The following is a 57671-nucleotide window of genomic DNA, read 5'->3' as shown; positions in this document are numbered from 1 at the left end:
CGTGCGCCGCGCGACGCTGAGCCTTGACTCCGATCTCCCGGCCGACGCCGACCTACTTGTGCGGGCCGCCCACGGCGCCGTCTGGCTGGCGGATCTGCCGCTCGCCGACCGCCTTGCCGAGGCGGCAGCTCGGGCAGGAGCGGGTCCGGAGCCGAACTTCGTTCGCGCTCATGCGCTTTCGTGGGCCGGCCGCGGTGAAGAAGCCGAAGCCGTGCTGGCCGAGACGAGCGCCGCGCTGTTGACCGACGAGCAGCGCGCCAGGCTGGCGTTCCTGCGGGCCAGCAACATGATGTGGGCACTGGGTGACCCTGCCCGCGCGAAGGAAATCATCGACGGCGCGCCGGTGACGTCGTCCCCGCTCGGTCGCAGTTACATCGATGCCTTCCTCACCGTGTACTGGTTTGCGACCGATGAGCCGGGCGCGGCGATGCAGGCGTCGAAGGGCCTCGTGTTGGAGGATCTGCCCGCCGTCGTCGGGGCTGAAATCGCCTGGGTACTGGCCGCCGTATCCGCCGATGCCGGACGTACCAGCCAGGCCGTGAAATTCGCTGAGTCGGGGTACGCGTCCGTGGCGCGATCTTTCGACGCCCCGCACATGAGGTTCAACATCGCAGACGCGCACATCAACGCGCTGCTGCTGGCCGGCCGCATTGCGGACGCACGCGACGTGGCCGAGCGGGTGCGCCGGCAGGCTGCCGACCTTCCTGGGGAGGCGCAACTGCTTGGTGTCGCGGTGGCGGGCCGAGTGGCCGCCCTCGGTGGTGGTGACCTGCGTTCCGCGTGTTCGTCGCTCGAGCAGGCGACCCTAGGACTGTTCGCTACGCATTCGTTGGGCTGGGGATACCGCTACCGCGTCTCGCATGCGACCGCACTCGCGATGGCCGGGTCAACTGGGGAGGCGGCGGCGGTGCTTGCCGCGCTCGACCGGCAGCGACGCCCGTTCCGGGCGCTGGACTTCGAGCGCAGCCAGGCCCGGGCGTGGGTTGCGGCCGGCCAGGGTGCCGTCAGTGAAGCGATCGCCCTGTTGCTGGCGGCGGCCGAACGGGCGTCCGTGAAAGGACGATTCGCGGAGGAAGTGGTCTGTTTACAGACGGCCGCTCAGTTCGGCGATCGTTCGGGCTTGCCCCGGCTACAAGAACTGGAAGCGACGGTCGAAGGCCCCCGCGTGGGCCTCGCGGCACGGTTCTCGGCCGCCTTGAACGATGGCGATGGCGCACAATTGGTTGCGGTATCAGGGGATTTCGAGCGGGCGGGTGACCTTGTCGCGGCCGCAGACGCCGCCGCCCAAGCCGCGCTCGCGTACCGCGCCAAAGGCCTGCGGGGGTCGGCGTTGGGATGCGCGGCGCGCGCCGAGGCGTTGGCCGCGCAATGTGGTGGCATCGAGACTCCGGCGCTGCGGCAGGCGACCGAACCCGTGCCGTTTACCGACCGCGAACGAGAGATCGTGATGCTGATCGGCGCGGGTTTGTCCAACCGGGCCGTTGCCGAGCGGTTGTGCCTGTCCATACGCACGGTCGAAAGCCACATCTATCGGGCGATGGCAAAAACCGGAACCGCCACCCGCGAAGAACTCGCCGCCCTGCTGCCTCGCCGCGAGCAGCAGACCAGGTAGTTGGGTAGTAATTTCGCGCAACCCGTGAGATTGCAGTAGCCCGCTACTGCGCCCGTCACGTCGTACCCGAGCGACGATCCCCTTGCGAGGGAAATAGATCGGGGAACGACGATGACGAGTCTGATTTCGTCGGTTGCGCTGGACGGCCGGGCCGCGCCATGCGCCGGCGGCCGGCAGCACGACACACAGGTGCGTACCTTCGAACAGCAGTACGGCGAGGATCCGTTGGCGGACCGAAAAGTCCGTGACCTCCGATCACACTCCTGACGACAGTCCGGTGAAGAATGGGCGCTAACGAGCCGGTCGCGATCTTGGGGATGGGGTGCCGCTTCCCGGGCGGTGTCAAGTCCCCAGATGATCTGTGGCAGTTGCTGTCCGAGGGGCGCGACGCCATCTCGGAGTTTCCTACCGACCGGGGTTGGAACCTTGAGACACTGTTCGGGCCTGACCCCACCGCGCCGCGGGCCACACACGTCCGCGGGGGAGGGTTTATCGAGGACGTCTGTGATTTCGACCCAGCGTTCTTTGGCGTCAGCCCCCGTGAGGCAGATGCGATGGACCCCCAGCAGCGGCTGCTTCTCGAGGTGACTTGGGAGGCACTGGAAAGGGCAATGATCGACCCCAATTCGTTGCAGGGCAGCAACACCGGGGTCTATATCGGTGCTAGCGCTCAGGAGTACGGTCCGCGCGTCTACGAAGAAACTGAGGGATATGCCGGCCATCTGGCGACGGGTACTGCCACCTGCGCCGCTTCCGGTCGACTGTCCTCCACCTTTGGGTTGCAGGGTCCGGCGATGACGATAGACACGGGCTGCTCGTCATCGCTGGTTTCGGTGCATCTGGCCGTGCGGTCGCTGCGTTCGAGTGAATGTGACTTGGCGCTCGCGGGCGGGGTAACCGTGGTGTGCTCGCCCAGCGTGTACATCGGCCTCGGTCGGCAGGGTGCGCTGTCCGCAGACGGTAAATCAAAGCCGTTCGCTGCGGCGGCGGACGGTTTTGGCGTCGCCGAAGGCGCCGGTGTCCTGGTGCTGGCTACCTTGTCGCACGCGCGCAACTGCGGCTACCCGGTACTTGCGTTGATCCGCGGCAGCGCCGTTGGGCAGGACGGAGCCACCGACGTCCTCTCTGCCCCAAAGGGTTCCGCGCAGCAGCGAGTGATTCGGCGGGCGCTGTCGGATGCGAGGTTAAACGCGGGGGACGTGGATGTGGTCGAGGCGCACGGTACGGGCACCAGAATCGGCGATCACATCGAAGCGCACGCTCTGCTCGCGACGTACGGAAAAGCCCATTCGGAGGCGCGCCCACTGTTGGTCGGCTCCGTCAAGTCGAACATCGGCCACACCCAATGGGCGGCTGGCATCGCCGGAGTTATCAAGGTCGTGCAGTCGATCCGACACGGGTTGGTGCCTGCCACATTGCATTTCGACGCACCTACGCCCCATGTGAATTGGTCGTCCAGGACCATCGAGGTGGTCGCCGAAGCACGCCCCTGGCCGGGACCGGGCGAGCGGTCTAGTCGACCGCGGCGTGCCGGGGTGTCGTCGTTCGGCATCAGCGGAACAAATGCCCACGTGGTTCTCGAGCAAGCTCCGCGAGAGCCGTTGGTCCCGAGGGCAGCTCGGGCGACCGCCACGATGACACCCTGGGTGCTGTCCGCGAAATCGCCGACGGCGCTAGCCGAACAGGCGGCCCGATTACACCAATACGTCGAGGAACACACCGAACTGGATCCGCAGGATGTGGCGTTCTCGCTGCTTACCACCCGGGCGCTGTTCGATCACCGGGCCGTGGCCGTCGGATCCGGACGCGACGAGCTGTTGGCTGGATTGGCCGCGATATCTGCCGGAGCGCCTGCACCGAATACGGTGTCAGGAAGGGGCGCTGCCCCCGACAAAACCGTATTCGTGTTTCCCGGTCATGGATCGCAGTGGCCCGGGATGGCGGTCGAACTCCTCCAACATGCGCCCGCGTTCGCCAATCAAATGCGGCTCTGCGACGCCGCTTTCGCCGAGTTTGTCGACTGGTCGCTGCTCGAGACGGTGCGCAGTGGTTCGGCTCCGGACCGGGTCGATGTGGTGCAGCCCGTGCTGTTCGCCGTGATGGTTTCGCTGGCCGCACAATGGCGTGCGCTCGGTATCCACCCCGACGCCGTACTCGGTCATTCGCAAGGTGAGATCGCGGCGGCCTACGTCGCTGGTGTCTTGTCGCTGCGAGACGCAGCGAAGGTAATCACATTGCGCAGCAAGGCCGTCAGCACGATCGCGGGAACCGGTGGCATGGTTTCCATTGCGTGCTCCCCGGAGCGCGTCCACAAGTTGATCGAACCCTGGGCCCAGTCGATTGCGATCGCCGCGCTCAACGGTCCGCGTTCGACCGTTGTTACCGGAGACGCGGCATCGCTGGACGAGTTAATGATCGCGTGCGGCCACGACGGGGTGCCGGCCAGTCGCGTTCCCGTCGACTACGCTTCGCATTCCGCGCACGTTGATGACTTGCGGGAGTCGTTGCGCCAGGACCTTTCCCGGCTGCGGCCCCGACGCAGCGACATCACCTTCATTTCGTCAGTCACCGGTGCCGGACTCGACACCGACGTCCTCGACGGCGACTACTGGTTCGCCAATTTGCGGCAACCGGTGCTGTTCGAGCAGGCGGTCCGATGGTCGTGTGAACAAGGCTACGGCACGTTCATCGAGTCGAGTCCGCACCCGGTACTGATAGCCGGTATGCAGGAAGCGGTAGAGGATTACGGCGACGGCCACCGCGTGCTCGGCACGCTCCGGCGCGGCGAAGGCGGTATGCGGCGGTTCTTGCTGTCGGCTGCCGAGGCGCACGTCCACGGCCGGACACCCGACTGGATGGCCATGTTCTACGGCACCGGTGCGCGCCGCGTCGGCCTGCCCACCTACGCCTTTCAACGCAAGCGCTACTGGATGGAACCCGGGTCGGGATCCGTCGACCCGCGTAGCCTCGGCGTAGACGCCGCCGAACATGTCCTGCTTGGTCCGTTGTAACCCAGGCAGGGCCGTGACATCGCGGCGCCGCCTTCGGGCGGCAGTACGTAGTCCTCAGGCCAGCGCTCGCACCCAATCGATATGTCCCTCACAGGCATGCGATTCGGCCATCGCGCGAGGGTGCGCAGAGTGGGATCGCCCGCACGTCACACCCGCCGCCGTTTGATTACCGGCGTTCTATCATCGCCGTGGCCCAGTCGACATGTCCTTCAAAACCAAGCGATTCGGCCATCGTGCGATAGCGGATTGCCAAGTCACGGAAGGCGTCTCCGTCGCCGTTGGCTCGGGCGAGCAGGGCGCGCAGGCGCAGCAACGTGATCTCGCGCATCGCTGTTACTTGGTCGGCCCGCAGTTTCGTCAACCGGTCGATCGCCTCTTGGGCTTCGTTCAGGTCACCCTCGGCGCCACGCTCGAGTAGCGTTTCCACGAGCATGCCGGTGGTCGTAACGGCATGACTGAGCCGTTCAGCCTGGTGCAGCTCATCGACGGCTTTGCGCATCACCACTATGGCCGCGTCGCGGTCGCCTTGCCGGGCCTCCTCTCGGGCGGCCCAGGATTCGACGATTTGCATCATCTGAAGACCGACCTGCTTGCGCTGCCAGATATCGCGGGCCTGGGAAAGCAGCTCCAGCCCGCGGTGCCGGTCGGCCGCGGCCCCGCGAGTCAGCAGCACCCCTCCCAATCCGTATGTGGCCACGCTCAGCGCGGTGTCGTTGCCGGCCCTTTCGGCGGTCTGCACCGCCGCCTCGATAGCGTGCAGCGCTGACGCATCGGCGCGAAGGGCTCCGTCATGAATCGGCCAGCCGCGGACCCAGGAGGTGACAGTCACGAAGGTTGCCGGGTCGCTGTTCCGGGCCATAGCGGCGGCGTCCTGGAGGTCTTGTCGCCACCCGGGGCGGCCCACCCAATAGCTCGCGATGCCGCGCCAAGCCAACGCGACCGCCAGCGGCGATCCGAGACCGAATCCGGCTCCCATTGTGGGATCACCGGCGGCCAGGTCGACGACGGTCTGCGCCAACCGCAACGTCTTGTCGAATTCGCCAGTATCGGCGCAGTTCGCGATACCCACGAACGCCATCCCGGCCGTCAAGTTGGGGTCCCCGATCGATTCGATCAGAGCCATCTGCTCGGATACCAGCCGCGACCCCTCGCGGGAGCGCCCGGTGTAGAAGAGCTCGGTAATAACACCGGTCATGCCGACCGCCAGCGAAACCTTGTCCCCGCTCGCGTCGCACAACTCGCGCAGTTCGGCGTAGCGGCTCCGGCTGTCCTGGATAGCTCGGCCCTGCCACTCGGTGGCACACAGCATGGTGCGGGGGGCGATGCGCATCGACAGCTGACCCGGTTCGTCGGCGGGTAGTGTGTCGGCGATACGGCGTGCCCGCTCCCAACTAAGCCGGGCAGCGTCGAGATCGCGGTGGGTTGACCATGTGGCCGCGCGCATGTGCCAGCCGTATGCTGCAACCAAATCGCCAGCTGACTCGAGATGTTCCGCGATCAGCGCTGCGTTTTCCTCCACCGACTCGGGCTCGCGTTCTTGGATCGCGGCGGCCAGGCGCCGGTGCCAGTGCGCGCGATCGGATTTCAACTGTGATTCGTAGGCCACCGACCGGATCAGCGGGTGGTGAAAGACGTACTCCGCGCTCGGCAGGAACCGGACCTGATCGATCAGTTCCGCGGCCAGCAGGTCGTTGACCACCGGATCAACGCCCAGCGCGATTAGGAGATCGGCTTCGAAGCGCGAACCGACTATCGAGGCTGCCGTCAACGTGCGTTTGGCCGCGGCGTCCAGCCGGTCGATGCGCGCCTCGATGGCGGCCTGCACCGTGGCGGGCACGCTCAACTCGGCGACATCGGCATAGCAGACATAGCGACCGCGCGCACCGTTAAGCACTCCGCGTTGCATCAACTCGCGCACCATCTCCTCGGCGAAAAACGGGTTGCCCGCGGCTCGCTTGGTGATGATCGCCGCTAGCTCGCTGACCGAGGGGTCGGCGCCAAGCAGCTCGGCGAGCAGGGCAGCGATATCCGGATCACCCAGTGGTGCAAGCGCGATCGTCTGAGTACCGGGCACTCGGGTGAGCGCTCCGTGGTATTCGGGTCGGGTGGTGATCAGCACCATCGACGGAGTGCGCGCAATGACGGAAAGAAAGTCGACCAGCATCGATTCGCTGACGGCGTCGATCCAGTGGGCGTCCTCGATGAGATAGAGCGCCGGTTGGGCGCGTGCCAGCGACGCGGTATTGACCAAGGCGCTCAACCGGCGGCGCCGAGCTTGCGGGTCGATCGTGGGCAGCGGCGTCTCAGGGTCGGCGACGCCGAGCAGATCCTCTAGCAACAGCAGGTCTTGCGGGTCGGCACCGGGGAGCTGTTGTCGCACGCGCGCGCGGGCGGCTTGGTCATCCAGATCAGCCACGCCGATGGCGGAGCGCAGCAGCCGCGCCACCACCCCAAAGGAGATGTCACCGGCGTGCGCTTCGCAAAAGGCCCAATACACCTCGGCCCCGAGAGCGGCCGCCGACTTCGCAACTTCACGGGCCACCCGGCTTTTGCCGATGCCCGGTGGTCCTACCACCGTGACGATGCCGCCCCGCCCGTCAAGCGCGCGGTCCATCATGGCTTCGAGCGCCGCCATCTCCCAACGGCGACCGACCAGTGCTGCTTCGACGCGGTCGACCAGCCCCTTCCGTGGTCGGATCGCCAGCAGCCGGCGCGCCTGTGCTGGTTTGTCGAATCCCTTGATAGGTACCGATTCCGGTTCGGACAGCAACATGGCCTCCTCGACGAGCCGCGCGGTCGATTCCGACAGCAGCACCCCGCCCGGCGGAGCCGCCGATTCGATCCGTTGAGCAAAGCCGACCGCCTCACCGGTTGCGGCGTATCCCAATGTCCCCGAACCGATCTCACCGGCGATAACCCGGCCCGAATTCAGTCCCACCCGCAGCCGCAACGCCACCCCATCGCGACCTGCCACCTCTATCGCGAGTCGCTCGGCTTCCTCCTGAATTGCCAGCGCGGCCAGACATGCGCGGAAGGCGTGGTCTTCCAGTGCGATTGGGGCGCCGAACAGTGCCATCACCCCGTCGCCGTTGTACTCCGAGGTTCCGCCGTAGCGTTGCACCACCGTCGCCGACCGCTCCAGCAGCTCGGTCATGATTTCGCGCAGGCGCTCAATGTCCAGCCTGGCGGCGATGTCCATCGAGCGCACCACATCGGCGAACAGCACCGTCACCTGCTTGTACTGCGCCGCCTCACCCGAAACCCCAACCGGGGCACCACACTTGTCGCAGAATCTGGCGTCGTCGCGCAGCCCGGTGCCGCATGACCCGCACGCCACGCCCGCCGTCATCCCAGCACCGCCGATCCGAGGCCACAACCGCCCCAACGGGGTAAAGGATACGACTTGCATGAGTAGTGGAAAACGCTCATGACTCGCCTTCGACCATCATCGTGGCCCAAGAGGTATGCGCTTCGAAGCCAAGCGACTCCGCGGTCGCATGATAGCGCCGCGCCAGGTCACGACAGGCACCAGCGTCGCCTCGCGCTCGGGCGGTCAGCGTCCGCAGCCGCAGCAGTACAATCTCGCGCATCGCCGAACCGTCGTCGGCCCAGCGGGCCGTTAATCGGTCGACCGCGGCCTGGATTGCGGCCAGATCGCCCTCGGCCCCGCGGTCCAGCAGCGCCTCAACGAGCAAGCCGGTGCCCCAGACGCAATACGCGATCCCGCCTGCCCGATGCAGCTCGTCGACGGCTTGACGCATCATCGGTATGGCATTGTCGCGGTCGCCACTGATGGCTTTGTCCCGCGCGATCCACAACTCGCTGACCGGGATCAGAAACAACACACACTCGTTCAGGCAGGTTTCGCGGAACTGCATCATCATCTCCAGCCCGCGCCGGCGGTCGGACTCGGAATCCGAGTTCAGCAAAGCAACACTCAGTGTGTATTCAGCCAAGCTCAGAATGAGATCGCTGCTGGCTCCTGTTGCGGTCTGTACCGCGTCCGCGATGACGCGCAGAGCGGCGTCATGGACCCGAAGCACCCCGTACTGGATGCCTAGGCCGTAGGTCCAGGCGATGACGCCGGCGACGGTTGCCGGGTCGTGGCTGGCCTGTGACATGGCAAGCGCGTTGTCGAGGTCTTGTCGCCATCCGGGGTGGCCCAACCACCACCGAGCGACGCCGCGCCATGCCACCGTGGCCGCCAGCGGCGATCCCAGCCCGAACCCTGCGCCCGTGGTGGGGTCAGCCTGCGCCAGGTCGATGCCCCGCTGCGACCATCGCAGGATTTCGCTGAACTCACCGGCGCTGAACCAGGCGGCGAACGCTGCCACGGCCAGACCCACGGTTAGGTTGGGGTCGCCGATGGATTCCAGCAGCGTCATCTGTTCGGAGGCCGCCCCTGAGCCCTGCGAACGTCCGCCGTACAGAAGCTCTGCTACCTGCCCGGTCATGCCGATGGCCAGCGAAACTTTGTCGTCTGCTGCGGTGCACAACGTGCGCAGCTCCGCGAAGCGGCCTTGTCGGGTTGCTCGTGCCTGCCAATCGGTGACACATAGCATGGTGGTCGGCGCGATCCGCATCGCCAGTTGGGCGGAGTCGTTTGGGGGCAGGTTTTCGGCAACCCGCAGTGCACGTTCCCAATTGGTCCGGGCGGCGTTGACATCGCGGTTTGCTGATGAGGCTGCGGCGCGCATGTGCCACCCGTACGCATCGTGCAGCTCACCGGCGCTGGCCAGATGTTCGGCGATCAGCGCCGCGTTGTCTTCCACCGCGTCCGGTTCGCGTTGTTGGATGGCGGTGGCCAGCCGGCGGTGCCATTGGGCGCGATCGGTTTTCAGCAGCGATTCGTATGCCACCGCACGGATCAGGGGGTGACGGAAGGCGTACTCCGCGCTCGGGGTGAACCGCACCTGGTCGATCAGTTCCGCATTCAACAGCGTGTCGACCGTAGCGTCGATGCCTAGCGCGGCCAGCAGTTCGGCGTCGAAGCGGGCTCCGATCACTGACGCCGCGGTCAACGTGCGCTTGGCGGCGGTGTCGAGTCGGTCGATGCGCGCCTCGATGGCGGCCTGCACCGTAGCGGGGACGCTGACGTCGGCGGCATCGGCGTGGCAACGGTAGGCGCCGCGCTCGCCCGTCAGCACCTCACGCTGGACTAGCTCGCGCACCATCTCCTCGGCGAAAAACGGATTTCCGGCGGCGCGCTCGACAATGATCCCGGCCAGCTCGCTCACCGAGGGATCCCGGCCGAGTAGCTCAGCGAGGAGTGTGGTGATATCCGAATCACTAAGTGGGGCAAGGTCTACCGTTTGGGCGCCGCGCACCTGGGCCAGCAGCCCCGTATATTCCGGGCGGGCGGTGATGAGGACCATCGACGGGGCGCGCGAAACGACGGAAAGGAAGTCGGCGAGCATCGATTCGCTGACCGCATCGATCCAGTGCGCGTCCTCAAGGACGTAGAGCGCCGGTCGAGTGCGCGCCAGCGACGCGGTGTTGATCAAGGCGGTCAGTCGGCGCCGCCGGGCGTCGGGGTCGATCTGGGGCAGCGGCACGTCGGGGTCGGCGACGCCGAGCAGATCGTCCAGCAGCGCCAGATCGCCCGGGTCGGCATCGGGGAGTTGTTGCCGGATTCGCCCGCGGGCGGCCGAGCCGGTGAGGTCAGCCATGCCCATGCTCGCCCGGAGGAGTCGCGTCACCGCGTAAAAGGGCACCTCGGTGGCGTGCGACTCGCAGAAGGTCCAGAACACCTCCGCGTCGCGAGCGGCGGCCAGCGCAGCCACCTCACGGGCCGTTCGGCTTTTGCCGATGCCCGGCGGTCCCACCACGGTCACCACACCACCGCGACCACTGATCGCGCGATCCACCATTGCCTCGAGAGCAGCCATCTCCCACCGGCGACCGACTCTGCTTGCCTCGACGCGATCGACCAAGCCGCGTCGCGGCCGAATCGCCAGTAGCCGGCGAGCATATATAGGCTCGTCGAAGCCCTTGATACGCAACGATTCCGATTCGGACAGCAACACAGCGTACTCAACAAGCCGCGCGGTCGAATCGGACAGCATCACTGCGCCCGGGGGTGCAACGGATTCCATTCGCTGTGCTAGACCGACGGTCGTGCCCGTCGCGGCATATCCCAGTGTCCCCGAACCGATTTCACCCGCGATGACCCGGCCCGAATTCAGGCCCACCCGCAGCCGCAGCGCCACTCCATCGCGGCGCGCCACCTCGGCGGCCAGCCGGTCGGCCTCTTCCTGGATGGCGAGCGCCGCCAGACAGGCGCGATAAGCGTGATCCTCCAATGCGATTGGGGCGCCGAACAGTGCCATCACCCCGTCGCCGTTGTATTCGGCGGTCCCGCCGTAGCGTTGCACCACCGTCGCCGAACGCTCGAGCAACTCGGTCATGATCTCGCGTAGCCGCTCAATGTCCAGCCTGGCCGCGATGTCCATCGAGCGCACCACATCGGCGAACAACACCGTCACCTGCTTGTACTTTGCCGAGTCCTCGAGAATCGCGACGGGAGCGCCGCACTCGTCGCAAAACTTGGCCTTGGTTCGCAACCGGGTGCCGCATGACCCGCACACCACGCCCGCTGTCATCCCCGTACCGCCGATCTCGGGATGGTGCCCGCGCCCAACCCCGATGGGCCAACAATAGGCCGAGCAGCCGCGTAATAGCAGCCCAAATAATGGCGACTTGGGGTGTTTTCGCCTGCGCGACTCCGCTACCAGCGGCCGAGGTTAAGGAACGCCGCCATGCCGCAGAGGTGCCGCCGACATCGGCTATGCCGCGTTAGCCCAGCCGGACCTGCAACGGCGCGGCGGCGGCTGTCTCAGCGCTCGCGTACGAGCCCGCCGCCACCTTCATGAGCTGAACGAACTGTTCGTGAAACGCTGCCGCCCGCGCGCTCAGCGCCTGATACGTTTGGCCCTGCGCAGAGAACAACGCGGCGACGGCCGCCGAGACCTCATCGGCGCCGGCCGCGAGCACTGCCGTCGTCCCAGCGGACGCGGCGGCGCTGGCCTGGCTGAGCACCGTCTCGATGGCGGCTAGGTCTGTTGCAGCTGCGGTCATCATTTCTGGCACCGCAAAGACATATGACATGTCTGTAGCCTCACCCGAATTGAGCGAGGGGCATTGAGTAGTCGACTACTTAATTCGGTTCTTGCTTGCCGGAGTCTTGACGCCTGGCGTCAGGTTGGGGCGAGCTTCCATCATCGTCGTTGCCCATGCGACATGTCCGTCGTAACCAAGCGATTCCGCGATTTTGCGATGCCGACTCAGTAAATCCTGATAATTGTCATCGTCGCGGGCCCGGGCGAGCAGAGCGCGCAGCCGCAGCAGCGTGACATTGAGGATCGCCCAGTCGCCGTGGCTGGCATTTAGAGCGGCCAGCTGGTCTATCGCCTCGCGAGCTTCGTCCAGATCACCAGCGGCGCCGCGGTCTAACAACGCCTCCACCAGAATGTTGCTGCCGTATAAGGCATACCCAATCCGTCCTGCCGCATACAGTTCTGCCACCGTGTTGCGCACAACGGGGATGGCAATGTCGCGGTCGCCACGCCTGATCCGCTCCGGAGCGGTCACCAAATCAGTGACGGGAACCAGGGACGGAATACGCTGGACCAGCGTGGCGCGCGCCCGCACCAACATTTCCAGACCCCGTTGACGATTCGTTGCTGCGTCCGAGTAGACCAGCATCATGCCCAAGGTGTATTCGGCTGAGGCCACGGCAAAATCGTTGCTGGTTGCCTTGCATGTCTGGACTGCCGTCTCCATCGCAGGCAGTGCGGATTCATCAGGTAAGAACGCTCCGTAGACCATGCCCGTGCCGTGCGTCCATGCATGTACCAGAGCAACGGTCGCGGGATCGCTGTTCCGGCTCATCTCGAGAGCGTCAAGGAGGTCTTGCCGCCATCCGGCGAGCCCAAGCCACCATCGAGCGGTGCCACGGAATGCCAACGCAATCGCGAGCGGCGACCCGAGACCGAAGACGGCACCCTTGGTGGGGTCACCCGCCGCGAAATCGACGACCCGCTGCGACCATCGTAGGATTTCGCCGAATTCACCAACGTCGAACCAGTTGATAAATGCGACGAAGCCCAGCCCGACGGACAACGTGGGGTCGCCGATCGATTCGAGGAGCGCCGTCTGCTCGGATGACAGCTGCGCTGCCTCACGCAGACGACCACTGTAGTTAAGTTCGGATGCGAGGCCAGTCATGGCAATGGCCAGCGAGACGTTGTCACCAGTTGCTTCGCACAACTCTCGCAGTTGCGCGAAGCGTCCCCTGCTTTCCTGGACCGCTCGAGCTTGAAAGTCGGTGGCACACAGCATGGTGCGTGGCGCGATGCGCATCGGCAGGAGGGCGGGGTCGTTCTCAGGTAGCCCACCAGGCTGCCCACCGGACAACCTGTCGGCGATTTGGCTTGCCCGTTCCCAATTGAGCCGCGCCGCGCTGATATCGCGGTCGGCTGACCACGCTGCGGCGCGCATGTGCCAGCCATATGCCTCAGGTAGCTCGCCGGCGGCCTGCAGATGTTCGGCGATCAGCGCCGCGTTCTCCTCCAGCGAGCGTGGCGCACGACGCTGGATCGCGGCGGCCAGGCGCCGATGCCATTCGGCGCGGTTGGATTTCAGCTGTGACTCGTAGGCGACCGCACGGATCAGCGGGTGACAGAAGGCGTGCTCGGGACTCGGTACGAACCGCACCTGTTCGATCAGCTCTGCGCTGACCAGCTCGTCGATCACGGGATCGATACCCATCGCGACCAGCAACTCCGGTTCGAATCGAACGCCCACCACCGATGCCGCATGCAAAGTCTGCTTGGCCGCGGTGTCCAGTCGGTCGACGCGTGCCTCGATAGTCGCCTGCACGGTGGCCGGCACGCTGAGCTCAGCAACATCCGCGTGACAGGCGTACCTACCGCGTTCGCCGACCAGCGCTCCGCGCTGCACCAATTCACGCACCATCTCTTCTGCGAAGAACGGGTTACCAGCCGCGCGGGCGGTGATGACAGTCGCTATGCCGGCTACCGATGGATCTGATCCCAACAGTTCGACCAGCAATGCTGAAATTTCTGAATCGGAGAGTGGGACAAGCGAAATAACTTGGGCACCATGCGTCCGAGTCAGCGCTCCCGCATATTCGGGACGGAAGGTGATCAGCACGATCGCTGAGGTACGCGAAACGATGGTGAGAAGGTCCGCGAGCATCGACTCGCTGACCGCATCGATCCAGTGCGCGTCCTCGATCACGTAGAGCGTCGGTTGGGTGCGCTCCAATCCCGCCTTGTTGATGAGCGCGGTCAACCTGCGCCGCCGCGCATCGGGGTCGATTTGGGGGCGAGGCTCGTCTGGGTCGGCTATACCCAGCAGATCGTCAAGCAGCAGCAGATCCTGCGGCTCGGAATCGGGCGGTACAGCAGTGCGTAGCCTTTCCCGGGCGGCTGCACCGTCGAGGTCACTCACGCCCATTCGAGCGCGCAACAACCGCGTGATGCCGTGGAACGGGACGTCGCTAGCGTGTGACTCGCAGAAGACCCAAAAAGCCTCAACTCCGCGACTGATCGCTTGTGCCGCAACTTCGCGGGCAACGCGGCTTTTGCCGATGCCCGGTGGTCCTACCACCGTTACGACGCCCCCGCGGCCGCCGATCGCGCGGTCCATCATCGCCGCGAGGGCTGCCATCTCCCAGCGCCGACCGACCAGGTTTGCCTCGACTCGTTCGACCGCGCCGTGGCGCGGCTGGATCGCTAGCAGTCGGCGCGCATACAAGGGTTCGTCGAATCCCTTGATGTGCAAAGATTCCGGTTCGGACAGGAGCATGGCGTGCTCGACGAGCCGTGCAGTCGATTCGGAAAGCATCACGCCGCCTGGGGGAGCCGCCGATTCGATCCGTTGGGCAAACCCAACCGCCTCGCCGGTTGCGGCGTAGCCCAGTGCCCCACCGATCTCACCGGCGATCACCCGACCCGAATTTAACCCCACCCGCAGCCGCAGCGCCACGCCATCGCGCTGCTGCACCACGGCTGCCAGCCTGTCGGCCTCCTCTTGGATCGCGAGTGCGGCTAGGCAGGCGCGATAAGCGTGATCCTCCAAGGCAATTGGTGCACCGAACAGAGCCATCACCCCGTCACCGTTGTACTCGGCGGTCCCGCCGTAGCGGCGCACCACCGCCGCAGATCCCTCCAACAGTTGGGCCATGATTTCCCGTAAACGCTCGATATCCAGCGTGGCCGCGATGTCCATCGACCGCACCACGTCGGCGAAGAGGACCGTCACCTGCTTGTACCCCGCGCTCTCATTCGTAAGCGGAGTCTGGGTGCCGCACTCGTCGCAGAACTTCGCCTTGTCCCGCAGTGTCGTTCCGCAGGAAGCGCATACCAATGTCACTGAAAAGCCGCCGATCTCGACGCTACTCGTGGGCCAACCGCCCAGCAAACGGACCTCGACGTTGGCCGCATCACATTGCCGCGGCCCACGTGATATGCCCCTCGTAGCCAAGCGATTCCGCCATCTCGCGATAGCGAATCACCAAGTCCCGGTATGCATCCTCGTCGTCGAGAGCTTGGGCTAGCAGCGCACGCAGCCGCAGCACGGTGATGTCGCGCATCGCCCAATCCTCTTCTGCCCTTAGACCTGCCAACTGATCGATCCCCTTTCGGGCTTCGGAGACGTCGCCTTCGGCGCCCCGATTAAGCAGCGCTTCCACCAGAACACCGAGGCCCAGCACGGCGAAAAATGGTCGTTCGGCCTTCAGCAAATCGTCGACGGCTCGGCGCACCACCGAGATGACAATGTCGCGGTCCCCGTGCCGTGCCCTTTCTGGGGCCGAACACAATTCGGCGACGGGCACAAGGAAGGGAATCGGTTCGCGCAACCACATGTCGCGGACCTGCATCATCAGGTCCAGACCGCGGTGTCGGTCGGCGGCAGCGTCCCGATTCAGCAGCGCGACGGCCAGTGTGTACTTGACGATGCTCAATGCCGCGTTGCTCGATCCCTCGGCCGCGTGTACCGCGTCTTCAATCGCGCGCAGGGTGGAGTCGTCGGCGCGCAGCACCCCGAAAGCAATTCCGAGACCCCATGTCCAGCCTGCAATCATGGCCAAAGTGGTGGGGTCGGACTGCCGGGCCATGGCACCGGCATCGTGCTGGTCGTCCCGCCAACCTGGCCTGCCCAGCCACCACTTCGCGACGGCGCGCCATGCGTGAGCGGCGGCCAATGGTGATCCGAAGCCCAAGCCGCTTCCCGTCGTCGGGTCGCCGTCGGCCAGGTCGATGACGACTTCGGACCATCGCAAGATTTCGGCCAACTCGCCCGCGTCGAACCAGTTGTTGAACCCGACGAATGCCAATCCGATCAGCGTTGGGTCGTCAATCGACGTGAGTAGCTCCATCTGCTCGGAGACCAATCGTGAACCCTCGCTGGTGCGTCCGGCGAACATGAGTTCGGTGGCCAGACCCGTCATGCCGAAGGCCAGCGAGATCTGGTCTCCGGCAACGGTGCACAACTCTCGCAGCTCGTCGAACCGTCCCCGAGTTTCCTGGATCGCTTGCCAGCCACTGGCACACAGCATGGTGCGGGGAGCGATGCGCATCGCAACGTGGTCGGGCGTGTCGGCAGGCAACGCGTCGGCGATCGAGCATGCCCGCTCCCAGCTGACCCGGGCCGCACCGACATCGCGGTTGGCCAGCCATGTTCCGGCGCGCATATGCCAGCCATATGCGTCGTTGAGATCCCCGGCGGCCTGAAGATGTTCGGCGATCAACGCGGCGTTTTGGTCGGCTGATTCCGGACTTCCAGCTTCGATGGCCGCCGCTAGGCGTCGGTGCCACTCGGCGCGGTCGGATTTAAGCTGCGATTCGTAGGCCACCGCGCGGATCAGGGGGTGGCAGAAGGCGTACTCGGCGCTCGGGGTAAATCGCACTTGATCGATCAGTTCCGTATCAATCAGTCCGTCGACAACCGCATCAACTCCCAGTGCGGTAAGCAACTCGGCGCTAAAGCGCTCCCCGATCACCGACGCCGCATACACCGTCCGCTTGGCCGCGTTGGTCAACCGGTCAATGCGGGCTTCGATGGCCGCCTGCACCGTGGCCGGCACACTCAGCTCAGCGATGCCGGCGGAACAGACGTAGCTGCCGCGCTCGCCGACAAGTACACCGCGCTGCACCAGTTCCCGCACCATCTGCTCGGCGAAAAATGGGTTGCCGGCGGACCGTTCGGTGATTACCGACGCGATTTCGCTGACCGACGAATCCGTACCAAGCAACTCGCGGATCAGCGCGTTGGTATCCGAATCATCAAGTGGGGCAAGGGCTATCGTCTGGGCGCCATGAATGCGACTCAGTACCCCGGCATACTCTGGGCGAAAGCTGATCAACACCATTACCGGAGCGTGCGCGACGACGGTCAGGAAGTCGACCAACATCGACTCGCTGACGGCGTCGATCCAATGCGCATCTTCGACGAGGTAAAGCGCTGGCTCGGTGCGCTCCAGCGCCGTCGTGTTGACCAGAGCGGTTAGCCTGCGCCGTCGCGCATCGGGGTCGATCTGGGGCAGGTCAACGTCAGGGTCGGCGATACCGAGCAGATCATCGAGCAACAGCAGATCCTGCGGGCTGGCGTTGGGGGAGACAGTGGCCCGCACCTGCGCGCGGGCGGCTTCGCCTTCGAGTTCGGCGACACCGCTGCCCGCCCGCAGCAACCGCGCCACCACGCCGAAGGAAACGTCGCGGGCATGCGATTCGCAGAAGGTCCAAACCACCTCAACGCCGCGACCCGCGGCGAGCGTCGCGACCTCGCGAGCGACCCGGCTCTTGCCGATGCCGGGTGGTCCCACCACAGCCACGACACCACCGCGGCCACCAATCGCGCGGTCCACCATGGCGTCGAGAACCGCCATCTCCCAGCGGCGCCCCACCAGGCGCGCCTCCGTGTGCCGGACCAACTCGTCCCGCCGCGCGGTCGCGATCAGCCGGCGCGCGAGCACAGGTTCGTCGGCCCCTTTGATGGGGACCAACTCCGGTTCAGACAGCTCCACCGAGTGTTCGACCAGTCGTGCGGTGGACTCTGACAGCAGCACTTGGCCGGGGGCGGCCGCGGATTCCATCCGCTGGGCGAAGCCGATTGGTGCACCCGTTGCGACGTAACCGAACGGCCCCGAACCAATCTCGCCGGCGATCACGCGGCCCGAGTTCAATCCCACCCGCAGGCGCAACGTCATGCCATCGCGCCGCTCAACGTCGGCGGCGAGCCGGTTGGCCTCTTCTTGAATGGCCGCCGCCGCCAGACACGCGCGACGGGCGTGATCCTCCAACGCAATGGGAGCGCCGAACAGGGCCATCACCCCGTCGCCGTTGTACTCGACGGTTCCCCCGTAGCGCCGCACCACCGCCGCCGACCGCTGCACCAGCTCGGACATCACCTCGCGCAGCCGTTCCATGTCGAGCACGGCCGCGATGTCCATCGACCGCACCACGTCGGCAAACAGCACTGTGACCTGCTTGTATTCCGCCGCGTCGATGCCTGACGCGGTCGGGGTACCGCATTCGTCGCAGAACTTGGCGTACTCGCGCAGACCAGTACCGCATGACATGCAAGTCCCACCCGCCGTCACCGCAGCACCGCCAATCTGGGGGTGCGATCGCCCCGATGGCCCAAGAATAAGGCGTTTATCAAGGCGCAGACGGGGAAAAAATGAACGACACACATGTAACGCGACCGATCGTCGCAACGTCCGAGTGCCAGAAACCCAAACCTAACGATTAGGTTTGTTCGTATGACCGACAACCGGGGGGGATCCGCTTTGACCTGGTTGGGCCGTCAAGAACTGGTCAAGCAAATGCACGAACAACTTGATGAGTTGGTCGCCGCTCGTGATCAGATGGAAAAGCTCGTACGCGTCATCGTCGAAATCGGCTCTGACCTGGACCTGACGGTGACGCTGCAGCGAGTGGTCGATGCCGCGATGGAGCTGACCGGTGCCCGGTTCGGGGCATTGGGAATCCGCGGATCTGACGGCAACCTGTTTTCTTTCGTCCGCACGGGAATCGACGACGCCACGGCGCGGCGGCTGGGCGATGTGCCGGTCGGTGAAGGTATCCGCGTCGACGACCTGAGCACGTACCCGGCGGCCAGTGGATTGCACGAACACGACTCGTCGTTGCGATCGCTCCTCGGAATCCCGATCACGGTTCGCGGGGCTGACTTCGGCAGCCTCTATCTGGCCGACGACCGGTCTGACCGGGCGTTCTCGGAATCCGATCAGGTCGTCGTGTGGGCGCTGGCCACCGCGGCGGCCGCCGCCGTCGACAACGCGCGGCTGTTCGAGCGCGAACGCGAAGCGGCGAAGTGGACGAACGCCAGTCGCGAGATCACGACGGCACTGCTGTCCGGAGACCCAAAGACCGGGCCGCTGCAACTGATCGTGAACCGCGCTCTGGAGCTCGCCGACGCTGAGCAGGCAATCTTGCTGGTGCCGGGGGAGCCCGATTTGCCGGCCAGCGAAGTCTCGACCCTTGTCGTGGCCGCCACGGCCGGTCGGTATGCGTCGGAGGTGATCGGTCGCCAGGTCCCGATGGACGGCTCCACCACGGGCGGTGTTGCGCGTCGGGGTCTGCCCATGATCACCGATTCCTTCGCATACCCGATCGAGGGCTTCACCGATGTTGGTGAGCGCCCCGCCATCGTCATGCCGCTCATCGCGCGCGACGCGGTGCTCGGGGTCATTGCGGTGGCGCGACACCCGCGGCAGGCGCGATTCAGCCACGACTACCTCGAGTTGGTCAGCGACTTCGCCCGGCATGCCGCAATCGCATTGGCACTGGCGGCTGGCCGCGAACATGCGCTGAACCAGGAGCTCGCTCAGGCGGACACCGTAGATGAGGCGGTGCGGGCCGCGGTCGAGGAACTTCGTCGGCAGTGGCGGGCGGTCCGGGTGCTGGCCGTCACATTCCCCAGCGCCAGTTCCTCGCCGGAAATGGCTTACATGCCCACAGTCGTGTCCGTGGGCGACGCCGTCCAGTGGAACGACCTGCCCTCTCAGCTACAGCAAACGCTCGGATCCCTGTGCGACGGTGACTTGCTCACCCCCACCATCGCCACGTCGGGGACAGCCGGCATCGCGCTGCAGCATCCGGAAGGCGTGCTGGTCGTCTGGATTGAACTGCCCGAGAACCGGCCGTTCACCCTCGAGGACCAGACCCTGCTCACCGTGCTGGCCGGCCGTCTCGGACAGGGACTGCAGCGGGTGTATCAGGTTGATCAGCAGCGCGAAGCCGCCCTGGCCTTGCAGCACGCGATTCTCGGACCCTCGCACCTGCCGTCCGGTTTCGCGGTGCGGTACCAGGCCGCCAGCCGGCCCCTGCAAGTGGGCGGCGACTGGTACGACGTCTTCGATCTGGACGACGGTCGCATCGCGATGGTTGTCGGCGACTGCGTCGGTCACGACTTGGCCGCCGCGACGGTGATGGGTCAGGTGCGCAGTGCCTGTCGCGCGTTGTTGTTTGACGAACCCAGCCCAGGTGCCGCCCTGTCCAGCATGGACCGCTTTGCCGCACGGCTGCCCGGTGCCCAATGCACCACCGCCGTTTGTGCGGTGCTCAACCCCGAGACCGGGGAAGTGGTCTACTCCAGTGCCGGGCACCCGCCACCCATCCTCGTCAAGTCCGACGGCTCCACTCAGATCCTCGACGACGGCCACACCATCCCACTGGGAGTGCGACGCAACTGGCCTCGTCCAGAGGCCCGGGTGACCATCCCAGCGCGGGCCACACTGGTGCTCTATACCGATGGTTTGGTCGAGCGGCGTCGCCACCCGTTGACCGAGGGCATCACCCGTGCCGCCGCCGTCATCAAGGACGAACATGGCTCTTCGCTTGATGAATTGGCCAACGAGATCATGTCCCGCCTAGCGCCCAGCGGCGGTTATCAGGACGACGTTGTCCTGCTGCTGTACCGCCACCCCGCCCCGTTGGAGTTGAACTTTCCGCCGCACGCGAGCCAGCTTGCGCACACCCGGAGCGCTTTGCGTAACTGGCTGAAGCAAGCCGAGGTGCGCGCCGAGCAGAGCATGAATGTGCTGATCGCCGCGGGCGAAGCCGTCTCGAACGCCATTGAGCACGGCCATCGCAACAAGTCGGAAGGTTTGATCCGGCTGGACGCGACCGCGTGCGTCGACGAGCTGCATTTGACCATCACCGACTCCGGCTCGTGGAAGCCGCAGCAGGTAATCGTGAACAACCAGCGCGGTCGGGGAATCAGCCTGATGCGCAGCCTCATGCAAGATGTGATCATCGATGCCAACACCGGCGGAACCACCGTTCACTTGTCCGCGAGGATTACCTGATGCCTACGTTGCTCACCCTTGACACCGCGATTTCCAGTACCGGCAAGCTCGTGTTGGTCGCTGTGGGAGAGATCGACCTGAGCAACATCGACGAGTTCAACGAAGCACTCGCTGCGGCCACCGCTGAAGCCGCGGCACGTGGCGAGAAAGTCACCGTTGACCTGAGTGCCGTGGAGTACCTCGACAGCGCTGCGATCAATGCGTTGTTCGCGCACGCCGACGACATTGAACTCATCGCCCAGCCCCTGCTGATGTCCGCCCTCACCATGAGCGGTCTGGCCGAACTGGTGTCCATCGAGGTTTCCCCCTCCGAAGAGTGATGCGCTGCGGGCCGGTCACGAAATCGCTTCCAGTTCGGTCCAGTACTGCTGGGCGGGAGCGTGCCACTCGTCGTGTCGGCGATGAAAGAGCGCGGCCGCTTGCGGGCCCGGCCAGTCGTGATCGAGGAGTTCACGCGGCAGGGCGGGATCAAGGAAGGGAAACTGCCGCCAGGCATGCACGAGCCGTACCTGTGCCTGGAAGGCTTTGAGCGGCGTGGTTGCGCGGAGCTCTCCGAACGTTGCGAGAAAATCCGCATAGCGTCCCTCGACTTCGGTCAAGGACCAGGCATCGCCGATCAAGGTCTCGGCCTTGCCAATCGTGGTGAGCTTTCCCGTCCAGGCGAATGCCTTGTCTCCCAAGCCAAGTTCATCAACGATCGTCTCGACTTCGCCGACCTTGCTGACGTCGGGCAGGATCCAGATGCCCGGACTCGGCGAACCCATGCCCAGCCAGGTGAGTCGAGTCCGCAGGCGTTGACGCAATTTGCGTTGCGTCTCCGGGACCCCGACGGAGAGCACGAGCCACTGCCCGTCCCATGGCGACGGATCGGTCAAGAAGCCGTAGATGCGCCGGGTGCCCTCGGTAAGGAGGCGGGTGCCCGATCGCGTGATATGCCAGGACACGCGGCGGCCCGACTTCTCTGATTCCAGTAGGCCTTTGGCCGCCGTACGTGCGATGGCCTGGCGCGCGGCTTTCTCCTCGATACCTAGTGCGGCGAGGCCGGTCACCAACGCGGCCGTCCACACCGGACCGCCCCGGGGGTATACGAACTCACCGAGGACCGTCAGCAGGAGGCTCCCGGCGCTAGCGCCTCCGTCCGGCCACCGCGATGCCGCATCGATCGTGGCCTCGCCGACAGTCATGGACGCATTCTTTCGTATTCGACGACCGTGACGACACGGCCGGTGGCCGACCGTTGTCGCTGTCGGTTCTGCAAAAACTTCTCCGGGGTCTTTGTCAGCCGGCAATTATCTTCTACAAAACATAGACGAGTCGTAACAAAAGTGTAGAGTAATGTACCTACCCCTCAGCCCGAGGAGGACATCGTGACGACTGAACGGGCACCTGTCGGCACTGCGCCGGCACCGGTCGGGCCACTGAGCAAAATCGACTACAGCCAACGCATTCCGAACAATGTCAACCTGTCCGAGGACCGCCGACTGCAGCGCGCTTTGGAGAGCTGGCAACCACAATTCCTCGACTGGTGGCAGACGCTCGGCCCTCAACTGCCCACCAAGGACGTGTACCTGCGCACCGCAATAGCGGTGGGTCGTGATGGTTGGGCTCACTTCGACCATGTCCCGATGCAGGAATACCGCTGGGGCATATTCCTGGCTCCACGCGACCTCGATCGCCGAATCGGCTTCGGAAGGCACAAAGGTGACCCGGTGTGGCAGGAGGTACCGGGCCAGCATCGAGCCGAGTTGATGCGACTGATCACCGTGCAAGGCGATACCGAACCCGCGTCGGTCGAGCAGCAGCGCGCTCTCGGCCGAACCGCGCCCAGTCTGTACGACCTGCGAAACCTGTTCCAAGTCAACGTCGAAGAGGGCCGGCACCTATGGGCAATGGTGTATCTATTGCACGCCTACTTCGGACGTGACGGCCGCAACGAGGCGGAACAGCTGCTTCGGCGCCACTCCGGTGACCGGAACACTCCTCGCATATTGGGGGCCTTCAATCAGGCAACCACCGATTGGTTGCAGTTCTTCATGTTCACCTACTTCACTGACCGCGACGGCAAGTATCAACTTGGGACGCTGAAAGAGTCGGCCTTTGATCCGTTGGCCCGCACCTGTGCGTTCATGTTGAAAGAAGAAGCGCACCACATGTTCGTCGGGGCCAGCGGCGTCCAGCGAACAGTCCAGCGCACGGCGGAGTTGATGGCCGCGCACGGCTCGGTCGACCTCTTCCAGTACGGCGGGATTCCGCTGGACGTAATTCAGAAATACCTCAATGCCCAGTTCTCGGTTTCGATGGACCTGTTCGGCTCCGAACAATCCACCAATGCCGCCGCCTACTACACCGGAGGTCTCAAGGGACGCTGGCAGGAGGATCGTCGCGACGACGATCACATGCTCAGGGCCGCAAAGTATCCCATGCGCACGGTACGTGGCGGCGCGATAGTTGAAGACACGGTGCCTTACCTCACCGCGCTGAACCTCGACCTTCGCGACGAATACGTTGCGGACTGCCGCAACGGGGTTCACCGCTGGAACCAGGCGCTCGCAGCCGTCGGTCTTGACGAACGACTTGTGCTGCCGCACGAGGGTTTCAACCGGACAATCGGCACCTACGCCGGTCACTGGATATCACCAACCGGTGAAGTGCTGACGAGCGAGGAGTGGCACCGCAAGGCCGAGGCGTGGCTACCCACCGATGAGGACCGGGAGCGCGTGGCGAAATTGATGGTGCCGCACTATCAACCAGGGGATTTCGCCGGTTGGATCGCGCCGCCGAAGGTAGGAATCAACGGCCAGCCAGTGGAATTCGACTATGTACACCTCGACGACGAAGCCTCCCTCGAGGACCAAGCCTGCGGAGTACGGCGATGACCGTAGTGTCGTATCGCACCGAACCCTCGCAATACCGGCACTGGCGGCTGGATTTCGGCGGAGCCATCGCAACGTTGACGCTCGCCGTGGATCCCACCGGGGGATTGGTACCGGGCTACGAGCTCAAGATGAACTCATACGACTTGGGAGTGGACATCGAACTCTACGATGCCGTCCAACGTCTTCGGTTCGAACACCCGGAGGTGAAGGCTGTTGTCGTCACCGGTGGTATGGACCGAATGTTCTGTGCTGGAGCCAACATTCGGATGCTGGCGCAGTCGACACACTCGTGTAAGGTCAACTTCTGCAAGTTCACGAACGAAACCCGCAATGGCATCGAGGATGCGACGGAGAACTCGGGTCAGACATACATCGCCGCGCTCAACGGGACGGCGGCGGGTGGTGGTTATGAGCTCGCCGCGGCGTGCGAGGAGATCATCCTCATTGACGACGGATCGTCGGTGGTCTCGCTGCCCGAGGTCCCCCTCCTTGGAGTCCTGCCGGGAACGGGCGGTCTGACCAGAGTGGTCGACAAGCGCAAGGTTCGCAAGGACCGTGCCGACGCCTTTGCGACACGACCGGAAGGCATACGTGGGGCAACCGCCGTCGAGTGGGGCCTCGTCGATGAGGCCGTGCCACGAGCGCAATTCGGCGAACGGGTTCGCGCGCGCGCCGAGAGTGCCGCTCGCCGGTCGTGGCGCCCGGAGAGTGCGGCGGGCGTCGCGTTGACGCCGTTGACCCCACGAGTGGACGCGAATGAGATCGCGTATCGGTATGTCCGGGCGACGATGCACCCCAACGAGCGGTGCGTCGACATCGTGGTTTCGGGACCGGATTCGGAGCCACCCGCTGGTCCCGCCGAAGCCGTCCGGCAAGGTGCCTCGTACTGGCCCCTGGCGCTCACCCGCGAACTGGATGATTTGATCCTGCATCTGCGCACCAACGAAACCGCGCTGGGCCTTTGGGTGTTCCGTGTCGTCGGCGAGGCCGACTTGGTCGGCGCCTACGACCGCCAACTGCTGGACCACCAGAACGACTGGTTCATCAACGAGGTAATCCATTACTACAAAAGAACTTTGAAGCGTCTGGACGTCACCAGCCGCAGCTTGTTCGCCGTCATCGAACCTGGTTGTGCGTACGTGGGGATGCTGCTCGAGTTGGCGCTGGCGTGTGACCGCCAGTTCATGCTCGAGGGCATCTACGAGGACCTCGACACGGACGCGACGCCGGCGACCGTCGAAGTCACCGAATCGAATTTCGGCAGCTATCCGATGGGAAACGGCCTCACTCGGCTCGAGTCACGTTTCTACGGTCACCCGAAACAGCTTGTGGCCGTGGCCGAACAGATAGGCACGTCGATTTCGGCCACTGACGCCGCTCAGCTCGGTCTGGTCACGTCCGTTCTCGACGACATCGATTTCGCCGAGGAGCTTCGGATCGTCCTCGAAGAGCGAGCGTCACTCTCACCCGACGCGCTGAGCGGCATGGAGGCCAATTGCCGATTTGTGGGTCCGGAGTCGCTGGAAACAAAGATTTTTGGCCGACTCAGCGCCTGGCAGAACTGGATCTTCGTGCGGCCCAATGCCGTGGGTCCCGACGGCGCACTGCGCACCTACGGGTCCGGCGAACATGCGACGTTCGACGTCCAGCGGGTGTGAGCGAATGGAGCTCTTCAACGCTGCCGACTTCCTCGTACATCGACGGGTACGCCAGGGGCTGGGCGACAAGGTAGCGGTCATCGGGTCGGGCGTGCGGACCTACCAGCAGCTCTCCGACGAAGTGAGCCGCCTAGCCGCAGGCTTTCGGGGGCTCGGGTTGCAGCGCAACGACCGCATCGTGTTGGTGATGGCCGACGACATCGAGATGGCCAGCACGATTTTGGCGGCCTTTCATGCGGGTCTGGTGGCCGTACCGGTGTCGACGATGCTCATCGGGCGGGAGTTGGAACACATTCTCCGAGACTCGAAGCCTCGCGCGGTCGTCGCGACCGAGCAGTACCTACCGGCGTTGCTGCCGGCCGTCGAAGCATCGAACGATGTCGACCATCTCATCGTTTCCGGCTGCGCCAACGACGTCCTGCCGAGACTGTCGCGCCGCACCGTCAGTGTCCACGCATGGGCTGGCATCGTCGGTGCCTTTGCGGATCCCGCGGAACCCGAGGATGCCGAGGATCCCGCACTCACCCGCGCCGACGAATGGGCGTTGTGGCTCTACACCTCCGGAACCACGGGGACGCCGAAAGCGGCCATGCATCGGCACGCCAGCATCCGCCACGTCTACGAGAGCTACGGTCGGCGGGTATTGGGCATACGGCCCGAAGACCGCTGTTTGTCTGTGGCGAAATTGTTCTTTGCCTACGGAATCGGCAATAGCTTGTTCTTCCCACTGGCGGCCGGAGCAACGACGATATTGCAGCCCGCCCGGCCCGCCCCACGCACGATGTGCGACCGAATCGCGGCGACCGCGCCGAGCCTTTTTTTCGGGGTGCCGACCTTTTACGCCAGCCTGCTACAGGCCGAGATACCGGACACTTCGTTCCAGACCGTTCGGTTGTGCGTGTCGGCCGGCGAAGCACTGCCCGTCGCCGTGCAGACTCGATTCAGGCAGCGCTTCGGTGTCGACATCCTCGATGGCATCGGTAGCACGGAGGCGCTGCACATCTTCCTGTCCAACCGTCCTGAGGACATCTGCCCGGGCACCACCGGCAAGCCGGTGCCCGGATACCGGATCGAAATCCGAGACACCGACGGTCGCATTGTCGAGCGAGGGACGCCCGGCGACCTGTACGTCAGCGGTGACTCGATTGCGCTCGGATATTGGCAGCGCCCCGGCGCCGAGCAAGCCGTGTTCCACGGTGACTGGCTTCGAACCGGAGACACCTACTTCGTCGACGACGCCGGGTACTACCACTGCCTGGGCCGATCCAATGATCTGCTCAAGGCCGGCGGCATCTGGGTGTCACCGGTCGAGGTCGAGCAACGCTTGCTCGAACATGTCGCTGTCGCTGACGCCGCCGTAGTGGGCGTGCCCAACGCCGATGGCATTGACAAGCCGGTGGCCCTGGTTGTCTGCGCACCGGGCCATGAGCACGTCGGCGAGACGGAACTGATCGATTGGTGCCGAGAAGGGTTGGCGGCCTTCAAGCTGCCTCGGGCAATCCAATTCACCGAACAGTTGCCCAAGACGGCCACGGGTAAGCCGCAGCGCTACCGCGTCCGTCAATGGTGGATGAACCGCACGGCCGAAATGACCACAGTTACCTCCGCAGCGGTACCGCCGAGCCCGGACTCGTTGGTATCGACACCACGCTGGTAGGCCCAACTGGCGGTGCCTGACCAGGACATATTGGGTGTCCTTGCGATAACTACGCCCAAAGTCTCGGTGTAACGCGTTCTACAGCGATACGATCTGCCGTAGCTATGGCACGATGACGAGCGCCACAGCCGACTGACAGCAGGGGTGGGAGCTCCCTATGCCGGATCTGAACGTTACGCCGCAGTTGCTGGCCGCGGCGGCCAATGACCTGTCCGCGATCGCTGCGCAGATGAGCGGGGCCAATGCCGCCGCTGCCGCCCCGACGTCAGACCTGACGGCCGCGGGCGGGGATCCGGTATCGGCCTACATTGCGGCGCTGTTCAATTATCACGCGGCGCGTTACCAAGCCGTCGGCGCTCAGGCGGCGACGTACCACGAGCAGTTTGTGCAGCTCATGCGCAGCGGCGCGGGTTCGTATGCGGCCACCGAGGCCGCCAACGTCTCGCCGATGCAAGATGCCTTTGGCGCCGTCAAGGCAGCCGCCGAATCCCCGACCGGGCGCTCGTTGATCGACGGCGCCAAGAGTGCGGTGGGCACCGGCCGGGAAACCGCTGAGCGGGTCTTCGCCGATGGAAAAACCACCGGCGCGGCCCCGGTCGGTTCTACGTCATACGGCGGTGGCAGCGGTGGGGTAGGGGCCGGCGGGCTCGGTGGCGACGGGGGTGCTGGTAGCGGCGTTGCGGCGGGCGGTGGGTCAGCCGTCCATGCTGGTGGCGGCGACTTCAGCGGTGGCGGTACGGGCGGTGGTGGCGGCTCGTCCGCCGCGTCGGTCGGCAACGGCGGCGCACCCAGCGGGGCGGGAAGCATCAACTTCATGACCACCGGCGGTGGTGCGGCCGGTTGGGTCGCTGACCCGAACTTTGCAGCTGGCGGTCCCAGTGCAGCCGCGACCGGACCCGCTGTCCCGGCGACGCCATTGGGTGGTGGGGCCGGCGGCTCCGGCGTGCTCAATCCGGGCGGCCTGTTTGCCGGGGTTACCGGTGGCGTTGGACATGGCGCCGGCAATGTCGGAGACGCCGGGGCCGGGGCTACCTTTGCCGGAACGGACGGCGAATTCGCCCCCATCGCGGGCATGACCGCACCGGTGGCGCCGGTGGCTCCCGCGGCGGCGCCAGCACCGGCAACCCCCACAACCGCATCCGCGGCAGCGGAACAGTCGCTGTCCAAGCCCCCGTCACTGCAGCTGAACGACGCGGCTCACCCCAACCTGGCGCGCACGGACACTTCGGCGCATGCTGCCCAGCACGCCGCCCAGCACGCCGCGCATGTCGAGGGCGACAAAGCGCTGTTGCTCCTTCCCTTGCCGAGTCTTCGGACGTTGCGCGACAAGATAAAGAAATTGACGGAGCTGCGAACCTCGGAGCTCTACGGCGAAAGCGAATTCCGTAACCCGACTCGCGAGGATGCCTTCAGGCAGCTGAGCCCGCGCGACCAACTCCTGCAGGCCCTCGGCATCCGTCCGCCCGACCACGGCTGACCCAGACCGAACGACGCCTTGTCAGTAAGGCGGCACCGACCGCCGCGAGGACGGCCTCCTCGGTCGAAGACCTCGACCATCCACTGATCGCTGTCGGCGTCGCCGACGCAGTGCCCTTCGCGATCGGCCTGGCCTGTTCGGCCTTCATCAAGTCCTCCAACGCACCGACGAGCAGTCGACGATAAGCGCTTCGCGGGCGGCACTCTCGTTCACCCAAACATTGACAGTGTCACGATTACAGTGTCAGTATCGACAACATGACCGCGCAGGCGTCGTGGACGCTGGACGAGTTGGTGCGACGGGTTGCCGTCGGACTGGCCGATCCCGCGTATCCGGGAGCGCCGAACGGCCGGGTCCGGGAGCTACCAGATCGCCGGGCGGTGCGCTGGTATACGACGACGGGTCTGGTGGATCGCCCGGCCATGCAGGGGCGCACGGCGCTGTATGGCCCGAGGCAGTTGCTGCAAGTGATTGCGGTCAAACGCCGGCAGGCCGAGGGTCGGTCGCTGGCCGAGATCCAGGCCGAGCTCGCGGGCGCGACCGACGAAACGTTGCGCCGCGTCGCCGCCGTCCCCGAAGAAGTTCTGGCCCCGCCGTCGGAACCTGCCGCGAGCGTGCACGAAATGCCGGATTCGACGGTGTGTCGCCGTACCGACACGCACGCTCGCGAACAGGAGCGGCCAGCAAGACGGAGGCGGTTTTGGGCCGAGCACCCTGCCGCCGCCCCTGACACTGTTAGGAAGCTGTCGGCGGTGAGTCTGCCCGGGGGAGCCTTGCTCATGCTGCCCGGCGACCCCGACGGCCGTCCCGACGAAGACGACATCCACGCGATCCACGAGGCCGCACGGCCACTGCTCGATCTGCTGGCCGATCGTGGCCTGCTCTCCCTCGACGAACGGAGCCCCTCATGACCGTCCGCATCACGCCGACGAGTGAAGTAGGGACGGACGACGCCGAATTGGGTGCGCTGCGTACCGAGCGCGGGAGCCTGCCGCTCGACCGCGTCGACATCCGGGTCGAGATCACCGGCCTCACCAGCCAAATCGAACTGACCCAGGCCTTCGTGAACACCTTCGACGAACCGCTGGAAGCCAGCTACGTCTTTCCCCTGCCGGATCGCGCCGCGGTCACCCGCATGCAGATGACGGTCGACGGGCGGACCGTCGAGGCGGAACTTCGCGAGCGTGAGGCCGCGCGCGAAGCCTACGACGAGGCGGTGGCGTCGGGCCGGCGGGCGTCCATCACCGAAGAGGAGCGACCCGACGTCTTCACCATGCGGGTCGGCAACATCCTGCCCGGTGCGAGGGTCGGCGTGACGCTCACCATGGTCAATCCACTGGTGTACGACGACGGCGAGGCGACATTCCGCTTTCCGCTCGTGGTTGCGCCCCGGTACATCCCGGGTGAACCGCTCGCCGACTTCGCCGTCGGCGACGGTCATGCCGACGACACGGACGCGGTGCCGGACGCGTCCCGCATCACCCCGCCCGTGCTCGCGCCGGATTTCCCGCATCGAGTGCCGGTCTCCATCGACATCGGCCTCGACCCGGCCGGTCTCCCGGTACCGGAGGTGCAGTCCAACCTGCCCGCGGTGACGACCGACGACGGACGGATCCGAATAGAACCCGGGACAACGCCCAAACGGGACTTCGTGCTCCGGCTGCGCTACGGAGTCGACGCTCTGACGAGCTCACTCGTGTTGGTCCCCGACAGCGACGGAGACGAGGGGACGTATCGGCTCACCGTGCTGCCACCGGCATCGAGCGGGCCGTCGCGGCCCCGGGACGTGGTGCTGGTGCTCGACCACTCCGCCAGCATGGCGGGGTGGAAGGTCGTGGCCGCGCGCCGCGCCGCCGCGCGAATCGTGGACACGCTCGACGCCGAGGACAGGTTCGCGGTGCTGACCATCGGCGACGGGGTCAGCCGTCCGACCGGCCTGGGTGAGGGTCTGGTCGATGCCAGCGACCAGAACCGCTATCGCGCGGTCGAGCACTTCGCGCGCGTCGAGGCGGGAGGCAACACCACGATGCTGGCGCCAATGCGGCAGGCGCTCGCGCTGGCCGGCGACGCGCGGCAGAGCACCGGCCGTGACGTCGCCGTCATCGTGATCACCGACGGGCAGATCGGCAACGAAGACCAACTATTGCGTGAACTGGCGAGCGACCTGCGCCGAGTGCGCGTGCACACCGTCGGTATCGACCAAGCCGTCAACGCCGGATTCTTGCGCCGGCTTGCCACAGTGGGCGGGGGTAGCTGCGATCTGGTGGAAAGTGAGGATCGGCTCGACGAGGCTTTGCCCGCGATCCGGCGCCACATCGGTGTGCCACTTGCGCATTCGCTGACACTGCACGCCAAGGGGCTTTCGCTGATTGAGGAGACCACCAGCCCAGCCCGGCTGCCGGATCTGTATCCCGGAACCCCGTTGGTGGTGACCGGACGGTACCGGGGGAGTGCAGGGACCACTCTCGGCTCGATCACACTGCGCGGCGGGACGGACGCCGGCGAAGACTGGTCGGTCACGGTGGGCGGCCATCCCCTTGAAGCGCCGGAGGTGACCGCGCAGTGGGCTCGGGCGCATGTACGCGACCTCGAGGACCGCTACGCCGCGGCAGGCGAGGCTTCGACCAAGGAGTTGGAGCAGCGGATCGTCGACACCTCGCTGCGGTTCGGAGTTCTGTGCAGGTTCACCGCGTTCGTCGCCCCAGACAGCCGGGACGGCCGGGTGGTAGCCGAGGGCGCACTACTGCACCGCGTGCTGCAACCCGTCGAGGCATCGGTTCGGCGCGATACCGCCGCCGCCAAGCCCATCCCTGGTGTAAGTGCCGAAAACACGGCAAAGGCACCGAAACCGACACCGCGAACTGTCAAGCTCCGCAACGTGATCGCCGCGGCGTTGGTCGGCGTCGTGCTGGTCGGTCTTGGCTTTGCCTGGTCGCTTCGGGGGGAGGGCGTCCCCCCGACGGCCCGTGACGAAGGCGTGGTGTCGGGCAAACTGAACGACGTCTCGGATGCCTACCGCGAGGCGCCCGGGCAGGGCCGGGGAGCTCCCGCGACGAGGGGCGGCGCCGGCACCGAAAACACGGTCGTCGTGCCGGAGGCCCCCGCGCCGGTTCCGCCACAGTCGCCAACGGACGGCACTCCCTTCAAGCGCGAAATCGTCACCACCGGATCGATGCAGTTGGTCGTCACCGAGCCCGCCGACGTGGCCGATCGGCTGGTCGCCGCGGTCACCGAGGCCGGAGGCCGGGTGGACTCGCGGTCGCAGCAGTCCGCGTCCCAGTCCGCTCAGCCGACGGTCGACCTCGCGTTGCGGATTCCCGCCGACAAGCTCGACGGCGTCCTGGCCGACGCCAAGAAACTCGGCGACGTGCGGTCGATGTCGATCAACCACACCGATGTCACCTCGCAGCGCGTGGATCTCGATGCCCGCATCGCTGCCCTGCAGACCTCGGTCAACCGACTTCGCGAACTGATGGGCCGCGCGGGCAGCGTCGCCGACCTGCTCGCTGCCGAATCGTCGCTTACTCAACGACAGGCCGAACTGGACTCACTGCGTGCTCAACGCGCCACCCTGGGCGACGAGATCGCGTACGCGACGATCAATGTCAACATCTCGACCACGCCGACGGTGCCCCCCCGAACCGGTTTCGGAGGCGCACTCCAGCATGGGTGGCAGTCGCTGCTGTCCGCCGTCCACGCCGTCGTGCTGACAGTCGGGTTCCTGCTCCCATGGCTACCGGTGCTGGCCGCGCTGGTCTGGGGCGTGGTGTGGGTGGTCCGCCGCAGGTCTTCCCGGCGTACCGCGCCCGCCGAGGAGCGCGCGGACGCGGCCGCGTCAAGCGGTGAAGCTGAGTAGCTGGTTGATCTTCTCGAGCCGCTTGGTCGCCAAGGGATTGATGTCCACCGAGCGGTCGGGCGAACAGGTGACGATTTCCGAGACGACGTTGGCCTTGGCGATCACCGCGAACTCGCAAATCCATCGTTGGCCATTCAAAGTCGTCATCCAATGCACGATCTCGGGCGCACTCGGCATCAGCGCCGCCGGGGTCACGGTCATCCTGCGCTCGTCGTCGGCCCAGGCGCTGACGGGGTGCTGGCAGCCGGACACCGTGTTGCGTACCGAGGCGAGAAAGCCGGCGGCATCGAAGTTGCTCGGATAGGCGGCCGAAACCTCGAGCAACTGGTGCTGGTCCTTCAGATGGTCTTGCTGGGTGCGGGCCTCACGACCGGTGTAGTTGCTCGGAAACAAGGGGAAGCGACCGAACGCCACCGCGCCATGGCACTTCGCCGGATCGGCCCCGATGAACAACGCGGCCTGCATGTCATCCTCAGTCAGCGGATGGTTCGGCACCACCGAGAACGACGCCGACGGCGTCAACAGATCGTCCAGCTGAGAAGGCTGGATGGGACCGCTGGGACCGGCGCCTCTCGGCGCGGCCGTCGGGGTGCCGCCGACCACGCTGGTGCATCCCGCAAGCGCAATGCACAACACCAGGACAAACCAGCGCAACGTTTGGCTCCCGAGCTTGAGAGTGGTGTGCCCGCGCGGCGATGCGTCACCGCCCGCCATCCACCGCCTCCTTCACAGCCGAAGATTTCGTCTAGGTCAGTATCCGCTGGACGTCGTGACCGCGCTTACCGAGTCCCGGACTGCGCAAAACCGTCACACAATCGCCGGACTGGGCGCAAAATTGACGCACAAGTTGGCGCTTTCCGCCCAACGACGAAGGAGCGAGGTTTGCAATGAGCCATGTGCTAAGGCGATCCGCAATCGGGGCGTTCGCTCTTGCCTCCGCGGTGCTGACCGGACTAGTCGTGCCGCCAATCAGCCGGGCCGACGAATGCGCTCCCGGCTGGGCGTGGAGCTTCGAGTTGAACACCTGCGTGTTTGTACTTCCGGCGGTGAATGGACCCGGCGGACCCGGTGGCCCCGGAGGCCCGGGTCCGGTCGGGCCAGTTGGCCCCGGACCGGTGGGGCCTGGTCCGGTTGGTCCCGGACCGGTTGGGCCTGGACCGGTCGGGCCTGGCGGTCCGGGCAGGCACTAGCTCGACCGCAGGTGACGCGGCTCACAGCCGCACGTGCTCCAATAGTCGTTAAACTAACTAAGTATCTAACTTAGTAGCTGACCCTGTTCTGACATTGGAGACAAGCTGTGCCGCGCACAGATAACGACACCTGGGACCTAGCCACCAGCGTGGGCGCCACGGCGACCATGGTGGCCGCTGCCCGTGCCATCGCGACCAACGCCCCCAACCCGGTGATCAACGACCAATTCGCCGAACCGCTGGTCCGCGCCGTCGGCGTGGACTTCTTCACTCGGTGGGTCAGCGGTGACCTTCTCGCAAAAGACGTCGACGACGACGAGTCGAGCTGGAAGCTCGAACACATGCCGGACGCGATGGCCGCCCGAACCCGATTCTTTGATGCGTTCTTCCAGGACGCGGCCGAGGCCGGAATCCGCCAGGCCGTAATCCTGGCTTCGGGCCTCGATTCCCGCGCTTACCGGTTGGCGTGGCCGGCGGGCATGAAGGTGTTCGAGATCGATCAGCCCGAGGTCATCGCGTTCAAGGCCGCCACCCTGCAGGGTCTCGGCGCCGCCCCCACCGCCGATCTGCGCACGGTCGCCATCGACCTGCGCCAGGACTGGCCCACCGCGCTCGTCGAGGCCGGCCTGGACCGCCAGCAGCCCACCGCCTGGATCGCCGAAGGACTCCTTGGCTACCTGCCGCCGGAAGCCCAAGACCGCCTGATGGACAACATCACCGCGCTGAGCGCCGACGGCAGCCGGCTGGCTGTCGAGGCCATCCCCAACAAGCCGGAGCGCGACACCGAAAAGGCCCGGGAAATGATGCGCCGCTCCACCGCCAAATGGCGTGAGCACGGTTTTGAGCTGGACTGGGACGAACTCGGCTTCGAGGGCGAGCGCAACGATTACGCCGCCTACGTGGAGAACCTGGGTTGGCGCTCGGTCGGTACCCCGATGAGCCAGTTGCTGGCCGAGTTCGGCCTGCAGGCCGTCCCGCAAAGCCACGACTCGGTTTCCATGGCGGACACCGTCTACTACAGATCGGTCCTGAGTAAGTGACTGCGCCGCGCCGCGTGCTCAACGGCGCGGTCACCAACATGTGGAGCCTGCTGTCGCCGGCGTACGACCTGCCGTTTCTGCAGCAGTGGATCTATCGGCCGCCGCACGACGAGGTTATTGCGGCGCTACGCGCCCACGGTGCCGACAAGATCGCCGACATTGCCTGCGGCACGGGCGTACTCAGCAGTCGGATCGAGCGGGAACTACGACCCGCGGAGATCTACGGCGTCGACATGTCCGACGGCATGCTCAGCCAGGCTCGCGCGAAATCCGAACGGGTGCAATGGCTGCGCGCACCGGCGGAGCAACTACCCTTCGACGACGGGGTTCTTGACGCGGTCGTGACCACCTCGGCGTTCCACTTCTTCGACCAACCGGCCGCGCTGCGGGAGTTCCATCGGGTGTTGGCCCCCGGCGGTCTGGTGGCCGTCGCGACACTGAGCGCGCGCCAACCGCTGCTGCAAATCCCCTCGGCCAGTAGGTGGAAACCTCAGCACAACCCGTCGCCCAAGGAAATGCGCGCCCTGTTCGAAGACGCAGGATTCACCATCACCGACCAGCATCGCGTCCGACGACCGGTGTGGACCCAGCTGCTGTCCGATTTGATCACCGTTGGTACGAAAGGCGAATAGTGTCGGACTTCTCCTCGCTGCCGTATTTCGAGCGTGTCGGAAATCAATACGTACCAACGAAACTCGCACGCGGTGGCTGGGGCCCGAAGATCAGCGGCCACGCCATCGGCGGCCTGCTGGGCTGGGCCGTCGAACGCGCCGTCGATGATCCGGAACTGCAACCCGCGCGGTTGACCGTCGACCTCCCCGCGCCAACCGCGATGGAGCCGGTCGAGGTGCACACCAGTGTGCGCCACGAGCGACGCCGTCTGCGGCTTGTCGAGGCCGTGATGACCCAGCATGGGACCGCAGTGGCGCGTGCCAGCGCCTTGTTCCTGCGGCGCGGTGCGCAGCCCGAGGGACGGGTGTGGTCAACCCCATCGAGATGCCGGAGCGACCCGACGAACACGACGGCGCGTCGCTTTTCATGCGCACCTACGGCTGGGGTATGGAACTGCAGAACCCCGACCCCGCGTGGGATCACACGCCCGGACCGAAGTACACGTGGGTGTGCGAAACGCACCCGCTGATCGCCGGCGAACCCTTCACCCCCTTCACCCGCGCGGCCATGGCAGGTGATGTCACGGCGGCAATCGCCAACTGGGGCACCGAGAGCTTGCAGTTCATCAACGTCGACTACACGCTGACGCTGAGTCGACTCCCCGACGGCCCCCACATCGGCCTGGCGTCACACACTCATTACAGCCACGACGGGGTGGCCAACGGTTCGGCCTCTCTCCTCGATCACAAGGGTCCGATAGGCACAGCGGTGGCGGTCGCGCTTGCGCAGACCGGATTCCGCCCGCGTGCCAAGCTCTGACGTCCCGTATACGGCGGTTGTCTCACGTTCGCAATCGTTGGCGCTCCATCGTTGACGCTGGCGTAACAGGATTGACTTCGAACCTTCCTAGGGTGGGGCAGTTCACTTCCCCCCATTGGTAGGAGCTCAATTGAGCGGAAACGCCGTCCGCCTGCAGGCGATCAACAACGTCGAGGCATACGTTCCCCCGGCCATCACTTTCGACCCTGACGAGCCTCCAGGCGAGATCTTCGGTGCCAACGTCTTCACCAAAGCGGAGATGCAGGCTCGGCTGCCCAAGGCCGTGTACAAATCCATCGTCGCGACGATCGAAAAGGGTGCCAGGCTTGACCCTGCGGTCGCCGACACCGTCGCCGTGGCGATGAAGGACTGGGCGCTGGAGAAGGGCGCCACCCACTACGCGCACGTGTTCTACCCGATGACCGGGCTGACCGCCGAGAAGCACGACAGCTTCTTGGAACCCATCTCCGACGGTCAGACCCTTGCCGAGTTCGCCGGCAAGACCCTCATCCAAGGCGAGCCCGACGCCTCCAGCTTCCCGTCGGGTGGGCTGCGCAGCACCTTCGAGGCGCGCGGCTACACCGGTTGGGATGTCACGAGTCCCGCCTACATCCTGGAGAACCCGAACGGCAACACCCTGTGCATCCCCACAGTGTTCGTCTCCATGACCGGTGAGGCGCTGGACTACAAGACACCGCTGCTGCGCAGTCAGCAGGCGATGGGGACACATGCCGAACGCATCCTGAAGTTGTTCGGGCACCAGGACCTAGAGAAGGTGGTGTCGTTCTGCGGGCCCGAGCAGGAGTACTTCCTGGTCGACAGGCACTTTTTCCTGGCCCGACCCGACCTGATCAACGCCGGCCGCACGGTGTTCGGTGCCAAGCCGCCCAAAGGTCAGGAGTTCGACGACCACTACTTCGGTGCGGTGCCTGAGCGGGTCCTGGGCTTCATGATGGACACCGAACGGGAGCTGTTCAAGCTTGGCATCCCCGCCAAGACCCGGCACAACGAAGTGGCCCCAGGCCAATTCGAGGTCGCGCCGATGTTCGAGCGGGCCAACCTCGCCTCCGACCACCAACAGCTGTTGATGACGGTGTTCAAGACGGTCGCCAAGAAACACGGCATGGAATGCCTGTTCCACGAAAAGCCGTTCGCCGGTGTCAACGGGTCGGGTAAGCACGTCAACTTCTCGGTGGGCAACTCCGAGCTCGGCTCGTTGCTGGTGCCCGGCGACACCCCGCACGAGAACGCCCAGTTCCTGGTGTTCTGCGCCGCGGTGATTCGTGCGGTGCACAAGTTCGCCGGGCTGCTGAGGGTTTCGGTTGCCTCGGCCACCAATGACCACCGCCTGGGTGCCAACGAGGCGCCCCCCGCGATCATCTCGATCTTCCTCGGCGAGCAGCTCGCCGATGTCTTCGAGCAGATCGCCAAGGGCGAGGCGACCTCGTCAAAGGGCAAGGGCACCATGATCATTGGTGTCGACACGCTGCCACACCTGCCCACCGACCCGGGCGACCGCAACCGGACCAGCCCATTTGCGTTCACCGGCAACCGTTTCGAGTTCCGCGCACCCGGTGCCAACCAAACGGTTGCGGTCCCGATGATCATCCTCAACACGATCATGGCCGACTCGTTCGACTACATGGCCACGGTCTTGGAGGAGGCCGTCGCGGCGGGTGAGGACTTCGACAAGGCAGTGCAGAAGCTGCTCACCGAGGTCATCACCGAACACGGCGCGGTGGTGTTCAACGGGGACGGCTATTCGGAGAATTGGCAGATTGAGGCCGCCGCGCGTGGTTTGCCGAACCTCAAGACCACGCTGGACGCCATCCCCGAGCTGATCAAGCCGGAAGCGATCGAACTCTTCGAGAAGTACGGCGTGTTCAACGAACGTGAGCTGCAAAGCCGCTACGAAGTCCGGTTGGAGCAGTATGCGTTGACCATCGGGGTCGAGGCGAAGCTGGCTTTGGAGATCGGGACGACGGTCATCCTGCCCGCGGCAATTCGCTACCAGACCGAACTCGCGCAGAACATCGCGACGTTGAAGGCCGCCGGTGTGGAGGCGAGCACTGCTGCGCTGGAAGCGGTTTCGGCTCCGCTGGCCGATCTCACCGCGGCGCTGACGACGCTGAAGTCGGCATTGTCGGACCACTCCGCGGAGTCGGCGTATGACGAGGCCAGACACGCCCGCGATGCGCTGCTCCCCGCGATGGATGCGGTGCGCGCCGCCGCTGACACGCTGGAAACCGTTGTGGCCGACGACTTGTGGCCGCTGCCCACCTACCAGGAGATGTTGTACATCCTGTGAGGCAAGGTGACGAGGCACTTACTGCGTCTGGGTCCGCCCGGTTCGCAGTAAGTGCCTCGTTCCGTATGCGGTCCTGAGTAATCGGCATTAATCGCCGGTGCGAGCATATATTTCGTCGAAGTCCACGCTGACGGCGCAGTTGCCGGTCTGCTGGTGGTTACCGTGGCCGGTGAGCAGCGGGATGGGGTCTTGTGCCGGCTGGGGGAGCGGGTATTGCCCGGTGGTCTTCACCTGGAGATCGGTGCAGCCCTGGGCCGTTTCGGCGTGCCCGATGTCCAGGACCCAGTTGGCGCCGTCGAACACCAGTGGGCTGTCCTCGTTCTCCGAGTAGAAGTAGCTCATGCACCGGTCGCCGGTTCGGAGGCAGTAGGTGGTGACCGTCAAGTCCGTCTGCTGTTGCGGCAACAACGTCGCGAACGTCCGCGTGAGGTGGTATTGGCCGCGGAGGCTTTCGGCGGGTGACGTCACCCGCTTGGGTTGGTTGCTCGGGTCGGGCAGGCTGTTGATATCGACGTCGCCGGTGCGGGTGAAGGTCACCGTTCGCTTATCCGCGCAGGCATTGCGGACCTCCGAACGGTATTCGCCGGTAAACGTGCCTTCGGCCTCGGGACGCAGTGAGAACACCTGCCAGACTTCGGCGGGCGCTTGGCGGCACTGTTGCGAACCGAGGGCCACAGCCAGCCACCGTCCGTCGATCTGATCGAGCACCATGGTTGACGCGAAGGTGGGGTCGCCTTTTACCCGCGAGGCGGTGGCCACGCACCCACCGGACGTGCACGCCGAGCGAATCGCGTAGGTCGCCGACGACGGTTTGGTCCCCGGGGCGGGCTCGCCGGTGAGAGTGGTGGGCGGGCCGAAGTCGGCGCGGTAAACGCCGGTGAATGGACCGGTGTTGGCCGGGGGAGCAGGGGGAGCGGTGGGGGCCGCGGTGCCGCCTGAAGGTTCGTCCTGGGTGAGCTTTACGGCCGCAAAGACGCCACCGGCGACGAGCAGGACCGCGACCGCGATCAGGGCGCCGAGCAGGGCGCGGGGCCGTCGCTTGGGTTCGTCCCGCACCGGAGGCCGTATGTCCAGGGCCTTCAGGTCGATCGTGGGCTGCGTGACCTCGACGCTCTGGGTGGCGATGCTGAGGTGTTGCGCGAGGTGACGGGCGAACTCCTGGCAGCTTTCGTACCGGTCGGCTGGGTTCTTGGCCATCGCCTTGGCGAAAACCGGATCCAGTCCGGCGAGGTCGGGGCGACGCTCGCTGATCACCGGCGGCGGCGCCGTCAGGTGCTGATTGATCATCGAGGCCAGGTTGGACATGCCGTATGGCGCTCCACCGGTCAGCAAGTGGTAGGCGGTGCAGGCCAACGCGTACTGGTCGGTGCGTCCATCTAGCGGTTCGCCCGTCAATTGCTCGGGTGCCGCATAAGCCGCAGTGCCGACGGTGACATCGGTCCTGGTCAGCCCGGACGGGTCATCGATGCGTCGGGCCAGGCCGAAGTCGGCCAGAAACACGCGTCGCGGCTGGCCACTGGGTTCGGTCAGCAAGATGTTCGCGGGTTTGATGTCGCGGTGCAGCAGCCCGAGATGGTGCGCGTAGTCCAGCGCCGACGCGACCGCATTGACGATGGTCACGACCTGGTCGATGGGCATACCGGTCGGGAATTTCTGGCTCAACAGGTGGTGAGCGTCGGTGCCCTCCACATACTCCATCGAGATCCATAGCTGTCCGTCATGTTCGCCGCGGTCATGGATCCCCACGATGTGCGGATGAGACAGGGTGGCCGCCAGGTCAGCCTCGCGCTCGAAACGGGCGCGAAACTCAGCGTCGTCGGTAACGTCCGCCGGAAGCACCTTGAGCGCGTCCTCACGGGGCAGCCGCGGATGCGACGCCAAATAGACAGTGCCCATCCCACCCGAGCCCAGCAGCCGCAGGATTGTGTATCCGGCGAATACCTGGCCAACCTCCAGCGCCATGGCCAAATCGTATGTCCTGAAGATTTGTTTCCCACACCCGCTGCGCACCGGGACCGGGGCAAACGAGGCCGAGCCCGCGCGCCTACCAGGGTGAAACGGTTCTAATCACCAGTGCGCGTAAGCGTTTCGTCGAAGTCGCTGTCACCGCAGGAATCGCTGATGCTTTGGTGACCGTGCCCGCTCAACGTCGTGATCGGATCCTGCGGCACTTGCGGCACCGAAAACTGCCCCGTGACCTGCACCTGGGCGTTCGCGCCGGACGTCGGACAGGTGTCCTCCCGCTGTATCGCATACGTCCAGACGCCGTCGGCGAAGACCATCGGCAATCCACCGAAGGCATCGTGCAGGAAGCTGGTGCACCGATCGCCGGTGCGTAGACAGTAGGTAGTGCCGGCCAAGCTGGCTTGTAGCGGGGGGCTCCCGTCCGTGAAAGTCCTTGTCAAGTGGTAATGACCGCGCAGCGCTTCGGCGGGCGACACGACTCGCTTGGGTTGGCGGGCCGGGTCTGAGATGTCGTTCAGATCGGCGTCGCCTATGCGGGTGAAGGTCACGGTTCGTCGTTCGACACACGAACCGCCGGTATTCGTCGTGTACTCCCCGCTGAGAGTGCCGTCGGAACCTGGTTGCAACGTCATTACCTGCCACGAGTCGGCAGCGGCGCCTTCGCATTGACCAGGGTCCACTGCGACGAACACCCAACGTCCGCCGATCTGGTCGAACACCAGCGCCGCGGGCCCCAGCTGGGCGCCACCGCGACGTGTTGCCGTAGCCACACAACCACCCGTCTCACACACCGACCGGAGGCCGTACGTAGCCGTCAGCGCCGTTGTCCCTAGACTCGGTGGGGCATCGAGCCCGATCGTCGGTCCGAAGTCGGCGCGATAGGTCCCGGCCAAGGGACCACTCGCGGTGGCGGTCGGGCCCTGCTGCTGGGTGAGCGCGACGCCCGCGAAGATGCCGACGGCAACGACAAGCAACACGACGGCCGCCAACGCGCCGACGAGCAGGGGCGAGCGGCGGCGCCGACCGTCGGCCTCCGGCACCGTCACCACGGGGGCGGCGCGGGTCTCGAACACGTAGGACGCGTCGGTGAGATATTGCTCCAACTGTTGGGCGAACTCCTGGCAGCTGGCGAAACGCTGGGCCGAGTGCTTGGCCATCGCGGTGGCGAACACCGGATCCAGTGCGGCCAACTCCGGGCGGCGGGCTGCGATCGAGGGCGGCGGGGCGGTGACCTGTTGGCTGATCACCACCGCGAGATTGGAGTCGCTGTACGGGCGAGTGCCGGTTAGTAGGTGAAAAGCCGTGCAGGCCAACGCATATTGGTCGGCGCGACCGTCAAGGGACTCACCCATCAACTGCTCGGGCGCGGCGTAGGCCGCTGTTCCCACCGCCATATTGGTCTGAGTCAGGCGCGCCGCATCATCCATCCGTCGTGCAATGCCGAAGTCCGCCAAAAACACTCGCCGCGGCTGCCCGTCAGGTTGAGTCAGCAGGATGTTGGCCGGTTTGACGTCGCGGTGCAACAGTCCGCGGTGGTGTGCATAATCCAGCGCCGAAGCGACGGCGGTGATGATCGCCACCACTTCGTCGACCGGCATCCCGCCCGTGTACCTCGTCGCAAGCAGCTCAGCCGCGTCGGTGCCGTCCACGTAGTCCATCGAGATCCACAACCGACCCTCATATTCCCCGCGGTCATGAATGCCGACGATGCTCGGATGGGACAGCGCCGCCGCAATTTCGGCCTCGCGCTCGAATCGCGCGCGATAGTGCGGATCGTTGGTAACGTCCGCCGGCAACACCTTCAAGGCATCCTCGCGGGGCAATCGTGGATGCCGCGCCAAGTACACCGCGCCCATCCCGCCCGCACCGAGCTTCCGCACGATCGTGTAGCCGGCGAACTCCTGGCCAACTTCAAGGGACATGGTCTGGGCGTTAATCGCCTGTGCGAGTGAAGGATTCGTCGAAGCCGACACTGACCGCACAGGACCCGGTCTGTTCCTGCCTGCCTTGGCCGGTCAGCGACGTGATGGGATCCTGCGGGGGCTCGGGCAGGGGATACTGCCCCGTCTTCTTCACGTGCATCGGGGTGCCGCGGCCCGGGCACGTGCTGTCGTGCTCGGTGTTCAACGTCCAGTTCCCATCGGCGAACACCAGCGGTTCCACGGCCCCCGAGAAATTGTGGAAGAAGCTCATACAGCGGTCGCCGGTGCGTAGGCAGTGGGTGGTGACCGTGTAGTCGATCTCCTGCGGTGCGGCTCGGATCTGGAAGGTTCGTCGCTGGTGGTATTGGCCGCGCAGCGCTTCTGCCGGCGACACCACGCGCGCCGGTAACGCCGACGGATCAGGCAGGCTCTCGACATCGACGTCGCCGATGCGGGTGAACGTCACGGTGTGTCGGCCCACGCAATCGTTCGCGGTGGTCGCGGTGAATTCTCCGGTCAACGTGCCCGGGGGGCCCTCCTTGAGGATGAACACTTCCCAGATCTCGGCCGGGGCGTCCTGGCATTTGTCGCGGCCCAGAGCCACCGACACCCAGCGGTCACCGAGCTTGTCGAACACCAACGTCGGTGCGAACGTGGTTTCGCCCCCGAGGTGAGCCGCGGTGGCCCGGCAACCGCTGGGCCCGCACGTTGAGCGGACGGCGTAGTTGTCGGTGGACGGCACCATGCCCGGGCCGGGGACGTCAGTATCCATGCTGGTCGCTGCGCCGAAGTTGGCTCGGTAGGCACCGGTGAACGGCCCCGCGTTGGGGGCTTTGGTCGGGGAAGTGGACGTGGCACCGGGTGGTGCTCCAGCCTGAGGGGCGGAGTCATGGCGTTGAGTCAGCTTTATCCCCGCGAAGACGCCGCCGGCCACGAGCAGCAGACCGATGCCCGCAAGCGCGCCAATCAGCGCGCGGGGTCGCGGTCGCCTTCCGGGCGGCTGGGGCCCTGCGCCCGGCACAGTCGGAGCGGTCACGGTGCGTGCGATGTCCTGGGCGTAGGCGGGCATCGTCGGGTCCTGGCGCAGTTGGGCGGCGAACTCCGCGCAGCTGGCAAACCGGTCGGCCGGGTTTTTCGCCATGGCGCGGATGAATACGGGATCCAGCCTCGCCAATTCCGGGCGGCGGGCACCGATCGAGGGCGGCGGTGCGGTGACATGTTGGGTGATCACCACTACCGGGTTGGAGTCGACGTACGGCGCCGAACCGGTGAGTAGGTGAAAGGCGGTGCAGGCCAGGGCATATTGATCCGCACGACCGTCCAGCGGCTCGCCCTTCAATTGCTCGGGTGCCGCGTAGGACGCGGTGCCCAGCATGATGTTGGTCGCGGTCAGGCCCGTCGAATCCTCGATGCGACGGGCGATCCCGAAGTCGGCGAGGTAAACGCGTCGAGCTTGCCCGTCGGCTTCGGTGAGCAGAATGTTCGCCGGTTTGACGTCGCGGTGCAGCAGTCCGCGGTGGTGCGCATAGTCGAGGGCCGAGGCGACATCGGTGATGATGGCCGCCACCTGATCCAGCGGCATTCCGCCGGGAAAGTGTTCGCGCTGTAGCTGCGCGGGGTCGGTGCCGGGCACATAGGCCATCGAGATCCAGAACTGGCCGTCGTATTCGCCGCGGTCGTGGATTCGCACGATGTTCGGGTGGGACAACGTCGCCGCTACCTCGGCCTCCCGCAGGAAGCGCGCCCGAAACTCCGCATCATTGATCAATTCGGGTGAAAGTACTTTGAGCGCGTCTTCGCGTGGCAATCGCGGGTGCCTGGCCAAGTACACCGAGCCCATCCCGCCGGAGCCCAGTACCCGCAGGATTGTGTATCCGGCGAACACTTGGCCAACCTCGAGTGACATGGCCAAAAGCGTAATCGGTTACCAGGTGGAATCGGGGCAGCTGAAGGACCCGACTGCTGGGGTTCGATGCCTAGACGGCCCTACTGCCTGTCGTCGACATTCGGCGGGTCGTAGATCACCAGGAAGACGAGGTCCTCGGTGCCGTCGTTGATCACGCTGTGCTGCTTGGATGCGGGCACCTTGACGAACGAACCCGCCTCTACCTCCCACACGTCATCCTCGATCTGCACCTTGCAGCGGCCGCTGAGGAAGTAGAACGCGTGGTTGTAGGTATGGCTGTGTGGGGACGATCCACCACCCGGGCCGAACTTGGTCAATTGGGCGCTGAAGAGGCTTGAATAATCGTCGTCGACCAACTCGTTACTGAGCCAGAATTTCGGTCCGAGTTCAGTCTGGTGCCAGACAATGTCTTCGGGTGTCAGTACGTATTCGGTTGCCTTGTCGCCGTTGCTCATTGGCGTCTCCATCCACGTGGGTCGCCAACACGTCTTGGTGCCCAGATTCAATAGATGAAGTATATAACCAATATATCTAGCGTGTATAGATGCGCATGCGCAACTAACTGGTGACGCTGCTCACGGTCGCGGTTGGCTTGGCAGGTGCGTTGACGCCGCGTTGACTTTGCGGATTTGGCGGAGAAGTACGAGAGGACTCTCAATGAAGATGTCAAGCCGCCGACTGTGTGATTGGGGGTGAGTCGGGTTGCCAGGTGCGGTTGTCACGGATGAGCGCGTAGAGGACGTTGGTGCGGCGTCGCGCCAGGCAGATGGTGGCCGCGATCGGTCGTTTTCCTTCGTTCCGTTTGCGCTGGTAATAGGCCTTGGAAAGCGGGTCGCAGCGGATGGCGGTGAGCGCGGACATGTACATGACCCGGCGCAGTCGTCGGCTGTAGCGCTTCGGAGTGTGCAGGCGTCCAGTGCGTTTCCCCGAGTCGCGAGAGACCGGGGCCAGCCCGGCCCACGCCGCGAGTTGGTCAGCCGACTCGATCAGGGCGGGGTCACCAACAGCGGCCAGGAATTCGGCGCCGAGCCGAAATCCCATGCCGGGCATGCTGGTGATTACTTCAGCAAGTGGATGGCGGCGAAATCGGCCCTCGATGTCGGCGTCGGTGGTCTTGATGCGTTCATCGAGGGAGATCACCTCCTGGGCCAGTTGTGCGACCAGCCCAGCGGCGACTTCTTCGCCCGGCAGGCGCACCGTCTGGGTCTTCGCCGCAGCCACGGCCGCCGCTGCGATTGCAGCGGCGTTACGCACCCCGGCATCGGCCAGCACCCGCGTCAGCCGCGAAAGGCCGCTCTGCCGAATGGCTTTCGGACGCTGGTAGCGCGCCAGCAGCACCACCCAACCACGATCCTGGGTCAGCTGAGCTGCTCGCTCCAGGGCCGGGCAGACCGCTACCAGCTGTTGACGCAGCCGGTTGATGGTGCGGGTGCGATCAGCCACCAGATCAGTCCGATGGGCGGTCAGCATCCGCAGTTCGGTGATCACGTCATCGCCGGGGTGCAGCACCGGCAGATCGGCACCGCGCATCCGGGATTGATCGGCGATCACCCGCGCGTCCTTGGCGTCGGTCTTGGCCTCCCCGCCGCGGTAGGTCGCCGAGGCCTGCCACACCTGGCGGCCCGCCAGATAGCGCACCGACTTGCCGGCATCGGCGAGCACCGTCAACAACAGGGTGGCGTAGACGGTGGTCAGATCCACTGTCCAAGACACCTGCCCACCGAGCTTGTCCACATCGGAAACAAGTCCACGGATCTGTTGCTCGTCGTTGACGAACTTTCGGGAAAGCACCACCGCACCGTGGTCATCGACCACGCACACCCAGTGATGCTCCTTGCCGACGTCCACACCAGCCCACAACTGGACCGCAGTCATCTCGCCTCTATTCGCTTGTCTGCCAACATGTTCCCCACGGACCACCCCGCCAGCATTTCCTTAAACAAGCGATCACATCGCAGATCTCAATCAGCGGCCAGAGAAGTCCAAGCGGGTCGGGCGGCCAGTCCTCTCAAGCCGCACCATCAAGCCGGCAACACACCAACAACCTCACCCGACCCGCCCGGGTCACAGCACAACGTAACAACACGAAGTAACTGCACCTACGAACTTAAGGACACCGCCAAAAGTGCAGTCTCAATCGGGGTTTGCTTGGCAAGCGCGTTGACTTTGCGGATTTGGCGGAGAAGTACGAGAAGAGGCCGCCAAAAGTGCAGGGTCAACGGCAAGGGAGCCGGGCGCTTAGCTCAGGCGCCGAGAAGCGTCCTCGGGGATCATGTCCTTGTCGAATCCCAGGACCTGCCAAATTCGCTTCACAATCGGCGGTGCACCGGTCAGTCGAATGCGCGGCCGGTTTGCCGTTGCGACCTGGCCGGCATGCGCCAGGGCAGCAGCGCCGCGAGCGCAGATGTAGGACAGGTCGCTCACATCGAGGTTGACCGGACCATCCGGCAGGACCTCGAGTGCTTCCGCCAGGGCCCGAACGCCGAAGGCGTCGACTTCGCCGCCCAACACCGTCTTCGAGGGCTGGCAGAACAGGCCGAAAGGGGTTGAGGTAGTCGCCGGACCGTGGCGCAGCGGGTGCACGACCATGACTGCCTCCGGCTGATTGCCGACGACGCCGACGTCGTAGGCGCACAACGCGGACAATGGGTTGCCCTCGGCCATCCAGGCATCCGCTGTGTGCTCCCAATGGGCATGGCTGGCTCGACGAGCCGGATCGGCGATCAGGGGAGTGATGTCGCAGAACACCCGAATGCCGGTGAAGCCGTCGGCCAGCGCCCGCTTGACCTGGCCGGCATACAGCGCCAGCTGTGCGTCGGCGTCAATCGGCTTGGACATGTCGTACACCTGATCGTGGCTGAAGGCTGCTACCTGTTCGGCGACCCGTGCGTCGGCCGCCGCGAGGGCGGCAAGTAGCTCGGCGCCGCCGTCGGGGTCGGTCGTGACCATGGCCAGGCGTTGCCCGATACGGGCGCCTTCTACCAGCCACTCGACCGCTGCGGCGTCACGCTCGGATTTCGTCGAATACGCCAAGCACGCGTGATCACATTTGCCGGCTGCACGAGCGCTTTCGAATATCCCCGAGGCCCTCACAGCAGCGGCCCGGTCGCCCGTCATGAGCAGATCATAGGGCGTTAGAGAAGATCCTGTTGTGCAAATCGCACATTAGTGTCCATCGGTCACTGTTTGGGGTGTGTGCAATCGAAGCCACACGCGAAACTGAGGTCGCCGAGCAGACGCAAACTCGTACGGAAAACGCCGCCGCAGTGCAAGTTTGCGTCTGCTCGCGGCTAGCTGAGCGGCGTGGTGTCGACGGTCATCCAGCGGTACAGCGGCAACGACGCCAATATCGCCTCCAGGTCCCGAACGTCGCGTGCGCTCCACAGGCCGACGGACTGCCACAAACCGGGCTGGATCGGAGGTGTCCACAGTCGAACCAGCAGACCGGCCTGCGCCAGGGCCTGATTGCAGATCGCCTCCCGCACCTTGAGGTCGTCGATAGTCCGTCCCGAAGTGCCAGGCGGAACCGTAATCGTCGTCCTGGTGAGGAATTCCGCCGCTTCCTGACCCCGCTCCGCACCAGGGTCATCGGGATGCCACGACAACGGGGTGATCTCGTAGGAGCGCCACATGTGTAGGGGCATCGAGGCGAGGGCCTTGTCCAGCAAGCCGTGCTCGTCGGCCGTGAGCAAGCCGAACGTGCGTCCGTCCGACGCGGCCGGGTGCCAGAGGCGCACTATCGTTCCCTCGGCGGCGAGTTCGCGGACCCGTACTGCCTCGCGTGCGTGAATGTCCTGCATGGCGGCCGGCGGCGTCCCCGCGGGAACGTGTGCCTTCATTTCGACGAGATATTCCATGATCGTGACCTTCCAAGCCCCTTCACTAACCCGAAATTCGTTCAGTGCCCGGCACTTTGGCCGCCGTCGACATGCAAGATTTCGCCCGTGACGAACGGGGCGGTTTCCAGGTACACGATGGCGTTGACCGCATCCTCGATCTCCCCCAAGCGGCCGACGGGGTGCAGCGCGGCCAGGGTGTCGTAGACGTCAGGCGAGTGCATGGGAGTGCGGATCGTGCCCAGTCCGATCGCGTTGACCCGGATCCCGCGGGTGGCGTACTCGACCGCCAGCCCTTTGGTGACGGCGTTGATGCCCCCCTTGGTCAGCGCCGCCAGGCCAGCGGGGACCGCGGAACTGGCGTGGTCGACCAGGCTGGTCGACAGATTGATCACGTGCCCGCCGCCGTCGCGGTTCAGCATGGCGGCGAGGGCGCTGCGGGTTACCTCGAAAAACCCGCGCAGGTTCACTCCCGTCACCGTGTCGTAGTCGTCGTCGGTGTACTCGGTGAACGGCTTGGAGACAAAAATGCCGGCGTTGTTGATCAGGGTGTCGATCCGGCCGAAGCGGTTCAGCGCCGCGTCGACGATCCGGGCACCCGCGCCGGGCTGGGACACATCGGCCCGCACGGCAAGCACCTCGGGGTCGTCGAAGTCGGCGATGGAACGGGCGACCGCCACCACGGCGTAACCCAGTTTGCGGTAGGCGGGGACCAGGGCGGCGCCGATGCCCTGGGAGGCCCCGGTGATGACCACTACTTTCGGCCGCTGACTCATGGAACGCCCTTTCACGCAGCTTGTGCTTCGCTGTAACCAATCCGGGCGCCCAACGCATCCATCTGCTCGATTGAAGTTGCCTCTCAATTGATAGGCACAGCCTCTTACCGCACTACGATGGGTCAGTGGAGCTGCGTCAGCTGCGCTACTTCGTCGCCGTCGCCGAAGAACTGCACTTCGGTCGGGCAGCCGAGCGGCTGCACATCGCGGGTCCGTCGCTCTCTCAGCAGATCAAGGCTCTCGAGCGCGACCTCAAGCTGCAGCTCTTTCACCGCAACCGCCGCGAGGTGGTCCTGACCGCTTCCGGAGCCGCCCTGCTACCCAAAGTCCGAGAATTGCTGGCCAGTGCTGACGAGTTGCGCACCCAGGCGAACGGGCTGACCGACAGCCAGCCGGTGCGCATTGGGTACGTGAACTGGCGTCCGCCCGATCTGGTCGAGCGCACCTCCGGCGTCGCTCAACTCCGCGTCGACACCTGGGTGCTGCCCTCGCACACGCAGGCGACGCGGGTCGCCGAGCGCGCCCTTGACCTCGCAATTTGCTGGGTGCGGCGCCGCGACCTCGATGAGCAGCAGCTGGACGCGCGGCTGATCGGTGCCGACCTGCTCTATGCGGTGGCTCCCGGTTCGGACGCATCCCCGGTCGCGGCCAAAGACGTCCTGGTGCTGCTCGATTCGGACGAGTCGTCGTGGGCATCCTGGAATTGGTTCGCCGAGCAGTTTGCTAGCGATACCGGCGCCCGGAGCGAGCGCTGTGCGGACGGTGGCGTCACCGGCACCGCGTTTTTTGCTCACGTTCGGCGGTTCGGTGGCCCGGTGCTGAACAATGCCAGGGATCAGAACAAGCCGTTGCCGACGGGTTTGGTGCGACGCCCGATCGTGCACCCGCAACCGTTTTGGACGTGGTCGCTGGTGTCTCGCCGCGACGAGCGGCGCCCGAGCGTGGTCGCCGTCATCAACGCACTCACCCAAGGCGGCAACCCGGAGTTGTACAAGCGCCTCCACCACGAGTCCGCGTGGCTGCCTGAAGACGACCCCTACCTGCACTGACCGATTTGGCGCGCTAAATTCGAGTCGCTGACGGCCGCAAGACGGCGGCCGACGACTGCAGGGGTGCACACGGGGTAGAAGGTGTGCAAAACGCAGATAGGGTGCGAAAGGGAAAAGTCATGAACGCGAGTGTCGAGCAGTTGGAGTTTCAGGCCGAGGCCCGACAGTTGCTGGACTTGATGGTCCACTCGGTCTACTCCAACAAAGACTCATTCCTACGGGAGCTGATCTCCAACGCTTCGGATGCGTTGGACAAGGTGCGCCTCGAGGCGCTCCGCAACAAGGACCTGGACGTAGACACGTCCGACCTGCACATCGAACTCGAGGTAGACAAAGAGGCGCGCACACTCACCGTCCGCGACAACGGCATTGGGATGACGCGCGACGAGGTGGTGGACCTCATCGGCACGTTGGCCAAATCGGGCACCGCCGAGGTGCGTCAGCAACTCAAGGAAGCCAAGAACCAGGCCGCGTCGGAAGAACTGATCGGGCAGTTCGGTATCGGCTTCTACTCGAGCTTCATGGTCGCCGACAAGGTCGAACTGGTGACACGGAAAGCCGGGCAGACCGAGGGCACCCGGTGGGAGTCCAGCGGTGAGGGCACTTACACGATCGAATCCGTCGAGGGTGCGCCGCAGGGCACCTCGGTGACTTTGCACCTTAAGCCCGAGGACTCCGAGGACGAGCTGCACGACTACACGGCCGAGTGGAAGATCAGAAGCCTGGTCAAGCAGTACTCCGACTTCATCGCTTTCCCGATCCGTATGCAGGTGGAGCGGCGCAAGCAGGTACCGGTCGAGGAAGGCTCCGAAGAGACCCGCGAAGAGGTGACCGTCGAAACCGAGACGATCAACTCGATGAAGGCGCTGTGGGCTCGGCCCAAGGACGAAGTCAGCGAAGACGAATACAAGGAGTTCTACAAGCACATCGCCCACGCCTGGGACGACCCGCTGGAAATCATCGCGATGAAGGCGGAGGGCACTTTCGAATACCAGGCCCTGCTGTTCATCCCGTCGCACGCCCCGTTCGATCTGTTCGACCGGGACGCCAAGGTCGGTGTGCACCTCTACGTCAAGCGCGTGTTCATCATGGGCGACTGCGACCAACTGATGCCCGAGTACTTGCGCTTCATCAAGGGTGTGGTCGACGCGCAGGACTTGTCGCTCAACGTTTCCCGGGAAATCCTGCAGCAAGACCGTCAGATCAAGGCCATCCGCCGCCGGCTGACCAAGAAGGTCCTTTCGACCATCAAGGAGATGCAATCCTCGCGGCCCGAGGACTACAAGAAGTTCTGGACCCAGTTCGGCAGGGTCGTCAAAGAGGGCCTGTTGTCAGATATCGACAACCGGGAGACCCTGCTGCAGATCTCGTCGTTCGTCTCCACGCACAGCGAGGAGGAACCCACCACGCTGGCCCAGTACGTCGAGCGGATGAAGGAAGGGCAGGAAAAGATCTTCTACGCGACCGGCGAGTCGCGCCAACAGATCCTCAACTCGCCGCATCTCGAGGCGTTCAAGGCCAAGGGCTACGAGGTGCTGCTGCTCACCGACCCGGTCGACGAGGTCTGGGTGGGCATGGTGCCCGACTACGAGGGCAAACCGCTGCAGTCGGTAGCCAAGGGCGAGGTGGACCTGACCTCGGACGAGGAAAGCAGCGAAGCCGAACGCGAGGAGCAGGAAAAGGAATTCGCCGATCTGCTGACCTGGTTGAAGGAGACCCTGAGCGAGCACGTCAAGGAAGTGCGGTTGTCCACCCGCCTGACCGAGTCGCCGGCCTGCCTGATCACCGATGCCTTCGGGATGACCCCGGCGCTGGCGCGCATCTACCGGGCTTCCGGACAGGAAGTTCCGGTCGGCAAGCGGATTCTGGAACTCAACCCGAACCATCCGCTCATCAAGGGTCTACGTCAGGCGCACCAGGACCGGCCCGATGATGCCTCCGTGGCTGAGGCGGCTGAATTGCTCTACGGCACAGCACTTCTCGCCGAAGGCGGGGCGCTCGACGATCCGGCGAGGTTCGCCGGACTGCTCGCGGACCGCTTGACGCGCAGCCTGTAGAGAACGCGTAGAGAAACGCCGTGCGCGTGGCCGCAGGCGCCGCCGTGTGGATCGCGGCGGCCCTCGGCTACCTCATCGCGGAGGCGGTGGCCGCGGCCGCGATCGGCCCCCAGTACAACTACCTGATCGACTACATCAGCTCGCTTGGCGTGCCGGCGCGGTCGCCGCGCGCCGCAGCCATGAATGCGGCCTTCTGTTGGCAGGGAACGCTTTTCCTGCTAGGCACTCTGCTGGTGGGCCCCGCGGCCAGTCACCGCACGCGTTACCAGGCCGCCTTTGTGTTGTTCGCGACGGCTAACGCCGTCGGCAACATCCTCGTCGCCGTCGTCCATAGCGGCTCGGGGGCTTGGGTGCACGGGTTGGGCGCCCTGCTGGCCATCGCCGGTGGCAACGCCGCGATAGTGGCAGGATCGACTTCCTTGTCGAAATCCATTGGTGCGCCTTGGTATCGCGTCGTTTCGTGGTTGCTGGCCGGGGCCGGGTACGCGGGACTGACGTTGTTCGTGTTGGGCGCCAACAATGTTGGGCTTTGGGAACGGATCAGCGTGTACTCGATCCTGCTGTGGCAGACGCTGACGGCAATCCTGCTGCTGTGCGCAGTTAGAGCAGTTAGAAAGGAAGCTTCTCGCGGACCATGTCGGTGAACACGCGGCGCGCGGGCACCGGGTGGAACGCACGGGCGGCGTCGGTGAGCGCGTCGCGGGCCTCAGCGCTCAACTCGATGTCGGCTGCGGCGACATTGAACTCGAGCTGTTCGACGCTGGAGGCCCCGGGAATGGCGACCACGCCCGGCAGGCTGATCAGCCAAGCCAGCGCCACCTGGGCCGGTTTGGCATCGACGCTCGCCGCGACGTCACGCATCGTCTGCAGCAGCGGCTCGATGCGGCGCAGGTTTTCGGTGCCGAACAGCGGGTTGGCCAGCCGGACGTCACCGGGTCGGTTGTCGACTCCGTACTTGCCGCCCAGCAAGCCCTGCGCCAGCGGGCTGTAGGCGATCACGATGCGGTTCTCACGCTCGGCGAACGGAACCAGATCGTCCAGAGCCTCGGGGCGTGCCAGCGAGAACTGGACCTGGTTGCTGATCACCGGGCGACCCAGCGCTGCGTCCGCTTTCCGCCAGCGAGCGAGCGAATAGTTGGACACGCCTGCCGCGCCGATCAACCCTTCATCCAGCAGGTCGCGCATCCCCGGCATGATCACCGAATCGGGAACCACGGGGTTGGGCTGGTGAATCTGGTACAGCGGGATCCGGTCGAGTTGCAACCGCTTGGCGCTGGCGCGTGCTCGCTGCTTGACGACGGCGGGGAACGGTGCGACGGGAAAGACCTTGCTCGCCACCGCGACCTCGGTGCGCTTGTCCCCAAGCGCTTCGGCCAGAATTCGCTCGCTCTTGCCCAGCCCGTACACCTCGGCGGTATCGAACAACGTCACGCCCAACGCAAGGGCCCGACGGACGATGTCGCGGGCCGCCCCTTCGGCATAGGCGTCCCCGTAGCCCCACTCGCGGGAGCCGAACTGCCATGTGCCGAGTCCGATTCGGCTGACTTTTCCGACCCCGTCGACGTCCAAGAATTTCATGACTCCACCGTAGTCGGCGCGCGGCGCCTCAGCTCGTTGGTGGCGGCGCCGGCTGGTCGAAGGCCTCGGCGTACAAGCGCTGTTCTGCCTGGCGTACCCGGCGGTGGGTGAAGGCCAGCCAACCCAAGCCGCCGGTACCGGCGACAAGGGCCACAACCACAGCGACTGTGCCCGCAATTGCGTCGCCCGTCGCCAACAGGTACAGGCCCACGATGAGGGTGATGACACCGATAGCTACCGCAACCAGGCCGGGTGCGTTGGAGCCGTTCTTCAGTGTTTCGCCGGCATGCTTTCGGGTGGTCCGGTGGTGATCTACCGGGTCGGTCTTCAGGTAGTCCGTATTCAGGTAGTCCATAGTCTCTCCTCGTGAAAAATGCTGGGACTCACATCGCGCTGGCCTCTGGTGGATCGCGGCACGTCAATGTGCATTTCGCGGCGTAAAAAAATCACGAAAAAGCACGGGACACCGCGCTTTGTAGTACCCGCTGCCGGCGGCGCTAAACGCTCCGACCAGCGCTTATGCTGCACGTCACCATGTTTGGTGCCCACGGTGCTCGGGTAGCCGCCAATGAGTGCGCGTACTACAGCCCAACGCGCGAAACCCAACCCCTGAACGGGAGGACGCATGGCTAAGAGCACAATCCAGTCGCCCGACGACGTTGTCGAATTTCTGGTACACCAGCACCAACAGATCGAGTCGCTGTTCGACAAGACGCTGGCCGCATCGGGCAAGCAACGAGAAGAAGCCTTCATCGAACTCCGACGGCTACTCGCCGTGCACGAGACCGCCGAGGAAGAAATCGTTCACCCTCGGGTCAAGCGGAAGATCGACAACGGCGACGCCGTGGTCAAACCGCGGCTCGAGGAGGAGCACGAGGCAAAGATCCGGCTGAAGCAGCTGGAAAAGCTAGATGTCGACAGCGCCGTGTTCACCAACCAACTGGCCGAGCTTCGTGACGCCGTTCTTGCTCATGCCCAGCACGAAGAGCGCGAAGAATTCACCAAGCTGGCCGAGCAGTTGAGTAACGACGAGCTGGAAAGGATGGGACGCGCGGCCAAACTCGCCGAAGCGGTCGCGCCGACCCGCCCGCACGCAGGCGTCGAGTCGCAGACGGCGAATCTCGTCGCAGGTCCGTTCGCGGCGATGCTGGACCGGGCTCGGGACACCATCGTCGGCAAGGGCTGATTAGCGGCCTGACATGCTGTAACGGGGCGCCACGGCAGTGGCGCCCCGTTCTCGATTCGCCGCGGCGGTGTGCGATGCTCGGCGGCGGAGGTCGATATGTCGAACACAGTGGTGGTCGGAGCCTCGAGCGGGTTGGGGCGCTGCATTGCTATCAGCTTGGCCCAACGCGGAGATCGCGTTGCGCTGCTGGCCCGGCGCCGCGAGCGCATCGAGGCCGCCGCCCAGGAAGCGGGACCGGACGCCGTCGCCGTCGAGTGCGACATCACTGACGAAGCATCCTGTCGATCGGCGATCGACGCGACGGCTGAACATCTCGGTGGTATCGACAACGTCGTGTACGCACCGGCCATAAGCCCCCTCGCGCCGCTGGCCAACACCGATGCCGCAACCTGGCGCAGTGTCTTCGACACCAACGTGATCGGCGCATCCTTGGTGACGGCGGCGGCGCTGCCGCACCTCCTTGCCTCGGCCGCCCCGAAGGCCGTCTACTTGTCCTCCCCGGTTGGTAGCGCCGGGCCGGTGTGGCCCGGACTCGGCGCATACGGGGTCAGCAAAGCGGCGCTGGAGCGGCTCGTCGAATCATGGCAAGCCGAACATCCCGAGATCGGATTTACCACCCTCATCGCGGGCGAGTGCGCGGGCGGTGAGGGCGACGCACAGACCGGGATGAGCGCCGGCTGGGATCGCGAGTTGGCCATGCAGTTCTACCCGCAGTGGGTGGCGCGAGGGTGCATGCCCGGCACGCTGATGCCGATCGAGGACCTGGTCGAGGTGGTGCACACCATCCTGCGCAGGAACGCAACGACGTCGATGCCGGTCGTCATTGCCCGTGGCGCGCCCGCTGCTCCGGCGTCGGCTCAGCAACACGGGCAGCGCTGAGCGCGGGCCATCCCCCTAACTACCCGGCCCGGCCACGAAGCAGCGGCCCGCAGCCGTGTCGAAAAACACTTGTGCCACAACGGATTTGTCGATGGCGGGAAACTCAAAGCGGTGTACCTGTTGACCGGCCGCGATGTCGGCTTCCTGGGTTTGCGTGGTGCCGTCTGTCTTACGCACCACCGCGGTCACCTTCTCGGCCTGCGACAAGTTTTGCGGTTCATGGAAATACCACACTTCAATGCCGCCGTCCGTGGCCGCTTGCCAGCCGTCGGAGTAGAAGCACGGCGGATTGCCTTGGGCGTCCGGGGGAGGTGGTTCGCAAATCGGCAAACCCGTGCACGCCGGCGTGCTGGTCGTTGGCGACGCGGTGGTGCTGACAACGGGGGAGACGGAGCCGCCGGCGGTTGGCATAGCGGAACCCGCGGTTGAGCTCGCTGTGGCGGCCTGCGGCGACGTCGGGTGCTGTGACACGCATCCCGTGACACTTGCCAAGCCCATCACCATAAGCGCCAACAAGCGGATCCGTGTCGACATCGAATTCCTTTCAGCGCAGGTCGCGATGCGTGTCAGCGTAGGGTAACCGGTTGGACCGGTTGGCTGAAGGGTGAAACTCTTTGTTTGCCAACGCCGCTGCGAGGCCAGGGCTATAGCCTCTTGGCGCAGGGGACCAAAGGCCCTGCCAAATCATCGGCGATGCCAATAGCGTTGCTACTGCGTCAGCCAATCGCGCCCAATCGAAGTCGACTCGGAGTCCACGATGAACGAAATATCCACGCCTCCTTCGATCATTGTGGGCATCGACGGTTCCCGGGCGGCCATTCAGGCGGCACTGTGGGCGGTCGATGAGGCGGTCAGCCGTGACATCCCCTTGCGCCTGCTCTATGCGATCGAGCCGGAAATCGCGAAAGTCCCGCCGGACCGGGCGGCACGCAAACTGGCCATCGCGGAAAACGCGGTCCGCTATGCCTTCACCGCTCTCGAAGCCTCCGAAAAACCGGTCAAGATCGAAGTGGAAGTCGTCCAGGATAGGGCGATCACTGCGTTGATCCGGGCTTCGGCCTCGGCCGAGATGGTGTGTGTCGGCGCGGTCGGCTTGCACCACATCCGTCCAGACCGGATGGGTTCCACCGCCGCTGCTCTAGCTGTGTCGGCGCATTGTCCAGTGGCGATTATTCGAGGTGACAACCGTCGAACGGGGCGGCAGGCACGCTGGGTCGTCGTGGACGCAGAGGGGTCCGGCGACACCGACGTTGCGCTGGAAGCCGCGTTCGAGGAGGCGCAGCTGCGCAACGCTCCGCTTCGGGCGGTGGCCCGATCGGTAAATGGCGACAGCGATTGCCGAATCGAGGTGGCGTTGGATCGCCGACTGGAACGTTGCAGGCAAAGCCACCCGGATGTCCGGGTGGAGTCTGCGGCGCTGCGTTGCGGCCTGCTGACCTACCTGGAGAAGAACGGCCGATCGGTACAGCTAGTGGTGGTCAGCGCGCGCAACCGAGAACATGTCGAGCAGCTCGTGGGACCGATGGGCAATTCCGTTCTGCACGGCGCCGGGTGCTCGGTGCTGGTCGTCGATCACCAGCATTCGTGAGACGGCTCGGATAAGTCAGCCGGGGAACCGGACGGTGGTACCCGGCTTGAGCTGAACGAGTCGACCGCGGCATTCCACTGCCACTTCGACACCCTGGGCGCCGCGCGGGTCCACACTGATGATCGCCCCTTTGCCGCTGACCCGCAGGTGTAGATGCAGACCGCGGTAGTGGATCGGAAATGCCAGGACGCCAAGCTTTTTCGGCCAATTCGGCGACAAGACAATGCGGTCCCCGCGGGTTTCCAGACCGGTGAAGCACCGTTGTATCAGGTCCACACTGCCGGCCATGGCCGCCAGGTGGACGCCTTCCGCCGTTGTGCCGCCCTGGGTGTCGCAAACGTCGGACTCGAGCACCTCTTGGAAGAACTCCAACGCGCGATTACGATTGCCACGGGCGAGCACCCAGGTGTGCACGACGCCGCTCAACGTCGACCCGTGCGAGGTGCGCGCCAGGTA

General features: G+C 65.2%; 38 protein-coding genes and 2 pseudogenes (2 of these 40 only partly in view). 21 read left to right on the top strand and 19 right to left on the bottom strand.

Translation table 11 applies throughout. The features are described from left to right. The 3 genes from G6N68_RS17635 to G6N68_RS17625 all read left to right on the top strand — a co-directional run. Nucleotides 1-1612, top strand: partial view of a helix-turn-helix transcriptional regulator gene (locus G6N68_RS17635; RefSeq protein ID WP_163714880.1) — the 3' portion only. The gene continues 1013 nt to the left of window position 1, outside the view; only the last 1612 of its 2625 coding nucleotides appear in the window; its start codon lies off the left edge, out of view; it ends in the stop codon at nt 1610-1612. Nucleotides 1613-1723: 111 nt separating this feature from the next. Beyond that, a complete protein-coding gene (locus G6N68_RS17630) occupies nt 1724-1879 on the top strand; it encodes a hypothetical protein (RefSeq protein WP_163714878.1) in 156 nt (51 codons plus the stop codon). Between the two features lie 17 nt (nt 1880-1896). After that, the gene (locus tag G6N68_RS17625) at nt 1897-4623 is read left to right on the top strand and encodes a type I polyketide synthase (RefSeq protein WP_163714876.1); all 2727 of its coding nucleotides are present in this window, start codon (nt 1897-1899) and stop codon (nt 4621-4623) included. Between the two features lie 166 nt (nt 4624-4789). Here the strand turns inward: G6N68_RS17625 and G6N68_RS17620 are convergent, their stop codons facing one another. The 5 genes and pseudogenes from G6N68_RS17620 to G6N68_RS17600 all read right to left on the bottom strand — a co-directional run bounded on the left by G6N68_RS17620 (nt 4790) and on the right by G6N68_RS17600 (nt 18229). Beyond that, nucleotides 4790-7972, bottom strand: a complete 3183-nt coding sequence (locus G6N68_RS17620; protein ID WP_163718755.1) for an AAA family ATPase — start codon at nt 7970-7972, stop codon at nt 4790-4792. A gap of 76 nt (nt 7973-8048) precedes the next feature. Continuing rightward, nucleotides 8049-11225, bottom strand: a complete 3177-nt coding sequence (locus G6N68_RS17615; RefSeq protein WP_163714874.1) for an AAA family ATPase — start codon at nt 11223-11225, stop codon at nt 8049-8051. Nucleotides 11226-11433: 208 nt separating this feature from the next. Continuing rightward, nucleotides 11434-11730, bottom strand: a pseudogene (locus G6N68_RS17610) (PE family protein); the annotation flags it as partial. Between the two features lie 45 nt (nt 11731-11775). Then, the gene (locus G6N68_RS17605; protein WP_240355518.1) at nt 11776-15021 is read right to left on the bottom strand and encodes an AAA family ATPase; all 3246 of its coding nucleotides are present in this window, start codon (nt 15019-15021) and stop codon (nt 11776-11778) included. 70 nt (nt 15022-15091) lie between these two features. Continuing rightward, nucleotides 15092-18229 (bottom strand): ATP-binding protein, encoded by a 3138-nt coding sequence (locus G6N68_RS17600; RefSeq protein WP_163714869.1) that lies wholly within the window; start codon nt 18227-18229, stop codon nt 15092-15094. A gap of 183 nt (nt 18230-18412) precedes the next feature. On the opposite strand from G6N68_RS17600, the gene G6N68_RS17595 reads away from it, so the two are divergent. Next, complete coding sequence (locus tag G6N68_RS17595) at nt 18413-20980, top strand: SpoIIE family protein phosphatase (protein WP_163714867.1); 2568 nt, start codon at nt 18413-18415, stop codon at nt 20978-20980. Then, nucleotides 20980-21300, top strand: coding sequence for an STAS domain-containing protein (locus G6N68_RS17590; RefSeq protein ID WP_163714865.1), 321 nt, complete (start codon nt 20980-20982; stop codon nt 21298-21300). Before G6N68_RS17595 ends, G6N68_RS17590 begins: the two co-directional genes overlap by 1 nt. A 15-nt stretch (nt 21301-21315) precedes the next feature. Here the strand turns inward: G6N68_RS17590 and G6N68_RS17585 are convergent, their stop codons facing one another. Then, nucleotides 21316-22164: a PaaX family transcriptional regulator gene (locus tag G6N68_RS17585; protein WP_163714863.1), complete on the bottom strand. Its 849-nt coding sequence runs from the start codon at nt 22162-22164 to the stop codon at nt 21316-21318. Nucleotides 22165-22347: 183 nt separating this feature from the next. Here G6N68_RS17585 and boxB point away from each other — a divergent pair, with 183 nt between their 5' ends. The 6 genes from boxB to G6N68_RS17555 all read left to right on the top strand — a co-directional run bounded on the left by boxB (nt 22348) and on the right by G6N68_RS17555 (nt 32504). Next, nucleotides 22348-23856 (top strand): benzoyl-CoA 2,3-epoxidase subunit BoxB, encoded by a 1509-nt coding sequence (gene boxB / locus G6N68_RS17580; protein WP_240355517.1) that lies wholly within the window; start codon nt 22348-22350, stop codon nt 23854-23856. After that, nucleotides 23853-25514 (top strand): 2,3-epoxybenzoyl-CoA dihydrolase, encoded by a 1662-nt coding sequence (gene boxC, locus G6N68_RS17575; protein WP_163714861.1) that lies wholly within the window; start codon nt 23853-23855, stop codon nt 25512-25514. The genes boxB and boxC overlap by 4 nt, the downstream gene beginning before the upstream one ends. A gap of 4 nt (nt 25515-25518) precedes the next feature. After that, the gene (locus G6N68_RS17570) at nt 25519-27171 is read left to right on the top strand and encodes a benzoate-CoA ligase family protein (RefSeq protein ID WP_163714859.1); all 1653 of its coding nucleotides are present in this window, start codon (nt 25519-25521) and stop codon (nt 27169-27171) included. A gap of 157 nt (nt 27172-27328) precedes the next feature. Then, nucleotides 27329-28648 (top strand): PE family protein, encoded by a 1320-nt coding sequence (locus tag G6N68_RS31520; protein WP_163714856.1) that lies wholly within the window; start codon nt 27329-27331, stop codon nt 28646-28648. Nucleotides 28649-28905: 257 nt separating this feature from the next. After that, nucleotides 28906-29559, top strand: a complete 654-nt coding sequence (locus G6N68_RS17560; RefSeq protein ID WP_163714853.1) for a MerR family transcriptional regulator — start codon at nt 28906-28908, stop codon at nt 29557-29559. Continuing rightward, entirely contained in the window at nt 29556-32504 is a 2949-nt protein-coding gene (locus G6N68_RS17555) for a DUF4349 domain-containing protein (RefSeq protein ID WP_163714850.1), read from the top strand. Before G6N68_RS17560 ends, G6N68_RS17555 begins: the two co-directional genes overlap by 4 nt. Here G6N68_RS17555 and G6N68_RS17550 read toward each other — a convergent pair. Next, nucleotides 32484-33218: a sensor domain-containing protein gene (locus G6N68_RS17550; protein WP_163714846.1), complete on the bottom strand. Its 735-nt coding sequence runs from the start codon at nt 33216-33218 to the stop codon at nt 32484-32486. The genes G6N68_RS17555 and G6N68_RS17550 overlap by 21 nt on opposite strands. Nucleotides 33219-33801: 583 nt before the next feature. Here G6N68_RS17550 and G6N68_RS17545 point away from each other — a divergent pair. The 4 genes and pseudogenes from G6N68_RS17545 to G6N68_RS17530 all read left to right on the top strand — a co-directional run bounded on the left by G6N68_RS17545 (nt 33802) and on the right by G6N68_RS17530 (nt 38473). Beyond that, nucleotides 33802-34734, top strand: coding sequence for an SAM-dependent methyltransferase (locus G6N68_RS17545; RefSeq protein ID WP_163714842.1), 933 nt, complete (start codon nt 33802-33804; stop codon nt 34732-34734). Continuing rightward, on the top strand, nt 34731-35366 hold the full coding sequence (locus G6N68_RS17540; RefSeq protein WP_163714839.1) for a class I SAM-dependent methyltransferase: 636 nt from the start codon (nt 34731-34733) through the stop codon (nt 35364-35366). The genes G6N68_RS17545 and G6N68_RS17540 overlap by 4 nt, the downstream gene beginning before the upstream one ends. Beyond that, nucleotides 35363-36165, top strand: a pseudogene (locus tag G6N68_RS17535) (acyl-CoA thioesterase domain-containing protein). Before G6N68_RS17540 ends, G6N68_RS17535 begins: the two are co-directional and overlap by 4 nt. Nucleotides 36166-36295: 130 nt before the next feature. Further along, entirely contained in the window at nt 36296-38473 is a 2178-nt protein-coding gene (locus G6N68_RS17530) for a glutamine synthetase III family protein (protein WP_163714836.1), read from the top strand. 87 nt (nt 38474-38560) lie between these two features. On the opposite strand, the gene G6N68_RS17525 is transcribed toward G6N68_RS17530, so the two are convergent. The 8 genes from G6N68_RS17525 to G6N68_RS17490 all read right to left on the bottom strand — a co-directional run bounded on the left by G6N68_RS17525 (nt 38561) and on the right by G6N68_RS17490 (nt 48878). After that, nucleotides 38561-40435, bottom strand: coding sequence for a serine/threonine-protein kinase (locus G6N68_RS17525; protein WP_163714832.1), 1875 nt, complete (start codon nt 40433-40435; stop codon nt 38561-38563). A 101-nt stretch (nt 40436-40536) separates the two neighbouring features. Further along, complete coding sequence (locus tag G6N68_RS17520) at nt 40537-42360, bottom strand: serine/threonine-protein kinase (RefSeq protein ID WP_163714829.1); 1824 nt, start codon at nt 42358-42360, stop codon at nt 40537-40539. Between the two features lie 10 nt (nt 42361-42370). Then, the gene (locus G6N68_RS31515) at nt 42371-44266 is read right to left on the bottom strand and encodes a serine/threonine-protein kinase (RefSeq protein ID WP_163714826.1); all 1896 of its coding nucleotides are present in this window, start codon (nt 44264-44266) and stop codon (nt 42371-42373) included. An 80-nt stretch (nt 44267-44346) separates the two neighbouring features. Next, nucleotides 44347-44721, bottom strand: a complete 375-nt coding sequence (locus tag G6N68_RS17510) for a cupin domain-containing protein (RefSeq protein WP_240355516.1) — start codon at nt 44719-44721, stop codon at nt 44347-44349. 211 nt (nt 44722-44932) lie between these two features. Further along, complete coding sequence (locus tag G6N68_RS17505) at nt 44933-46141, bottom strand: IS110 family RNA-guided transposase (RefSeq protein WP_069422679.1); 1209 nt, start codon at nt 46139-46141, stop codon at nt 44933-44935. Between the two features lie 363 nt (nt 46142-46504). Beyond that, nucleotides 46505-47299 (bottom strand): MEDS domain-containing protein, encoded by a 795-nt coding sequence (locus G6N68_RS17500; RefSeq protein ID WP_163714823.1) that lies wholly within the window; start codon nt 47297-47299, stop codon nt 46505-46507. Nucleotides 47300-47556: 257 nt separating this feature from the next. Continuing rightward, the gene (locus G6N68_RS17495) at nt 47557-48123 is read right to left on the bottom strand and encodes a muconolactone Delta-isomerase family protein (RefSeq protein ID WP_163714819.1); all 567 of its coding nucleotides are present in this window, start codon (nt 48121-48123) and stop codon (nt 47557-47559) included. A 41-nt stretch (nt 48124-48164) separates the two neighbouring features. After that, nucleotides 48165-48878: an SDR family NAD(P)-dependent oxidoreductase gene (locus G6N68_RS17490; RefSeq protein WP_163714816.1), complete on the bottom strand. Its 714-nt coding sequence runs from the start codon at nt 48876-48878 to the stop codon at nt 48165-48167. A gap of 125 nt (nt 48879-49003) precedes the next feature. Between G6N68_RS17490 and G6N68_RS17485 the strand changes: the two genes are divergently transcribed. The 3 genes from G6N68_RS17485 to G6N68_RS17475 all read left to right on the top strand — a co-directional run bounded on the left by G6N68_RS17485 (nt 49004) and on the right by G6N68_RS17475 (nt 52628). Continuing rightward, nucleotides 49004-49927: a LysR family transcriptional regulator gene (locus G6N68_RS17485; protein ID WP_163714812.1), complete on the top strand. Its 924-nt coding sequence runs from the start codon at nt 49004-49006 to the stop codon at nt 49925-49927. Between the two features lie 119 nt (nt 49928-50046). Next, nucleotides 50047-51984, top strand: coding sequence for a molecular chaperone HtpG (htpG, locus tag G6N68_RS17480; protein ID WP_163714809.1), 1938 nt, complete (start codon nt 50047-50049; stop codon nt 51982-51984). A gap of 20 nt (nt 51985-52004) precedes the next feature. Further along, complete coding sequence (locus G6N68_RS17475) at nt 52005-52628, top strand: DUF998 domain-containing protein (RefSeq protein WP_163714805.1); 624 nt, start codon at nt 52005-52007, stop codon at nt 52626-52628. Here the strand turns inward: G6N68_RS17475 and G6N68_RS17470 are convergent. Continuing rightward, nucleotides 52594-53562, bottom strand: a complete 969-nt coding sequence (locus G6N68_RS17470) for an aldo/keto reductase (protein WP_163714802.1) — start codon at nt 53560-53562, stop codon at nt 52594-52596. The two genes, G6N68_RS17475 and G6N68_RS17470, sit on opposite strands and share 35 nt — an antisense overlap. 28 nt (nt 53563-53590) lie before the next feature. Beyond that, on the bottom strand, nt 53591-53917 hold the full coding sequence (locus G6N68_RS17465; RefSeq protein WP_163714799.1) for a hypothetical protein: 327 nt from the start codon (nt 53915-53917) through the stop codon (nt 53591-53593). Nucleotides 53918-54187: 270 nt separating this feature from the next. Here G6N68_RS17465 and G6N68_RS17460 point away from each other — a divergent pair, with 270 nt between their 5' ends. Both G6N68_RS17460 and G6N68_RS17455 read left to right on the top strand, forming a co-directional pair. After that, complete coding sequence (locus tag G6N68_RS17460) at nt 54188-54748, top strand: hemerythrin domain-containing protein (RefSeq protein ID WP_163714796.1); 561 nt, start codon at nt 54188-54190, stop codon at nt 54746-54748. Nucleotides 54749-54856: 108 nt separating this feature from the next. Continuing rightward, nucleotides 54857-55627, top strand: a complete 771-nt coding sequence (locus G6N68_RS17455; RefSeq protein ID WP_205351490.1) for an SDR family oxidoreductase — start codon at nt 54857-54859, stop codon at nt 55625-55627. A gap of 15 nt (nt 55628-55642) precedes the next feature. On the opposite strand, the gene G6N68_RS17450 is transcribed toward G6N68_RS17455, so the two are convergent. Next, a complete protein-coding gene (locus tag G6N68_RS17450; RefSeq protein ID WP_240355515.1) occupies nt 55643-56038 on the bottom strand; it encodes a hypothetical protein in 396 nt (131 codons plus the stop codon). Between the two features lie 346 nt (nt 56039-56384). Between G6N68_RS17450 and G6N68_RS17445 the strand changes: the two genes are divergently transcribed. Then, complete coding sequence (locus G6N68_RS17445) at nt 56385-57215, top strand: universal stress protein (RefSeq protein WP_163714790.1); 831 nt, start codon at nt 56385-56387, stop codon at nt 57213-57215. Between the two features lie 15 nt (nt 57216-57230). On the opposite strand, the gene otsB is transcribed toward G6N68_RS17445, so the two are convergent. Continuing rightward, a protein-coding gene (gene otsB / locus G6N68_RS17440; protein WP_163714786.1) for a trehalose-phosphatase crosses the window boundary here: on the bottom strand, nt 57231-57671 show its 3' portion. It continues 3213 nt past the right edge of the window; 441 of the gene's 3654 nt are visible here — the last part of the coding sequence; the start codon falls outside the window, past its right edge; the stop codon is at nt 57231-57233.

It is taken from the genome of Mycobacterium bourgelatii, assembly GCF_010723575.1.
In the GTDB taxonomy this organism is placed as follows: Bacteria; Actinomycetota; Actinomycetes; order Mycobacteriales; family Mycobacteriaceae; genus Mycobacterium; species Mycobacterium bourgelatii.
The sequence above is the reverse complement of the archived record's forward strand: the minus strand, read 5'-3'. Positions and strand labels throughout refer to the sequence as shown.

Bases quoted from the DNA above. Each gene is read 5' to 3' on its own strand.
- G6N68_RS17450 (WP_240355515.1), bottom strand. From the start codon at position 56,038: ATGCCAACCGCCGGCGGCTCCGTCTCCCCCGTTGTCAGCACCACCGCG.
- G6N68_RS17585 (WP_163714863.1), bottom strand. From the start codon at position 22,164: ATGACTGTCGGCGAGGCCACGATCGATGCGGCATCGCGGTGGCCGGAC.
- boxC (WP_163714861.1), top strand. From the start codon at position 23,853: ATGACCGTAGTGTCGTATCGCACCGAACCCTCGCAATACCGGCACTGG.
- G6N68_RS17595 (WP_163714867.1), top strand. From the start codon at position 18,413: ATGACCGACAACCGGGGGGGATCCGCTTTGACCTGGTTGGGCCGTCAA.
- G6N68_RS17550 (WP_163714846.1), bottom strand. From the start codon at position 33,218: ATGGCGGGCGGTGACGCATCGCCGCGCGGGCACACCACTCTCAAGCTC.
- G6N68_RS17560 (WP_163714853.1), top strand. From the start codon at position 28,906: ATGACCGCGCAGGCGTCGTGGACGCTGGACGAGTTGGTGCGACGGGTT.
- G6N68_RS17445 (WP_163714790.1), top strand. From the start codon at position 56,385: ATGAACGAAATATCCACGCCTCCTTCGATCATTGTGGGCATCGACGGT.
- G6N68_RS17620 (WP_163718755.1), bottom strand. From the start codon at position 7,972: ATGACGGCGGGCGTGGCGTGCGGGTCATGCGGCACCGGGCTGCGCGAC.
- G6N68_RS17490 (WP_163714816.1), bottom strand. From the start codon at position 48,878: ATGAGTCAGCGGCCGAAAGTAGTGGTCATCACCGGGGCCTCCCAGGGC.
- G6N68_RS17465 (WP_163714799.1), bottom strand. From the start codon at position 53,917: ATGGACTACCTGAATACGGACTACCTGAAGACCGACCCGGTAGATCAC.
- G6N68_RS17460 (WP_163714796.1), top strand. From the start codon at position 54,188: ATGGCTAAGAGCACAATCCAGTCGCCCGACGACGTTGTCGAATTTCTG.
- G6N68_RS17495 (WP_163714819.1), bottom strand. From the start codon at position 48,123: ATGGAATATCTCGTCGAAATGAAGGCACACGTTCCCGCGGGGACGCCG.
- G6N68_RS17625 (WP_163714876.1), top strand. From the start codon at position 1,897: ATGGGCGCTAACGAGCCGGTCGCGATCTTGGGGATGGGGTGCCGCTTC.
- G6N68_RS17520 (WP_163714829.1), bottom strand. From the start codon at position 42,360: ATGTCCCTTGAAGTTGGCCAGGAGTTCGCCGGCTACACGATCGTGCGG.
- G6N68_RS17470 (WP_163714802.1), bottom strand. From the start codon at position 53,562: ATGAAATTCTTGGACGTCGACGGGGTCGGAAAAGTCAGCCGAATCGGA.
- G6N68_RS31515 (WP_163714826.1), bottom strand. From the start codon at position 44,266: ATGTCACTCGAGGTTGGCCAAGTGTTCGCCGGATACACAATCCTGCGG.
- G6N68_RS17590 (WP_163714865.1), top strand. From the start codon at position 20,980: ATGCCTACGTTGCTCACCCTTGACACCGCGATTTCCAGTACCGGCAAG.
- G6N68_RS17630 (WP_163714878.1), top strand. From the start codon at position 1,724: ATGACGAGTCTGATTTCGTCGGTTGCGCTGGACGGCCGGGCCGCGCCA.
- G6N68_RS17510 (WP_240355516.1), bottom strand. From the start codon at position 44,721: ATGAGCAACGGCGACAAGGCAACCGAATACGTACTGACACCCGAAGAC.
- G6N68_RS17555 (WP_163714850.1), top strand. From the start codon at position 29,556: ATGACCGTCCGCATCACGCCGACGAGTGAAGTAGGGACGGACGACGCC.
- G6N68_RS31520 (WP_163714856.1), top strand. From the start codon at position 27,329: ATGCCGGATCTGAACGTTACGCCGCAGTTGCTGGCCGCGGCGGCCAAT.
- G6N68_RS17600 (WP_163714869.1), bottom strand. From the start codon at position 18,229: ATGTCATGCGGTACTGGTCTGCGCGAGTACGCCAAGTTCTGCGACGAA.
- htpG (WP_163714809.1), top strand. From the start codon at position 50,047: ATGAACGCGAGTGTCGAGCAGTTGGAGTTTCAGGCCGAGGCCCGACAG.
- G6N68_RS17505 (WP_069422679.1), bottom strand. From the start codon at position 46,141: ATGACTGCGGTCCAGTTGTGGGCTGGTGTGGACGTCGGCAAGGAGCAT.
- G6N68_RS17615 (WP_163714874.1), bottom strand. From the start codon at position 11,225: ATGACAGCGGGCGTGGTGTGCGGGTCATGCGGCACCCGGTTGCGAACC.
- G6N68_RS17525 (WP_163714832.1), bottom strand. From the start codon at position 40,435: ATGGCGCTGGAGGTTGGCCAGGTATTCGCCGGATACACAATCCTGCGG.
- G6N68_RS17570 (WP_163714859.1), top strand. From the start codon at position 25,519: ATGGAGCTCTTCAACGCTGCCGACTTCCTCGTACATCGACGGGTACGC.